Annotated in this window: 51 protein-coding genes (1 of these 51 running past the window's edge); 20 read left to right on the top strand and 31 right to left on the bottom strand. The window is 69.9% G+C overall.

Annotated elements, in window-relative coordinates; genetic code table 11:
* The first annotated feature begins 238 nt into the window (after positions 1 to 238).
* Entirely contained in the window at positions 239 to 1,855 is a 1,617-nt protein-coding gene (gene rny / locus AB0B96_RS13645; RefSeq protein ID WP_350944636.1) for a ribonuclease Y, read from the top strand.
* Between the two features lie 66 nt (positions 1,856 to 1,921).
* Here the strand turns inward: rny and AB0B96_RS13640 are convergent, their stop codons facing one another.
* On the bottom strand, positions 1,922 to 3,799 hold the full coding sequence (locus AB0B96_RS13640; protein ID WP_362898516.1) for a prolyl oligopeptidase family serine peptidase: 1,878 nt from the start codon (positions 3,797 to 3,799) through the stop codon (positions 1,922 to 1,924).
* Between the two features lie 230 nt (positions 3,800 to 4,029).
* On the opposite strand from AB0B96_RS13640, the gene AB0B96_RS13635 reads away from it, so the two are divergent.
* The gene (locus AB0B96_RS13635) at positions 4,030 to 4,191 is read left to right on the top strand and encodes a hypothetical protein (protein ID WP_362898773.1); all 162 of its coding nucleotides are present in this window, start codon (positions 4,030 to 4,032) and stop codon (positions 4,189 to 4,191) included.
* Positions 4,192 to 4,221: 30 nt separating this feature from the next.
* Here the strand turns inward: AB0B96_RS13635 and AB0B96_RS13630 are convergent, their stop codons facing one another.
* Genes AB0B96_RS13630 through pcaH form a run of 7 tightly spaced genes read right to left on the bottom strand, consistent with a single transcriptional unit; the run spans position 4,222 to position 10,568 of the window.
* Positions 4,222 to 4,914: a 3-oxoacid CoA-transferase subunit B gene (locus AB0B96_RS13630; protein WP_362898514.1), complete on the bottom strand. Its 693-nt coding sequence runs from the start codon at positions 4,912 to 4,914 to the stop codon at positions 4,222 to 4,224.
* Positions 4,911 to 5,585: a 3-oxoacid CoA-transferase subunit A gene (locus AB0B96_RS13625; RefSeq protein WP_362898512.1), complete on the bottom strand. Its 675-nt coding sequence runs from the start codon at positions 5,583 to 5,585 to the stop codon at positions 4,911 to 4,913. Before AB0B96_RS13625 ends, AB0B96_RS13630 begins: the two co-directional genes overlap by 4 nt.
* Positions 5,582 to 6,784, bottom strand: coding sequence for a thiolase family protein (locus AB0B96_RS13620; RefSeq protein ID WP_362898510.1), 1,203 nt, complete (start codon positions 6,782 to 6,784; stop codon positions 5,582 to 5,584). Before AB0B96_RS13620 ends, AB0B96_RS13625 begins: the two co-directional genes overlap by 4 nt.
* Entirely contained in the window at positions 6,781 to 7,980 is a 1,200-nt protein-coding gene (gene pcaC, locus AB0B96_RS13615) for a 4-carboxymuconolactone decarboxylase (protein ID WP_362898508.1), read from the bottom strand. The genes AB0B96_RS13620 and pcaC overlap by 4 nt, the downstream gene beginning before the upstream one ends.
* Complete coding sequence (locus AB0B96_RS13610) at positions 7,977 to 9,221, bottom strand: lyase family protein (protein ID WP_362898506.1); 1,245 nt, start codon at positions 9,219 to 9,221, stop codon at positions 7,977 to 7,979. The genes pcaC and AB0B96_RS13610 overlap by 4 nt, the downstream gene beginning before the upstream one ends.
* A 16-nt stretch (positions 9,222 to 9,237) precedes the next feature.
* Positions 9,238 to 9,792 (bottom strand): protocatechuate 3,4-dioxygenase subunit alpha, encoded by a 555-nt coding sequence (pcaG, locus tag AB0B96_RS13605; protein ID WP_362898504.1) that lies wholly within the window; start codon positions 9,790 to 9,792, stop codon positions 9,238 to 9,240.
* Complete coding sequence (pcaH, locus tag AB0B96_RS13600) at positions 9,789 to 10,568, bottom strand: protocatechuate 3,4-dioxygenase subunit beta (protein WP_362898502.1); 780 nt, start codon at positions 10,566 to 10,568, stop codon at positions 9,789 to 9,791. Before pcaH ends, pcaG begins: the two co-directional genes overlap by 4 nt.
* Before the next feature lie 68 nt (positions 10,569 to 10,636).
* Between pcaH and AB0B96_RS13595 the strand changes: the two genes are divergently transcribed.
* The gene (locus tag AB0B96_RS13595) at positions 10,637 to 11,449 is read left to right on the top strand and encodes an IclR family transcriptional regulator (protein WP_362898500.1); all 813 of its coding nucleotides are present in this window, start codon (positions 10,637 to 10,639) and stop codon (positions 11,447 to 11,449) included.
* A 454-nt stretch (positions 11,450 to 11,903) separates the two neighbouring features.
* Here AB0B96_RS13595 and AB0B96_RS13590 read toward each other — a convergent pair whose 3' ends face one another.
* The 5 genes from AB0B96_RS13590 to AB0B96_RS13570 form a co-directional block, all read right to left on the bottom strand.
* The gene (locus AB0B96_RS13590) at positions 11,904 to 12,845 is read right to left on the bottom strand and encodes an amino acid ABC transporter permease (RefSeq protein WP_362898497.1); all 942 of its coding nucleotides are present in this window, start codon (positions 12,843 to 12,845) and stop codon (positions 11,904 to 11,906) included.
* Positions 12,842 to 13,510 carry an amino acid ABC transporter permease gene (locus tag AB0B96_RS13585; protein WP_362898495.1) on the bottom strand — a complete coding sequence of 223 codons (669 nt, stop codon included), beginning with the start codon at positions 13,508 to 13,510 and terminating at the stop codon, positions 12,842 to 12,844. The genes AB0B96_RS13590 and AB0B96_RS13585 overlap by 4 nt, the downstream gene beginning before the upstream one ends.
* A 60-nt stretch (positions 13,511 to 13,570) precedes the next feature.
* Positions 13,571 to 14,368, bottom strand: a complete 798-nt coding sequence (locus AB0B96_RS13580; protein WP_362898493.1) for a glutamate ABC transporter substrate-binding protein — start codon at positions 14,366 to 14,368, stop codon at positions 13,571 to 13,573.
* Between the two features lie 79 nt (positions 14,369 to 14,447).
* Entirely contained in the window at positions 14,448 to 15,203 is a 756-nt protein-coding gene (locus tag AB0B96_RS13575; protein ID WP_350944629.1) for an amino acid ABC transporter ATP-binding protein, read from the bottom strand.
* Positions 15,204 to 15,286: 83 nt separating this feature from the next.
* Positions 15,287 to 15,961 carry a Uma2 family endonuclease gene (locus AB0B96_RS13570; protein ID WP_362898766.1) on the bottom strand — a complete coding sequence of 225 codons (675 nt, stop codon included), beginning with the start codon at positions 15,959 to 15,961 and terminating at the stop codon, positions 15,287 to 15,289.
* A 172-nt stretch (positions 15,962 to 16,133) separates the two neighbouring features.
* On the opposite strand from AB0B96_RS13570, the gene miaB reads away from it, so the two are divergent.
* The 4 genes from miaB to AB0B96_RS13550 all read left to right on the top strand — a co-directional run bounded on the left by miaB (position 16,134) and on the right by AB0B96_RS13550 (position 20,156).
* Entirely contained in the window at positions 16,134 to 17,627 is a 1,494-nt protein-coding gene (miaB, locus tag AB0B96_RS13565) for a tRNA (N6-isopentenyl adenosine(37)-C2)-methylthiotransferase MiaB (protein WP_362898490.1), read from the top strand.
* 532 nt (positions 17,628 to 18,159) lie between these two features.
* Positions 18,160 to 18,714 carry a hypothetical protein gene (locus AB0B96_RS13560; RefSeq protein WP_362898488.1) on the top strand — a complete coding sequence of 185 codons (555 nt, stop codon included), beginning with the start codon at positions 18,160 to 18,162 and terminating at the stop codon, positions 18,712 to 18,714.
* Positions 18,715 to 18,871: 157 nt separating this feature from the next.
* Positions 18,872 to 19,540, top strand: coding sequence for a hypothetical protein (locus tag AB0B96_RS13555; RefSeq protein ID WP_362898486.1), 669 nt, complete (start codon positions 18,872 to 18,874; stop codon positions 19,538 to 19,540).
* 88 nt (positions 19,541 to 19,628) lie between these two features.
* Positions 19,629 to 20,156 (top strand): methylated-DNA--[protein]-cysteine S-methyltransferase, encoded by a 528-nt coding sequence (locus AB0B96_RS13550; protein ID WP_362898484.1) that lies wholly within the window; start codon positions 19,629 to 19,631, stop codon positions 20,154 to 20,156.
* 42 nt (positions 20,157 to 20,198) lie between these two features.
* On the opposite strand, the gene AB0B96_RS13545 is transcribed toward AB0B96_RS13550, so the two are convergent.
* Positions 20,199 to 20,501 carry an antitoxin gene (locus tag AB0B96_RS13545; protein ID WP_362898482.1) on the bottom strand — a complete coding sequence of 101 codons (303 nt, stop codon included), beginning with the start codon at positions 20,499 to 20,501 and terminating at the stop codon, positions 20,199 to 20,201.
* Positions 20,502 to 20,574: 73 nt separating this feature from the next.
* Here AB0B96_RS13545 and miaA point away from each other — a divergent pair, with 73 nt between their 5' ends.
* From miaA to AB0B96_RS13520, 5 genes are all read left to right on the top strand, one after another.
* Positions 20,575 to 21,480: a tRNA (adenosine(37)-N6)-dimethylallyltransferase MiaA gene (gene miaA, locus AB0B96_RS13540; protein WP_350944620.1), complete on the top strand. Its 906-nt coding sequence runs from the start codon at positions 20,575 to 20,577 to the stop codon at positions 21,478 to 21,480.
* Between the two features lie 122 nt (positions 21,481 to 21,602).
* Entirely contained in the window at positions 21,603 to 22,409 is an 807-nt protein-coding gene (dapF, locus tag AB0B96_RS13535) for a diaminopimelate epimerase (RefSeq protein WP_362898480.1), read from the top strand.
* Between the two features lie 358 nt (positions 22,410 to 22,767).
* Positions 22,768 to 25,044, top strand: a complete 2,277-nt coding sequence (locus AB0B96_RS13530; RefSeq protein ID WP_362898478.1) for a tetratricopeptide repeat protein — start codon at positions 22,768 to 22,770, stop codon at positions 25,042 to 25,044.
* Positions 25,045 to 25,301: 257 nt separating this feature from the next.
* Positions 25,302 to 26,060 (top strand): SDR family oxidoreductase, encoded by a 759-nt coding sequence (locus AB0B96_RS13525; protein ID WP_350944616.1) that lies wholly within the window; start codon positions 25,302 to 25,304, stop codon positions 26,058 to 26,060.
* A 181-nt stretch (positions 26,061 to 26,241) separates the two neighbouring features.
* Positions 26,242 to 26,931: an HNH endonuclease family protein gene (locus tag AB0B96_RS13520; protein WP_362898476.1), complete on the top strand. Its 690-nt coding sequence runs from the start codon at positions 26,242 to 26,244 to the stop codon at positions 26,929 to 26,931.
* Here AB0B96_RS13520 and AB0B96_RS13515 read toward each other — a convergent pair whose 3' ends face one another.
* From AB0B96_RS13515 to AB0B96_RS13495, 5 genes are all read right to left on the bottom strand, one after another.
* A complete protein-coding gene (locus AB0B96_RS13515; RefSeq protein ID WP_362898474.1) occupies positions 26,932 to 27,324 on the bottom strand; it encodes a PepSY domain-containing protein in 393 nt (130 codons plus the stop codon).
* Positions 27,325 to 27,440: 116 nt separating this feature from the next.
* Positions 27,441 to 29,021: an MDR family MFS transporter gene (locus AB0B96_RS13510; RefSeq protein WP_362898472.1), complete on the bottom strand. Its 1,581-nt coding sequence runs from the start codon at positions 29,019 to 29,021 to the stop codon at positions 27,441 to 27,443.
* A gap of 111 nt (positions 29,022 to 29,132) precedes the next feature.
* Positions 29,133 to 29,747, bottom strand: coding sequence for a TetR family transcriptional regulator (locus AB0B96_RS13505; RefSeq protein WP_350944611.1), 615 nt, complete (start codon positions 29,745 to 29,747; stop codon positions 29,133 to 29,135).
* 182 nt (positions 29,748 to 29,929) lie between these two features.
* Positions 29,930 to 31,189 (bottom strand): HAMP domain-containing sensor histidine kinase, encoded by a 1,260-nt coding sequence (locus AB0B96_RS13500; protein WP_362898470.1) that lies wholly within the window; start codon positions 31,187 to 31,189, stop codon positions 29,930 to 29,932.
* Positions 31,186 to 31,869, bottom strand: coding sequence for a response regulator transcription factor (locus AB0B96_RS13495; protein WP_350944608.1), 684 nt, complete (start codon positions 31,867 to 31,869; stop codon positions 31,186 to 31,188). The genes AB0B96_RS13500 and AB0B96_RS13495 overlap by 4 nt, the downstream gene beginning before the upstream one ends.
* A gap of 93 nt (positions 31,870 to 31,962) precedes the next feature.
* On the opposite strand from AB0B96_RS13495, the gene AB0B96_RS13490 reads away from it, so the two are divergent.
* Together AB0B96_RS13490 and AB0B96_RS13485 are read left to right on the top strand one after the other, a co-directional pair.
* Positions 31,963 to 32,514 (top strand): hypothetical protein, encoded by a 552-nt coding sequence (locus AB0B96_RS13490; RefSeq protein WP_362898467.1) that lies wholly within the window; start codon positions 31,963 to 31,965, stop codon positions 32,512 to 32,514.
* Between the two features lie 141 nt (positions 32,515 to 32,655).
* The gene (locus AB0B96_RS13485) at positions 32,656 to 33,585 is read left to right on the top strand and encodes a hypothetical protein (protein WP_362898465.1); all 930 of its coding nucleotides are present in this window, start codon (positions 32,656 to 32,658) and stop codon (positions 33,583 to 33,585) included.
* A 173-nt stretch (positions 33,586 to 33,758) separates the two neighbouring features.
* Here the strand turns inward: AB0B96_RS13485 and AB0B96_RS13480 are convergent, their stop codons facing one another.
* The 6 genes from AB0B96_RS13480 to aceB all read right to left on the bottom strand — a co-directional run bounded on the left by AB0B96_RS13480 (position 33,759) and on the right by aceB (position 41,051).
* Positions 33,759 to 34,529 carry an IclR family transcriptional regulator gene (locus AB0B96_RS13480; protein WP_350944605.1) on the bottom strand — a complete coding sequence of 257 codons (771 nt, stop codon included), beginning with the start codon at positions 34,527 to 34,529 and terminating at the stop codon, positions 33,759 to 33,761.
* A gap of 82 nt (positions 34,530 to 34,611) precedes the next feature.
* A complete protein-coding gene (locus AB0B96_RS13475; protein ID WP_350944604.1) occupies positions 34,612 to 35,859 on the bottom strand; it encodes a heterodisulfide reductase-related iron-sulfur binding cluster in 1,248 nt (415 codons plus the stop codon).
* Between the two features lies 1 nt (position 35,860).
* Positions 35,861 to 37,177 (bottom strand): FAD-binding oxidoreductase, encoded by a 1,317-nt coding sequence (locus AB0B96_RS13470; RefSeq protein ID WP_362898462.1) that lies wholly within the window; start codon positions 37,175 to 37,177, stop codon positions 35,861 to 35,863.
* On the bottom strand, positions 37,177 to 38,634 hold the full coding sequence (locus AB0B96_RS13465) for an FAD-linked oxidase C-terminal domain-containing protein (protein ID WP_362898460.1): 1,458 nt from the start codon (positions 38,632 to 38,634) through the stop codon (positions 37,177 to 37,179). The genes AB0B96_RS13470 and AB0B96_RS13465 overlap by 1 nt, the downstream gene beginning before the upstream one ends.
* A gap of 85 nt (positions 38,635 to 38,719) precedes the next feature.
* Positions 38,720 to 39,355, bottom strand: coding sequence for a DUF1016 N-terminal domain-containing protein (locus AB0B96_RS13460; protein ID WP_362898458.1), 636 nt, complete (start codon positions 39,353 to 39,355; stop codon positions 38,720 to 38,722).
* Positions 39,356 to 39,464: 109 nt separating this feature from the next.
* Complete coding sequence (gene aceB, locus AB0B96_RS13455; protein WP_362898456.1) at positions 39,465 to 41,051, bottom strand: malate synthase A; 1,587 nt, start codon at positions 41,049 to 41,051, stop codon at positions 39,465 to 39,467.
* A gap of 257 nt (positions 41,052 to 41,308) precedes the next feature.
* On the opposite strand from aceB, the gene AB0B96_RS13450 reads away from it, so the two are divergent.
* Together AB0B96_RS13450 and hflX are read left to right on the top strand one after the other, a co-directional pair.
* On the top strand, positions 41,309 to 41,989 hold the full coding sequence (locus AB0B96_RS13450) for a DUF4097 family beta strand repeat-containing protein (protein WP_350944597.1): 681 nt from the start codon (positions 41,309 to 41,311) through the stop codon (positions 41,987 to 41,989).
* A gap of 251 nt (positions 41,990 to 42,240) precedes the next feature.
* Positions 42,241 to 43,611, top strand: a complete 1,371-nt coding sequence (hflX, locus tag AB0B96_RS13445; RefSeq protein ID WP_362502212.1) for a GTPase HflX — start codon at positions 42,241 to 42,243, stop codon at positions 43,609 to 43,611.
* Between the two features lie 84 nt (positions 43,612 to 43,695).
* Here the strand turns inward: hflX and AB0B96_RS13440 are convergent, their stop codons facing one another.
* From AB0B96_RS13440 to AB0B96_RS13415, 6 genes are read right to left on the bottom strand one after another with little or no spacing between them, the layout of a single operon-like run.
* Complete coding sequence (locus AB0B96_RS13440; RefSeq protein ID WP_362898453.1) at positions 43,696 to 45,288, bottom strand: SpoIIE family protein phosphatase; 1,593 nt, start codon at positions 45,286 to 45,288, stop codon at positions 43,696 to 43,698.
* Positions 45,281 to 46,960 carry an ATP-binding protein gene (locus tag AB0B96_RS13435; protein WP_362898451.1) on the bottom strand — a complete coding sequence of 560 codons (1,680 nt, stop codon included), beginning with the start codon at positions 46,958 to 46,960 and terminating at the stop codon, positions 45,281 to 45,283. The genes AB0B96_RS13440 and AB0B96_RS13435 overlap by 8 nt, the downstream gene beginning before the upstream one ends.
* Positions 46,957 to 47,967: an ATP-binding protein gene (locus tag AB0B96_RS13430; RefSeq protein ID WP_362898449.1), complete on the bottom strand. Its 1,011-nt coding sequence runs from the start codon at positions 47,965 to 47,967 to the stop codon at positions 46,957 to 46,959. The genes AB0B96_RS13435 and AB0B96_RS13430 overlap by 4 nt, the downstream gene beginning before the upstream one ends.
* Positions 47,955 to 48,356 carry an anti-sigma regulatory factor gene (locus AB0B96_RS13425; protein ID WP_362898447.1) on the bottom strand — a complete coding sequence of 134 codons (402 nt, stop codon included), beginning with the start codon at positions 48,354 to 48,356 and terminating at the stop codon, positions 47,955 to 47,957. Before AB0B96_RS13425 ends, AB0B96_RS13430 begins: the two co-directional genes overlap by 13 nt.
* On the bottom strand, positions 48,353 to 48,733 hold the full coding sequence (locus tag AB0B96_RS13420) for an STAS domain-containing protein (protein WP_350944590.1): 381 nt from the start codon (positions 48,731 to 48,733) through the stop codon (positions 48,353 to 48,355). Before AB0B96_RS13420 ends, AB0B96_RS13425 begins: the two co-directional genes overlap by 4 nt.
* Positions 48,733 to 49,608, bottom strand: coding sequence for an STAS domain-containing protein (locus AB0B96_RS13415; protein ID WP_350944589.1), 876 nt, complete (start codon positions 49,606 to 49,608; stop codon positions 48,733 to 48,735). Before AB0B96_RS13415 ends, AB0B96_RS13420 begins: the two co-directional genes overlap by 1 nt.
* A gap of 879 nt (positions 49,609 to 50,487) precedes the next feature.
* On the opposite strand from AB0B96_RS13415, the gene hutI reads away from it, so the two are divergent.
* The 4 genes from hutI to AB0B96_RS13395 form a co-directional block, all read left to right on the top strand.
* Positions 50,488 to 51,696 (top strand): imidazolonepropionase, encoded by a 1,209-nt coding sequence (hutI, locus tag AB0B96_RS13410; RefSeq protein ID WP_350944587.1) that lies wholly within the window; start codon positions 50,488 to 50,490, stop codon positions 51,694 to 51,696.
* A gap of 108 nt (positions 51,697 to 51,804) precedes the next feature.
* Positions 51,805 to 52,674 carry a DegV family protein gene (locus AB0B96_RS13405; RefSeq protein WP_362898444.1) on the top strand — a complete coding sequence of 290 codons (870 nt, stop codon included), beginning with the start codon at positions 51,805 to 51,807 and terminating at the stop codon, positions 52,672 to 52,674.
* A gap of 253 nt (positions 52,675 to 52,927) precedes the next feature.
* Positions 52,928 to 53,809, top strand: a complete 882-nt coding sequence (locus AB0B96_RS13400; RefSeq protein ID WP_362898442.1) for a ComEA family DNA-binding protein — start codon at positions 52,928 to 52,930, stop codon at positions 53,807 to 53,809.
* Between the two features lie 253 nt (positions 53,810 to 54,062).
* Positions 54,063 to 56,192, top strand: partial view of a ComEC/Rec2 family competence protein gene (locus tag AB0B96_RS13395; protein ID WP_362898440.1) — the 5' portion only. The gene runs 345 nt beyond the window's last position; 2,130 of the gene's 2,475 nt are visible here — the first part of the coding sequence; its start codon is at positions 54,063 to 54,065; its stop codon lies beyond the right edge, outside the window.

Here is a 56,192-nt window from a genome sequence, read left to right as displayed (position 1 = left end):
CGCTTAATCTCAACGGCAGTGAGGAGTTACTCCGCGCAGTGCGGATTGTCATAGCGGTGTAGTACGGGCAAACAGGCTTGGCGGATGAGGACGGAACGACGGACCGGCGGGAAGAGCCGGTAGGTGATCCCCTCTGGGGTCACTTCTGTCCCGACAGCGCCGCCACCTGGACTTTCCGTGCCGTGCGTGTGACCCCTCGTGTGCCTGATATTTGCGACGCGAGGAAGGTGAGGCGCGCATGGATCCGGTCGTGGTCGTCATGTTGGTAGTGACGGTTGTGGCTCTCGCCGTGATGACAGCCGTGCTGGTCGTGTTGCTGCGTCGTATCGGTGGAGCCGGGCCCGTGCAGAAGGGCCCCACCCCCGAGCAGGAGGCCGAGGCCGAGACCCATCTGGAGGAGGCCAGGCGCGAGGCCGCCGACATTCGGGCGAGAGCCAGGGATGACGCCGGAGAGCTCCTGCGCAAGTCGGAGACGGCGGTCGAGGCGGCGGCGGAGATGCGCAAGGAGGCCGAGGCCGAGGGCAAGATCCTGAAGTACGAGCTCAAGGAGCTCCGGTCCGACCTCGAACGCAGGGAGAACCGGCTCGCCGAGCGGGAGCAGCGTCTCGACGAGGAGGCCAGGCGCCAGACCGACCGGGCCCGCAAGCTCGCCGAGACGGAGGTCGAGCTGGCCGACCGCCGTGAGGATCTCGAACGGGTCGCCGAGGAGCGTAAGACCATCCTGGAGCGGGTGTCCGGACTCACCAGCGACCAGGCCAAGGCCGAGTTGGTCCGAGAGATCGAGAACCAGGCCAAGCGCGAGGCCGCGCTGATCATCAGGGAGATCGAGAGCGAGGCCCGCAAGGAGGGTGAGAAGCGCGCCACCAAGATCGTCACATTGGCGGTCCAGCGGGTGGCCACCGAGCAGACCGCCGAGTCCGTGGTGAGCGTTCTGCACCTGCCGGGTGACGAGATGAAGGGGCGCATCATCGGCCGTGAGGGCCGCAACATCCGCGCCTTCGAGTCGACCACCGGCGTCAACCTGATCATCGACGACACACCGGAAGCCGTGTTGCTGTCGTGCTTCGACCCGGTCCGCAGGGAGACCGCGCGACTGACCCTGGAGAAACTCGTCCTCGACGGGCGCATCCATCCGCAGCGCATCGAGGAGGCCCACGAGCGCAGCAAGGCGGAGGTCCAGGAATTGTGCGTGCGCGCCGGTGAGGACGCCCTGGTGGAGCTCGGCATCACCGATATGCATCCCGAGCTGGTCACCCTTCTCGGCCAGCTTCGTTACCGCACCTCCTACGGCCAGAACGTGCTCGGTCACCTCATCGAGTCCGCCCACATCGCCGGAATCATGGCGGCCGAGCTGCGGCTCGACACGACACTGCTCAAGCGCTGCACGCTCCTGCACGACATCGGCAAGGCGCTCACCCATGAGGTCGAGGGCAGCCACGCGCTCATCGGCGCCGAGATCGCCAGACGCTACGGCGAGCACGAGGACGTCGTCCACGCCATCGAGGCCCACCACAACGAGGTCGAGGTCAAGACGGTCGAGGCCGTCCTCACCCAGGCCGCCGACGCGATCAGCGGCGGCCGCCCCGGAGCCCGCCGCGAGTCGCTGGAGGCCTACGTCAAGCGACTGGAGCGGCTTGAGGAGATCGCCACCTCCTATGAGGGCGTCGAGAAGGTCTTCGCCATGCAGGCGGGGCGGGAGATCAGGGTGATGGTGAAGCCCGACGCGGTCGACGACATCCAGGCCCAGGTGATCGCCCGAGATGTCGCCAAACAGGTCGAGGAGGAGCTCACCTACCCCGGCCAGATCCGCATCACGGTCGTCCGTGAATCGCGGGCCACCGAGTTCGCCCGCTGACCCCGCCGAACCGTCGCCCCCGCCGGACCGCTGAAAACCCGTTGAGCCGCTGACCTCGCCGACCGGTCAGGAGTGGAAGATCTGCTGGTAGAAGGCGAGCTCGGTGGCGAGGGCCGCACTACGGGTCTCGGCGCGGCGGAACCCGTGGGCCTCGCCCTCGAACGTGAGGTAGGTGCAGGGGACGCCGCGTTCGGTGAGAGCGTCGACGAAGGCCTGAGACTGCGCCGGAGGGACCACCGGGTCGGACAGCCCCTGCAGGAGCAGCATGGGACAGCTCACCCCCGCCACCTGGCCGACGGGCTCGCGCGAGGCGTACAGGGCGGGATCCTCCGGGCCGATCAGCCACTCGACGTAGCGTGACTCGAAGTCGTGGGTGGTCGCGCTGAAGTTGGCGAGTCCGCTCACGCCGTAGTAGGAGACACCCCCGGCGAACGCCTCGGACGCGCAGCAGGCCGCCATGACCGTCCATCCGCCCGCGCTGCCGCCCCTGATCGCGATCCGCGCCGGGTCGCCCAGACCTTCCGCGGCCAGCCACTCGGCCGCGGCGATCGAGTCTTCGACGTCGACCACGCCCCACTGGCCGTGCAGCCGCTCGCGATAGACGCGGCCGTAGCCGGTGGAACCGCCGTAGTTGACGTCGAGCACACCGATGCCCCTGCTGGTGAAGAACGCCTTCTCCAGGTCGAGTGCGCCGACACTGTGCCCGGTCGGCCCGCCGTGCACGAACACGACGTACGGCGCGGGGCCCTCGCCACGCGCCTCGGGGTTGGACGGAGGGTAGAGGAACGCGTGCACCTCGCGCCCGAACCGGGTCTCGAACTCCACGGGCCTGGCGAGTGGCAGGTAACCGGCGTCGGGCAGCTCGTTGACGTCCCTGCGGAGCTCCTCCACCCGCTCGGTCACGGTGTCGACCCGGATGATGGACCGGGGCAGCGCGGGACCGTACCCGATTCCGACCAGGGCGTGCCCGTCGGTGGCGAGCACCGCGTCCCAGCCCTCGTAGGGCACGTCCAGGTCGCTCAGCACGCCGCTGTCCGGGTCGAAGACCCCCAGACGCAGGTTGCCCCGCCCATGCAGGACCGCGAGGCTCCCGTCGGCCATCGGTGCGTACGGCACCGCGCCGAGCTGCCACAGCGGACCCGCGAACTCCTCCTCCGCCGGGTAGAGCGCCCTTGGCTCGGTGCCGTATATCCCGACCAGGTAGAGGTTCCACCAGCCCGACCAGTCGGAGATCAGGTAGAGGCTCTGCTCGTCACGCCACTGCGGGGCGAGCACCGACTCGGAGACGCCGCCCCGCACCTTCCAGGCGGTGCCGTCGGCGAGCCGGGAGACCCACAGCTCGGTGCCGTTCCACGGCATCCGGGGGTGGTCCCAGCAGACGAAGGCGAGGTGCTCGCCGTCGGGGGAGAGGGTGGGGAAGGCGTAGAAGTCGTGGCCGCCGGCCCGCTCGCGCGGCGCGTCCTCGCCGGACAGCGGGATGGACACGATCGACCGGCTCACCCGGCCGTCGTCGTGACGCTCCCTCACGCACCAGATCTGCCCGTCGTGGACGACCAGGTCCGCGTAGCGCAGGCCGGCCGGCTTCTCGGGCTCCGGCGTGAGGGGTCTGGGCTCACCGCCGGCGGGCAGTAGGTAGAGGCGCTGGTCGACGAAGTTGGTGAACACCACGCCCTCGCCGGGCACCACCGCGTACGACCGCCCGCCGTACTCGTGGACCCTGGTCCTGGCGCTCCACGGCGCGCTCAGCAGCTCGCGCTGGGCTCCGTCGGCGCTGCGGTGCATGATGGTGGTCCGTCCGCCCTCGGCGGGACGGTCCTCGGTCCACCAGACCTCCTCGCCGAGAACAGTCGGGTATCCGAGGCGCAGCCCGGAACGGGCGACGTCGGAGGTGGAGACCGGCGACGGCCACGTGGCGTACGGCAGGACGACCTGCTCGGGGGACATGGCGTAATCCTGCCCGATAACCCGTCGCGTGTCGCCGGTATCACGCTCGCGTCATCGGAGATATGCCGTCGGTGAACCGAACGGGCCGTGAGATCAGTGGGAATGATGAGGTGAGGGCGGTTGGCCCGGTCTCTGCCATAAATCGGCTTGCGGAGGTTTTTTTACCCGCCTGTCACACGGAAGGGCGGTCACCGGATCCGATGACCGCGGTCCGTCCGTACCGGTCGGCCTTGTACTCCAGCATCTGGGTGAAGGCCGACCGGCCCGCGTCGTGGACGCTCCTGGCCACTCTCGTGCGCGTCGGCTCACCTCCGAAGCAGGTGACATATCGTCTTCTACCCGAGGTAACCAAGTCCTACCAGCTCGCCTGCGGCAAAGCCATCCCGCTGTGACCGTAGAACTGATCACTGCGACGCGGCGGCTCAACTTTCAGAGGCCAAAGGACGGACGGGTACGTCCAGACGGTCGGTCAGCTTCGCGACGGTGATGCCGTAGGTGTTGACCACGACGACGCCGTCGGGGCCGACGAGGAAGGCGCCGTACTCGGTGTAGACCCGGCTTACGCAGGCGAGGCCGGTGAGCGGGTAGGTGCAGTGGGGGACGAGCTTGGGCGAGCCGTCCTTCGCGAAGAGGGTCATCATCACGAAGACGTTCTTGGCTCCGATGGCGAGGTCCATGGCCCCGCCGACGGCGGGGATGGCGTCCGGGGCGCCGGTGTGCCAGTTGGCGAGGTCGCCGTGCTCGGAGACCTGGAAGGCGCCGAGGACGCAGACGTCGAGGTGCCCGCCGCGCATCATGGCGAACGAGTCGGCATGGTGGAAGTACGAGGCACCGGAGAGCTCGGTGACCGGGACCTTGCCGGCGTTGGTGAGGTCGGGATCGATCTCGTCTCCCTCCGCGACGGGGCCCATGCCGAGCATGCCGTTCTCGGTGTGCAGGACGACACCGGAGCCGGGACGCAGGTGGTTGGAGACCTGGGTGGGCTGGCCGATGCCGAGGTTGACGAAGGATCCGTCGGGGATGTCGCGCGCGACTGCGGCGGCCATCTCGTCGCGGCTCAGGGGTCCGCGGTCGGCGCGCTCGATCGTCCGGTCGACGTTGACGGTGATGGTCATGTGGGTTTCTCCTGTGCGACCTGTACGATGCGGTCGACGTAGATGCCGGGCGTGACGACGGCCTCGGGGTCGAGGTCGCCGGTCGCGACGATGTGGGTCACCTGGGCGATGGTCGTCGCGGCGGCGGTCGCCATGACGGGCCCGAAGTTGCGAGCGGTCTTGCGGTAGACGAGGTTGCCCATCGGGTCGCCGGCGTGGGCGCCGATGAGTGCGACGTCGCCGTGGATCGGCATCTCGAGGACATAGTCGCGCCCGTCGATGGTGCGGGTTTCCTTGCCTTCGGCCAGTGGGGTGCCGACGCCGGTGGGACAGAAGAACGCGCCGATGCCCGCGCCGGCCGCACGCATACGTTCGGCCAGGTTGCCCTGCGGCACGACCTCAAGCTCGATCTTGCCCGCGCGGTAGAGCCCGTCAAAGACGTAGGAGTCGGACTGGCGCGGGAACGAGCACACGATCTTGCTCACGCGGCCGGCCGCGAGGAGCGCCGCCAGGCCGGTGTCACCGTTGCCGGCGTTGTTGGACACGACGGTCAGGTCGGTGGCGCCCTGCTCGATCAGGGCGTCGATCAACGCGACCGGCATGCCGGCCATGCCGAACCCGCCGACCAGCACTGTGGAGCCGTCCTCGATGTCCGCGACGGCCTCGAGCGTCGAGCTCTCGATGGTGGTCATCGGACCCCGCCCTTGGACGAGCCGGTGTTCTCGAGCACGACGGCGAGAGCTTGGCCGACGCCGATGCAGATGCCCGCGACTCCCCAGCGCTCGCCCGACTCGGCCAGGCGGTGGGCCAGCGTGCCGAGGACGCGCGCTCCGGAGGCACCCAGTGGATGACCGATGGCGATCGCGCCGCCCTTGACGTTGACGATCTCCGGGTCGATCTTCCAGGCGTCGACGCACGCGAGCGACTGCACCGCGAACGCCTCGTTGAGCTCGACGGCACCGACGTCCGGCCAGCTGATGCCTGCGCGGGCGAGGGCGGTGTTGGCGGCCTCGACCGGCGCGAACCCGAAGTCCTGCGGGTCGAGCGCGTGCACGCCGCGTCCGGCGAACCGGGCCAGCGGATCGAGACCGATCGTCTCGGCCGCCTCGGCCGAGCCGATCAGCAGCGCGGAGGCGCCGTCGTTCAGCGGTGAGGCGTTGCCGGCGGTGATGGTGCCGTCCACTCGGAAGACCGTTTCGAGACCCGCGAGCTTCTCAAGTGTGGTGTCCTCGCGGATCGACTCGTCACGCGTGAGCTCCACGCCGTCGACCGGCGTGACCAGGGCGTCGTAGAAGCCGGCGTCCCAAGCGGCCACGGCCAGCTCGTGCGAGCGGGCCGCGAACTCGTCCTGCCGCTCGCGACTGATGCCGAACTTCTTCTGCAGCTGCTCGTTGCACTCGCCGAGAGAGACGGTCCACTCGGCCGGCATCCGCGCGTTGACCAGGCGCCACCCCAGCGTCGTGGAGACGGCGGTCGTGTCGCCGGCCGGGAAGCCGCGGGCCGGCTTGGGAAGGACCCAGGGGGCCCGCGTCATCGACTCCACGCCGCCGGCGACGACAATGTCGGCGTCGCCCGTCTCGACCGCGCGCGACGCCATGATCGCGGCGTCGAGACTCGACCCGCACAGCCGGTTGACGGTCGTCGCCGGGACGGAGGTGGGCAGCCCCGCGAGCAGCACCGCCATGCGGCCGACGTTGCGGTTGTCCTCGCCCGCGCCGTTGGCGTTGCCCCAGAAGACGTCGCCGATCGCGGTGTGGTCGAGGCCTGGTGCCTTGGCGAGTACGCCCGTGAGTGCCGTCGCGGCGAGGTCGTCGGGCCGCACGTCGGCGAGGGCCCCGCCGAACCTGCCGAAGGGGGTGCGGCCGGCCGCGTAGAGGTGGGCGCTGGTCATGCTTGCTCCTGATCGATCTTGGCCAGGACTTCCTGGGCGATGCGGAAGGCGGTGTTGGCGTCCGGGACGCCGCAGTAGATCGCGGTCTGCAAGAGCAGCTCCTTGATCTCGTCGTTGGTCAGCCCGTTGGTGCGAGCGGCACGGACGTGCATGGCGAACTCCTCGTGGTGCCCCCGGGCGACGAGGGCCGTGAGGGTGATGAGCGAGCGGCTGCGTCGGTCCAGACCGGGGCGGGTCCAGATCGAGCCCCAGGCGTACTGCGTGATGAGCTCCTGGAACTCGGTCGTGAAGTCGGTCGCCGACGCGGTGACGCGATCGACGTGGGCGTCACCCAGCACCTCGCGACGGGTCTTCATACCGGCATCTCGCACCTCGGCGACGGTCAGCGGCTCATCGACCAGGGGCTCGCCCGAGGCGTGGGCGAGGATCAGTCGGGCCACCTCGGCCGGCTGCTCGGCGGGTGCGAGGTGCGCGACGCCGTCGAGCACGACCAGGTGACCGTTCTTCACACCATCGGCGATCTCCTCGAGTGACGCCGGGGGAGTCGGAACGTCCTCACGGCCGGCGATGGCCAGCACGGGCTGCTGGATGTCCGCGAGCCGGTCACGGACGTCATGGCTTGCGATCGCCTCACACACCAGGGCATACCCCTCGGCGTCGGTGTTCTGCAGTGCGTGGAGCAGAGCGGCACCGGTCTCGGGATCGCGCTCGAGGAACCCGTCCGCGAACCAGATGGAGGCCGATCTCTCCAGGACGGCCGGAGTGCCGGACGCCCGGACGGTGGCGGCCCGATCGCGCCAGGCCTGAGCCTCACCGATCTTGGCGCCGGTGCACAACACGACGGCGGAGTCGATGCGCTGCGGTGCGTCGAGCAGGAGATGCAGTCCTACGGCGCCGCCGACGGAGTCGCCGGCGTAGACGAACGAGGTATCGACCGCGTCGCGCTCGGCGAGCACGTCGTCGACCATCGCGAGCACGCCGATGGCGAGCTCGGCCATCGTGAACGGTTCAGCCACGATCGAGTTGGTGCCGTGGCCGGGCAGGTCCCACGCGATGACCTCGAAATGGCCGGAAAGGTGCTTGGCAGTCGACGACCAGAGCGTGCGGGCCGACGTGCCGAGTGAGGGGCCGAGCACCAGGAGCGGCAGTCGGGGAGAGCCGCCGAGCCGGACGGCGGTGATCTGCGGGATGGTCACGCGTTCTCCTCAAGGAAGGTCCGGGCCCGGGCGACCGCGTCGACGACAAGGTCGCCCGAGAAGCCGAGGTAGGTGGTGGGGTCGTCGTCGTGCTTCGCGTCGAGTAGGTCGGCGACACCGCGACGCTCGGCCAGGACGTCGTCCGCCGAGTGGTCGAGCGTCGCGCGCATGCGCTCGGTGTCGACGCGCAGCCCTTCGAGGAGCTCGGTCGTCTGGGAGGCCGCGACGACGGTGCGCCGCGCGAGGGTGCGCAGCGTCGCCCACTCGACGTGCCATGCGCCGTCGGGACGCTGGTCACCTGCCATGGCGGACGCCAGGTGCATCGACGAGCCGAGGCCCGGGGCCGCGAGGGCGGCGCGACGGATGAGCACGGACAGCACCGGGTTGCGTTTGTGCGGCATCGTCGAGGAACCGCCACGCCCGTCGACGGCCGGCTCGGCGAGCTCGCCGATCTCGGTGCGGGACAGGGTCGCGACGTCGGTCGCCATGTGTCCCCAGGCGTCCGTGCACGCGACGAGCGCGTCGGCGGTGCGGGTCAGGGGACCACGCGAGGTGTGCCAGGGCCGGCGGGTTCGAAGACCGAGCGCCTCCGACGTGATCGCCACGACCTCGGCGGCCACGGAGGGCGCATCGGTGAGGTCGCGTAGGCCGGCGAGCTCCGTCGTCGCCGCGAGGGTGCCGACGGCGCCGCCCAGCTGGACCGGCAGCTGGCCACGCGCGTCCACGACCGACTCGGCTGCGTCGACGATGCCGTCCAGCCACGACGCCGCGATGGCGCCGAAAGTCGTGGGCACCGCGTGCTGTGTGAGGGTGCGACCGACCATGGGTGTGGTCGCGTGCTGCTCGGCCAGGACCGACAGGGTCGTGACCTGCGCCCGCAGCTCGTCCAGCAGGCGGTCGAGCACATGGCGCATGGTCAGGACCAGCGCCGTGTCGAGCACATCCTGACTCGTGAGTCCGCGATGGAGCCACGCCGCCGCGTCCTCGCCGACGCGTGAACGCAGCAGCTTCACGAGCGGGATGACCGGGTTGCCCCCGGACTCCGCGCCCAGGGCGATCGCTTCGACGTCATCCGCCGTGACAAGAGCCGTGAGGTCGACGTCGTCTGAGGCCGGAACGAGTCCGGCGTCGACGAGAGCGCTCAGCCAGGCGGCCTCGACCCGCACCATCGCTTGGAGCAGGTAGGCGTCGGACATCAGCTCGCCCGCGCGTTCGTCGCCGGGCCAGAAGAGATCGGTCATGGAGACAGCCTGCCGCTCAATGACCGGGGTAGGTCAGGAAGACCGTCTCGCGGCCCCCCTGCAGGTGGATGTCGAACACGAAGCCGGTCGCGTCGGCCTCGGCGACCAGGGTGCCCCGCCGCTCTGGCGCGACCGACGACAGCAGGGGGTCGTCCGCCAGCCGAGGGTCACCCGGGACGTAGGCGCGGGTGAAGAGCCGGTTGAGCAGGCCGCGGGCGAAGACGGTGACGGCGAAGAACGGTGCACGGCCGGGCTCGGTGGCGCCGGGTACGAGGGTCGAGAACGAGTAGCGTCCCGCGCCGTCGGTCGCCGAGCGTCCCCAGCCGGTGAACGTCCAGCCGTCGCGGTGGAGCGAGCCGGGCCGCTGGGGAATCGTCCCCTCCGGAGCGGCCTGCCAGATCTCGACGAGCGCGTCGGGGACGGGGGTGCCCTCGCCGTCGACCACCAGTCCATGCAGGCGGATCGCGTCGGTGCTGCCGGCCGGCACGAGCTCCGAGTCTCCCCCGAAGGGGAGCGCGTAGTGGAAGAACGGCCCGACGGTCTGGCCGGGCGTGGGGGGCAGGGGGCTCATACGTGGTCCTCGCTCTCGTCTTCCATCCACGTACGGTGGCTGCCCGTCAGGACGATGTCCCAGCGGTAGCCCGTGCTCCACTCCGGCGTCGTCAGGTCGTGGTCGTACGTCGCGATGAGGCGAGCGCGCGCCTTCTCGTCGGTGATCGACTGGTAGATGGGGTCGAGGGCGAACAGGGGGTCGCCCGGGAAGTACATCTGCGTGACCATACGCTGCGTGAAGTCGGTGCCGAACAGCGAGAAGTGGATGTGCGCGGGGCGCCAGGCGTTGCGGTGGTTCTTCCACGGGTACGGGCCCGGCTTGATGGTCTGGAACGTGTACGACCCGTCGTCGCCGGTCAGGAACCGGCCGGCTCCGGTGAAGTTGGGGTCGAGCGGCGCGGGGTGCTGGTCGCGCTTGTGGATGTAGCGCCCACCGGCGTTGGCCTGCCACACTTCGACGAGCTGTCCGCGCACCGGGCGTCCGTCGCCGTCGACGACGCGGCCCGTCACCGTGATGCGCTCGCCGATCGGCTCGCCGCTGTGCTGGATCGTGAGGTCGGCCTCGAGGGGACCGACGTCCTGCGGGCCGAAGCACGGGGCCCACCGCTCGATCGTCTCAGGATCGACGTGGTGCAGGTCCTTCGTCGGGTGGCGCAGGACGCTGCTGCGATAGGGCGGATAGTTGAGCCGCGGCTGGGTCTCGGGCTGGGGGAGGCGCGACTGTTCGTACTCCTTGGAGATCGCCGCGATCTCGCGGCTGATCTCGTCCTGCATCGCGAGGGTGGGTTCGTTCACGCTCCTGACATTAGGTTCGTGAGCTGCGAAGTGAGAGGATGGCCTTTCACTGGATGAAAGGGCGGCTCATGGCCGGACGGACCTCGAACCCCGGGGCGAGCGTGGCCTCGCGGCTGCTGGCCGTCCTCGGTGCCTTCGACGCCGACCACCGGTCTCTGACCCTGAGCGAGATAGGCCGCCGGGCGGACATCCCTCTCCCGACAACGCACCGTCTGGTGGCAGAGCTGACGGACTGGGGTGCCCTGGTTCGACGGTCGTCGGGGGAGTACGTCGTCGGCCGGCGGATCTGGGAACTCGGACTCTTGGCGCCCTTGCAGACGGGTCTCCGCGAGATCGCCTCCCCGTTTCTGCACGACATCTATGCGGCGACGCTCGCGACGGTGCACCTCGCGGTGCGCGACGGCTCCGAGGTCCTCTACCTCGACCGGCTCGCCGGATCGCAGTCCGTACCGATCGTGAGCACGGTCGGATCCCGCCTGCCGATGCATTGCACCGGCGTGGGCAAGGTCCTCCTCACCTATGCGCCCGAGGTCGTGCGGGCCGAGGTGCTCGAGAATCTCACGCGGGTCACGCCCTACACGGTGACCCAGCCAGGACGTCTGGTCGCCGAGCTGCGCCGCGTCGAGCGCGACGGCTACGCCACGACGACTGAGGAGATGAGCCTGGGGGCGTGCTCCGTCGCCGTGCCCGTCCGGGCCGGCGACGGACGGGTCGTCGCGGCCGTGGGCATCGTGGTCCCGAGCCTCAAGCGAGACCGGGTGAAGCTGGTCGCCTCCTTGACCGTCGCGGCGTACGGCATCGGACGCAGCCTCGGGGCCCTGCATGCGCTCGATCGCAATCTCGATCCTTGGGTCGCGGTGACAGTGAGGCGGGCGAACTGAGCGGCCTTGGTCTGCTGGTAGGCGACAAGCTCGACACCGGCTCCGGGACCCTCCCTCCCTGGGCGGGGTGTGTTTCCTGTTGGCGATGTGCCTGTTTCCGAAAGGTCGGCTACCGGCTTGTCCGAAAGCGGCTGCTGTACTTACATGCTCGTGCCGTGGGAGAAGGGATCAGACGGCAACGACTTTTTCACCACGGTGACGCACGGGAGCCCATGTCGTCGGCCGCCTGCGCATAACCCGCTCCTCCCGGCCAGGTCCGGAGTCGACCGGCACGCCGGCGGACCGCCGCGGGGCACAGGGGTCCTGTACCCCGCCACGGTCCGTCGATCGCAAGGATCAGTAGCGATAGCCTGATAATTCCCTACCTGGTGCCAACAAGTGTGATCCGGTGCCCCAAACCGTCCAGGCCGCGGCCACTCATTGGCTCCGACTATCGCGATCCGGCTCAGTACTCCTACGGTGCGGGGGTGCCGGGGCCGTCCTCGACCGCCGTCGGCGAGTCGGGCCGGGCGATCGGCTTGGCCGCGGTCTTCCTGCTGCGACGGCTCCGTCTCTCCAGCCAGGTGGCGACGGCGCCCACCATCACGTTGATGATGATGTAGATGATCGCGATGACGATCACAGCGGGAATGATGTTGTTGAAGTTGGAGGGCAGCACGCGTGCCCCCGCGTTCAGCAGGTCCTCGAACGACACGATGAAGCCGAGGGCGGTGTCCTTCAGGAGGACCACCAGCTGCGCGACGATCGCCGGCATCATGACCGTGACCGCCTGCGGCAGCAGGATCATCCGCATCACCTGGCCGGGACGCATGCCGACCGCGAGCGCGGCCTCGCTCTGCCCGCGGGGGATCGACAGGATGCCCGCCCGGACGATCTCCGCCAGCACCGAGCCGTTGTAGAGGACGAGGCCGATCACCACCGCCCAGAACGGCGTCACGGTGAGCCCGAAGACCGCGCTGCCGCCGAACATCACCGCGAAGATCATGATCAGCAGCGGGATCGCCCTGAAGAACTCGACGACCGCACCGGCGGCGCGCCGGATCCAGGCGTTCGTGGAGAGCCTGCCGATGCCGAAGACGAACCCGAAGGGCACCGCGATCAGGGCGGCGACCGCGGCCGCGGTGAGCGTGTTCACCAGGCCGGGCAGGATCAGGTTGATCCACACGTCGCCGCGCAGGAACGGCGTCCACAACTCGGCGCTGAGCTGGTTCTTCTCGCCGAGCTTGGTCACCATCACGTACACCGCGAACAGCACGGCGAGGATGACGAGCACGGTGAGAACGTTGTTGCGGATCCGGGCCCTGGGGCCGGGAATGTCGTACAGGACGCTGACGCGTTCCGAGCTCTCGGCGCGCCGCTTGCGCGCCGGGGGCCGTTCTGTGGTCACCGCGGTCATCGGACCACCGCCAGGCGCTTGGCGAGCCAGCCGAACAGCAGTCCGGTCGGCAGGGTCAGGATCAGGAAGCCCAGCGCGAACCCGGCGAAGATCTGGATGACCGCGTCGCCGTGCGCCTCGAACAGGGTCTTCATGGTCAGGGACGCCTCACCCACCCCGATGGCCGCGGCGATCGTGGTGTTCTTGATCAACGCGATCAGGACGCTGCCCAGCGGGGCGATCACCGCGCGGAACGCCTGGGGCAGCACGATCAGCCTCAGGTTCTGCCCGAAGGTGAGCCCGATGGCACGGGCCGCCTCCGCCTGGCCGACCGGGACCGTGTTGATCCCGGCGCGGATCGCCTCACAGACGAACGCCGCCGTGTAGGCGGACAGTCCGATGATGGAGAGCCACAGGTAGTTGGTGGACAGGCTTTCGGAGAACGAGACGTCCAGGACCAGGCCGAGCCCCAGTCCGCAGAACACGATCACCAGGGTCAGCGGGGTGTTCCGCAGGGTGTTCACGTACGTCGTGGCGATCCCGCGAAGGACCGGCAGCGGGCTGACCCGCATGCCCGCGAGGATCGTCCCGAGCACGAGCGCCACCAGCCCGCTGGCGAGGGTGAGCCGGATCGTCAACCAGAAAGCGCCCAGAATGACCTGGTATTCATCGAAGAGTGCCTGCACTCATCCCTCCCGTGGTCACAGGCCGGGGCGTCCGTACGCCCCGGCCGAGGTGTGACCGAATCAGTAGCGCTCGACGGTCGGCGGGTTGGTGAAGAACTTGCCGAACTCGCCGAAGTTGGCGTCGATGGCCTTCTTCCAGCTGCCGTCCGTGAACATCTTCTCCACGGCCGCGTTGACCTTCTCGCGGGTCTCCGTGTCCTCCAGCTTCAGGCCGATGCCGTACTTCTCCTCGGAGAAGGGCTGGCCGACGAGGCGGAACTTGCCGGGAGACTGGGTGGCGAAGCCGGCCAGGATCGTCGCGTCGGTGGAGATCGCGTCGACCTGCTTGTTCTCCAGCAGGGGCAGGCAGGCGCCGTAGCCCTGCTGCTCGGTGAGGAAGCCGCTCTTCCACTCGTCGCCGAACTTCTCGACCAGGCGGGCGGGGGAGGAGGAGCCCTGGGCGCCACAGACCTTCTTGCTCTTGAGGTCCTCGACGCTGTTGATCGTGGTGTCGTCCGCCCGGGTCAGGATGTCCTGGCCGGTGACCAGGTACGGGCCGGCGAAAGCGACCTTCTTCTTGCGGTCGTCGGTGATCGAGTAGGTCGCGATCACGGCGTTGACCTGGCCCTGCTGGATGAAAGACTCACGGTTGGCCGAGATGGCCTCCTTGAACTCAATCTTGTCGTCCGTGTAGCCGAGCTCCTTGGCGATATAGCGGGCGACATCGACGTCGAAACCCTTGAAGGAGCCGTCAGGCTGCTTCTGGCCGAGACCGGGCTGGTCGACCTTGATTCCCACGACGAACTTGTCGCCTCCGCTGCCGCCGTCGTCGCCGCACGCGGTCAGACCAGCCAGCGCCGCCGCGGCTGCGATGACCACGGCTCCAATACGACGTACACGCATTCTTGCTACCTCTTTTTCGTCAGGGACATCAGGAACATCAGGGGTGAGCAGGCCGTCAGTGAGTGAGGATCTTGGAAAGAAAATCCTTGGCCCGGTCGGTCCGGGCGTTGGTGAAGAACTCCTCGGGGGTGTTCTCCTCCACGATCTGGCCCTCGGCCATGAACACCACGCGGTTCGCCGCGCGGCGGGCGAAGCCCATCTCGTGGGTGACGACCATCATCGTCATCCCCTCCTGGGCAAGGCCGATCATGACGTCGAGCACCTCCTGGACCATCTCCGGGTCGAGTGCCGAGGTCGGCTCGTCGAACAGGATCATCTTGGGGTCCATGGCCAGGGCGCGGGCGATCGCCACGCGCTGCTGCTGGCCTCCCGAGAGCTGCGCGGGATACTTCGACGCCTGGGCGCCGATACCGACCCGCTCCAGCAACTCCATGCCCCGCCGCTCCGCGGCCTCCTTCGCGACGCCGCGAACCTTGATCGGCCCAAGGGTGACGTTCTCGAGGATCGTCTTGTGGGCGAACAGGTTGAAGGACTGGAACACCATCCCGACCTCGGACCTGAGCTTGGCCAGGGTCTTGCCCTCCACCGCGAGCGGCTGCCCGTCGAAGGTGATGGTCCCCTCGTCGATCGCCTCCAGCCGGTTGATCGTCCGGCAGAGGGTCGACTTGCCGCCGCCTGAGGGGCCGATGACGACGAGGACCTCGCCGCGGGAGATCGTCAGATTGATGTCCCGAAGGACGTGCAGGCTGCCGAAGTGCTTGTTGACACCTTCAAGCACGACCAGAGGAGTCTTGTCCCCGTTCTCCGTCATGCTGGACAACGTAATTCTGTAAAGGGCACCTGGGGCTAACCCTGCGGTACCGATCAGATCACGTCCTGCTCACGCCTTGATCATCAAATCCTGCTCAAAGCCTCAGGGTCGACTCTGAACTTGAACGGCTCCGTCAGGTCCACGGTCGTTCCGGTGGCGACACGGTGGATGAGCTGGTACTCGCCGTTCTCGTCGAGGGCATATGTGAAGATCACGGGAAGCTCGTCGGATCCCTGCCCTCGGAATGGCTCCATCTCGACGCGCCAGAAGTGAGGTATCCCCGCCTGTGCGTACTTGGCCGGTTTGATGATCCGGTCCATCGCCGTGGTGGATCTGGAAACGATCTCCACGACGATGTGCACCCACTCTGGGTCTATGAGCTGTGCGCCGTTGCGGATCGGCTGCCTCTCCACCACCATGACGTCCGGGATGACGCCCGGCCTGGCATCCAGGAGAAGCCCGGTGGCGGTGATGGCCATCAGTTCCTCGGGTGCGGCGTCTTCCAGAAACCGGCGGAGCCGGTCGCCGATCCACTGATGCTGGGCGGGTGGAGCAGGAGACACAGTGAGGCTCCCGTCGATGAGCTCGTAGCGACAGCCGTCGTCCCGGGAATTGAGCTCGAACCATTCGTCAACACTGAGTTCGCCGGGCGTCTCCCAGAAGTTCGCCGCCGGGGCCGCGGGCGTCTGCGGCTTCTTGCGTGGCTTCTGGGTGGGCTTCTTGGCCTTCAAAGGGGCCTCCGAGGTCTGCACGAGCATCGCCACCGTGGCTCACCACTCTCAGCTGTCGGTCGAGTCCTCATTCTCGCATGCGGCTTCGGAACCCCAGCTTAACGAGATGATTGACGGTGTGTGACCGTTCGATTACCTTGAGTTCGGCTGGGTGAGGGCGTACCTGAAGGTTCCGCGGAGCGCCTACCCTTGTCGTGAGATGACTGCCACCGTGGAGAGCGCCCGCACGTACGAGGTCCGTACCTATGGGTGCCAGATGAACGTGCACGACTCGGAGCGCCTGTCGGGCCTCCTGGAAGACGCGGGATACGTCCCGGCGGCCCAGGGGGAGACGGCCGACGTGGTCGTGTTCAACACCTGTGCCGTGCGGGAGAACGCCGACAACAAGCTTTACGGCAACCTCGGCCACCTGCGTCCCTCGAAGGTGGGCAACCCCGGCATGCAGATCGCCGTGGGCGGTTGCCTGGCGCAGAAGGACCAGGGGGAGATCGTCCGCAGGGCGCCCTGGGTGGACGTGGTGTTCGGCACCCACAACATCGGCTCGCTGCCGGTGCTGCTCGAGCGGGCGCGCGTCCAGCGGGAGGCCCAGGTCGAGATCAAGGAATCCCTGGAGACCTTCCCGAGCACGCTGCCGACCAAGCGCGAGTCCGCCTACGCAGCGTGGGTGTCGGTCTCCGTGGGGTGCAACAACACCTGCACGTTCTGCATCGTGCCCGCGCTGCGCGGCAAGGAGAAGGACCGCCGTCCCGGCGACGTCCTGAACGAGGTGCGCACCCTGGTCGACCAGGGTGTGCTGGAGATCACCCTCCTCGGTCAGAACGTCAACACCTACGGCGTGGAGTTCGGCGACCGGCTCGCCTTCGGCAAGCTTCTGCGGGCCTGCGGCGACATCGAGGGGCTGGAGCGGGTCCGTTTCACCAGCCCGCACCCGGCGGCCTTCACCGACGACGTGATCGCGGCCATGGCCGAGACGCCCAATGTGATGCACCAGCTCCACATGCCGTTGCAGTCGGGCTCCGACCGGGTCCTCAAGGCCATGCGCCGTTCCTATCGGGCCGAACGCTACCTGGGCATCATCGAGCGGGTCCGCGCGGCGATGCCCGACGCGGCGATCTCCACCGACATCATCGTTGGTTTCCCCGGCGAGACCGAGGAGGACTTCCAGGGCACCCTCGACGTGGTGCGCGAGTCGCGGTTCGCCAACGCCTTCACGTTCCAGTACTCCATCCGGCCGGGCACCCCGGCCGCCACCATGGACGACCAGATTCCCAAGGAGGTCGTGCAGGAGCGCTACGAGCGGCTCGTCGCCCTGCAGACCGAGATCTCCTGGGCGGAGAACAAGAAGCAGGTCGGCCGGACGCTCGAGGTGCTGGTCGCCGAGGGCGAGGGCCGTAAGGACGAGGCGACCCATCGCATGTCGGGCCGGGCCCCCGACAACCGTCTGGTGCACTTCACCCCCGGTGCGGAGGTTCCGCGTCCCGGTGACGTGGTGAGCGCCGAGGTCACGTACGCGGCACCGCATCACCTGGTCGCCGACGGTCCGGCTCTGAGGCTTCGCCGCACCCGCGCGGGCGACGCCTGGCAGGCGCGTCAGGGCGCCCCCGCCGGGGCCGGTTCCGGGGTCATGCTCGGCATGCCCTCGATCGGCCGCCCCGCCCCGCTCCCCGAGACCTCGGGCTGCTCCGTCTCCTGAAGGTCCGGTCTCCCGGCCGGGCGTCCGGGGTCCGGTGCTCGCCCCTGCTCCACGAGCTGCTGAGCGCGGTCCGGTCTCTCGCGGCCCCGGCCTGTCTCCTGAGGCCCTGCCCTTCCTGAGAGGGGCACGGGAGACAACTCTCCCGAGGCGCTCCCTCCCGGCGGGTTTTCCGGGGCGTGCGCCCGGAGTGCCCTCTCAGGACGACCCTCGTGACGCGCTCCTTCCCTGGGCCGGGATTTTTCGGAATGCTCCCCCTCTGGGGGAGATCTTCTGATTGTTTTCTGGACGCCTCTCCAGGTGGTGCGAGTCCATGATCGAATCGCCGGAACCCCCGGTGGGGACGGTGATTCCGGTGACGCCGATGCTCCTGCCAGGGAGGACGTGCACGGCGTCGCCGTCGGTCCCTTAACGGATGATATTTCGTGATTCATCCGTGATTGATGTGCGAGCATTTCCCTGCTGTGGCTACTGTGGTTCAGCACCCGCGGAAGCCGTGGAGGTTTCCCCCCGAGAACCGCAGGGAGTTTTCCCCATGCACGTCCCTCCATCTTCGGGCAGTCCCGAGGAACCAGAGATCATCGTCGGACCCGCCGACGAGCCCAGACAGTCACGTAAATCCCGTAAGCCCCGACGGAGAAGCGGCCTGGCCATAGCCGTCTTCTCCGTCCTCGCCGCCGCGCTCCTGGGCGGAGGTGCCGTCTTCGCCTACGTGAACGCCGGAGGCGACGACCCCCGAGTGCCGGCGGTGCCGGACAGCGCCCAGGAGGCGGTCCAGGAGCCTGAGCCGGACCAGAGCTCGCCGCAGGACGAGAAGCAGAAGCCGAAGAAGAGCGCGGACGTCGCCTCCGGAGGCGATGACACGTCCACCGGAGGTGGTGGCTCCAACACCGGAGGCGGCGGTTCCAACGCCAACGCCAACACCGGCGGAACGGGCGGGAACGAGCCGGCCGCGGGGAGACCCGCGGAGGACAAGCCGTCGAAGCAGCGGCAGAGCAGCCCGCAGAAGCCGCAGGGCACCCAGGAGGGCGATCTGAGCGACGGCCCTGCCGGCTATGTGCATCCCCAGGGGCCTGTCGGCGGCTACTGACCCAGGGGGGATGAGCCAAAGATGATCGGTACGGCCGGGGCGCGGTGCGAGAAGCACCGCGCCCCGGCGCGTTTCCGGATCTTGTACGACCATCCTCGCCGCGAGGCCGCGAGGCCGCGAGACGGTCGCCGGGAGAGGGCTCCGTTAGTCTGGCGAGGTGCTTGTCGCCGCGGCCGTGTGTCCGCATCCCCCGCTGCTGGTCCCCGAGCTGGCCGGGGCCGCGGCCTCGGAGCTCGACGACCTCAGGGCGGCCTGCGCGGCCGCGGTCGGGGCGTTGCGCGGCGCGGAAGCCGACGAGATCGTGGTGGTGGGAGGCGCCGACCGAACCGCGGCGTACGGCGCGGACGCGGCGGGAAGCCTCGCCCCCTGGGGGGTCGACGTCCGAGGCGGCGAGGGGGAGCCTGTCCTGCCGCTGTCCCTGACGATCGGACGCCGCCTCCTCGACGCGGAGCGCCTGACCGCTTCGGGATTCCACGCGATCTCCTTCGACGCTTCTCCCGGGGAGTGCGCGGCCCTGGGAGAGCGGCTGGCGGCCACGGCCGGTCGCGTGGCGATGCTCGTCATGGCCGACGGTTCGGCCTGCCTCACCGAGAAGTCCCCCGGATATCTGGACTCCCGCGCGAAACCGTACAACCGGGCGATCGTCGAGGCACTGGCCCGCGCCGAGATCCCGGCGCTCGACCCCGGTGAGGCCGCCGGGCTGTGGGTCGCGGGCCGTGCGGCCCTGCAGGTTCTCGGCGGGTGCCGAGGCGCCCTGCGCGGCGAGATCCTCTACGACGACGCGCCTTACGGCGTCGGTTATTTCGTCGCCCGCTGGACGGAGTGATCTCGCAGGGAAGTGGCTATACCGTGGCGGACGAGGACGGCGCCAGGGGCGTCGGTGACGACGATCTCGCGAAGGGAAGACGAGGCCGATGGCGGGGACCGTGGCGTTCGGGAGCATTCCGACGCGGCTGGGGGACATGGCCGTCGCCGTGACCGAGGACGGCGTGGTGAGCGTCGGCTGGGAGGATCCGTCCCGGTTCAGGGCGCGCCTGCTCGAACGGCTGGGGTTGGAGGAGACGGACGATCCCGGCATGACGGCGGCCGTGCTCGGCGAGCTGGGCGACTACTACGCGGGCAGACTGAAGGTCTTCGGGGTGCCGCTGGACTGGCGGCTGACCTCGCCGGTGCAGCGCAGGGTGCTCGGCACGCTGTACGAGACGGTCCCGTACGGCAAGGCGGTGACCTACGGAGAGCTGGCGGCCCGCAGCGGGACGGGTGTTCCCGCGCGGGCCATCGGGTCGATCATGGGAGCCAACCCGATCCCCGTCATCGTGCCGTGCCACCGGGTGGTCGCGGGTAACGGGCTCGGCGGGTTCAGCGGTGGCGACGGCGTGGAGTCGAAGCGCTGGCTGCTGACCCTGGAGGGCTACCTGCAGCCGATGCTCGACTGGGACTGACCGTGGACCGGAATCGGCCACGGTAAATCGTCTGCGGATCGCCTAAGGCCCTGAGGGCGGCGGCGTTGTGCCGGGACCGGACGCGGTGTCGTCCCGCCCGGAAGGCCCGGAAGGTGTGGTGTGTCCGGGCGTGGGCTTCGTATCCGGCGGCGTGGCGCGGCCGGGCTCGTCGATCTTGTCGGCCATCTTCCTGGCCTTCTGCGCGGCGGTGTCGACCTGCTGGGCGTGCTTCGGACCCAGCTTCTTCTTGGCGAACCGTTCCGCCTTGTCGATGCCCTTTTTGGCGAGTTCTTCGGTCTTGGCGCCGCCACCCAGCATGTGCTTGACCTTGTCGAGGATGGACATGGTGAATCCCCCAATTCCGATGCGAGGACACATCGCCTCTCATCCATACCCGGGGAGTTGGCAGACTTACCTCGTGCCTCAACTACCCGTCATCGCCGTCGTCGGCCCGACCGCGGCCGGAAAGTCCGACCTGGCCGTGGATCTCGCCCTCGAACTCGGGGGCGAGGTGATCAACACCGACTCCATGCAGCTTTACCAAGGAATGGACATCGGAACGGCGAAACTGTCCGTGGCGGAGCGCAGGGGAGTGCCCCACCACCTGCTGGACATCTGGGACGTGACCACGACCGCGAGCGTGGCCGAGTACCAGTCGCTGGTCCGGCCGCTCATCGACGACCTGCGGGCGAAGGAGGTCGTGCCCATCCTGGTGGGCGGATCGGGGCTGTACGTGCGGGCCGCCCTGGACGACCTGGAGTTCCCCGGTACCGATCCGGAGGTCCGCGCCCGACTGGAGGCCGAACTCGACCTGCGAGGCCCCGGCCCGCTGTACGAGCGGCTCCGCGAGCGCGATCCGAAGGCCGCCGAGACCATCCTCCCCGGCAACGGGCGCAGGATCGTCCGCGCGCTGGAGGTCATCGAGATCTCCGGGCGGCCGTTCTCGGCCACGATGCCGTCGTACGACGCCGTCTACGAGAGCGTCCAGCTGGGGGTGGAGGTGCCCAGGGCGACGCTGGACGCCCGGGTCGAGGCGCGGGTCGACCACATGTGGCGGGCCGGGCTGGTGGACGAGGTCAGGGAGCTGGCCGCGCGCGGGCTCGCCGGAGGCCGTACGGCGAGCCGTGCCCTCGGGTACGCGCAGGTGCTGCGCTTCCTCGGCGGGGAGTGCACCGAGGAGGAGGCGAAGCAGGAGACGGTACGGGCGACGCGGAGGTTCGTCCGCCGCCAGGAGTCGTGGTTCCGCCGCGATCCTCGCGTGATCTGGCTTCCTCAGCAGGAGCCCGACCTTCTGGGGCGCGCGCTCGCCGCGATTCGCGGCTGACCACTCCGGGGGACCGGCCGGGGAGCGGATACGGGCGTGGGTGAACGGCCGGGGTGCGGACGGAGGCGCGGGTGACCGGCCGGGGTGATGAGGGCGGAAGCGTGCCCGGATAGGGTTGGTGAATGCGATTCGTGAAGGGACACGGCACCGAGAACGACTTCGTCATCCTCCCCGACCCGGACGGTGAGCTGGAGTTGTCCGCGACGACCGTGGCGGCGCTGTGCGACCGGCGCGCGGGGATCGGCGCGGACGGCGTGCTGCGCGTGACGCGGACGAAGCTCAGCCCGGAGGTGTCCGGCCAGGCGGGCGAGGCCGAGTGGTTCATGGACTACCGCAACGCCGACGGCGGCGTCGCCGAGATGTGCGGCAACGGGGTGCGGGTCTTCGCCCGCTACCTGGTCGACGCGGGACTCGCCGTGCCCGGGGAGTTCGGTGTCGCGACCAGGGCGGGCGTCAAGCGGGTGCGGCTGGCGGAGACGGGTGACGTGACCGTCGAGATGGGCCCGCCCAGGGTGCTGGGGTCGAGTCGCACGACCGTCGCGGGCCACGAGTACGAGGGTCTGCACGTCGACATGGGCAACCCCCACCTGGCCTGCGTCATCGGCGACCCGGTGGCCCAGCTCGACCTGAGTCACCAGCCCGCGTTCGACCCCGAGACCTTCCCCGGCGGGGTCAACATCGAGCTGCTCAATCCGGTGGGCCCGCGCCGGGTCGTCATGCGGGTCTTCGAGCGCGGTTCGGGTGAGACGAGGTCCTGCGGCACCGGCGCCGTCGCCTCGGCGGTGGCGGCCGCGCGGCTGGCCGGTGAGAGCGGCGGCACCTGGGCGGTGGAGGTGCTCGGAGGCACGGTCACCGTCACTCTCGACGAACACACCAGTTACCTGGCGGGTCCCGCCGTCCTGGTCGCCTCCGGTGTGGTCACGCTCTGAGCGGTGCGCGTCCTGGGTCGTGTCCGGTGTGGGTCACGCGCCGAACGGCACGTTTCCTCGGCCGTGTCCTGTGTGGTCGCGTTCGGAGTGGTACGTGTCCCGGTCACGTTCCGAGCGGTGCGCATGACGTCGCCGCCTTCGCCGCCCGCACTGTCGCGCGGGCGCGGCGTGCCCGCCGGGGACACGCTCCGGGGCGCGGAGGTGAATCTTTCGTGACCCTCGTGGCGTCGCCGCGGGCCCCGCGCCCGGCGGGGACACGCTCATCCGCACGTGCGGGGCCACACCGTGAGGCCTCGGAGGTGCACGGGATCGCCAAGCCGTTTGGGGCATGCTCCCCGACCTGGCAGACTGACGTCCCATGGACGTGGACATCTGGGCCTGGGTGGGCGACACCCAGCGGCAACTGCATGAGGCAGGCAACACCGGTCTGGCTATGGCGATCGGAGACGTGCCCGCGCAGGCGTTGGAAGGCCGGTACGGGCAGCTCGACGTGCTCGCGCCCGCCATCGCGCAGCAGGCGGAGAACCTGCGACTGCCCTGGTTGGAGTTCTACGCCCGCTACTGGCACCTGATCGGCCGCGTCGGCGACCGCGCGCAGGGGACGGTCGCGATCGCCGACGCCGAGACGCTGGTGGAGTTCACCAAGCGGGAGGACGTCCGCGAGTGCCCGTCCGTGCCCGGTGCCGTCGTGGCGCTGGCCATCGCGCAGGCGAACGCGGACGGTCCCGGTTACGCCTCCGAGCGGCTGGCCGCGCTCTCGGCCCTGGACGTCGAGCCCGGCTCGCTGGCCTTCGCCTCCGTCGCCGAGCAGTACGTCGCGGCGCTCGTCGACGCGGGGCGCGTCGACGAGGCCGTCTCCCACGCCGAGACCGCGGTGGCGGCGCTCGGCGGTGCCGACCGTGAGGCGAGCTGGGAGCTGGGGGCCGCCTCGGCCCGCGCGCTGCTCGCCGCCGGACGAGCCGAGGACGCGCTCACCGCGCTCGACGCCGCGACCGGGTTCAAGCCCGACGACCCGGTGGCCAAGGAGCACCGCGAGGGAGTGCTCCGCTCACTCGTGCTCGCCACCCTCGGCAGGGTTCAGGAGTCCGTCGACGCCCTGCCCGACCTCGACGTGGTCGGCGACCACCCTCGCGTCTGGGTCGAGTGGTCGCACGCCATCCACGCGCTCACCGGAGCGACGCAGATCACCAACACCTGGCAGCTGGGCCGGGTGCTCAAGCAGTGGATCGACTACTTCGCGATGATGGGCGGCTACCGCGCCCGGGTCGAGCTGGCGCTCGTCGCGGGGCACCTGGCGGTCGCGCGCCAGGGAATCTGGCAGGCGCGGCTGTTGGCCGACCTGGCGGAGTCCGCGGCAGGGGAGCTCAGGAGCCCCGGTGACATCACCGAGCGGATCACCGAGCTGCGCGCCGCCGCGGACTCCGCCACCGCGCTTCCTGCCCCGGGTCCCACGGACGAGCTGGTCGGCTACTTCGACGCCGCAGACGGCTTCAACGCCGACCCGGAGCGCTGGGTGGGCTGGCTGGCCCCGCTGTCCGGCCGTGATGTGGAGGCCACCCGGCGCCACACCACCACGCTGGGCTTCCTCGGCTACCCGGCCAAGGGCGCCGACATCTACTGGACCATGCTGGTCGAGTCCGGTGACATCGAGACCGCGGACCCGCAGGATGCCTCGTACCTCAGCGGCCTGCTGATCGAGGCCCGCCAGGACGAGCGCCTGGAGCAGGTGGCGGAGCGGCTGCCGGTCGCGCAGCGCCACATGGCCCTGGGCCGCCTGTACACCTCGCGGGAGCGCTGGGAGCAGGCGGCGGCCGAGGGCGAGGCGGCGGTCGCCGCGGGCGGCGGCATCGAGGCGGTCCGCCTGTGGTCGGCCGCGGCGCAGCAGCTCGGCGACAACGCCAAGGGCGCCGGCGTGCTGCGTGATCTCCTCGACTCGGAGGAGATCGAGCAGCAGGACATCTGGCGAATGATCGTCATGGCGACGGCCGCGGAGGACTGGGAGACCGTCCGTCTGGGCACCGCCAAGATCGGGATGCCGCTGCAGTCGACCGAGGGGCCGATCGAGGAGGAGATGGGCCTGGTGCGCATCATCCTTCCCGCCCCGGACGGCAGCCAGCGCCAGGTCCTGAGCGTGCGCACCGGCCCCGCGACGGCGCGTCTGGCCATCCCCCAGCCTCCCGGTATGGAGTACAACGCCGGTGACCTGGTCGTCTTCGAGCCGCAGCTGCTTGAGCCGATCCCGGAGAGCGCCGAGGAGCAGGAGAGCTTCGTCCCGCCCTTCGCCGCGGTCAGCATGCTCCGTCCGGGTGGCTACACCAGCTGGTTCTTCGACGGCGCCGCTCCCAGCCAGGCCGACTGGACGGAGTTCAACGACGTCATGGTCGAGCGCGGCTGGCCGATGTGGGTCTACAGCGACGACAACTACACCGTGACCCACCCGACCTCGGGCGAGCCGCTGCCCGGCGTTTTCGGCTGGATCGCGGTCCCGCCGGATGTCAGCCCGGTCGAGCTCGACGCGCTTCTGGACGACGCCACCGAGCGCTGGGTGCACCCGCTGGCCTGGCTCGACCTGGCCAAGGCCGTCGACGTCGAGGTGGAGCGGCACGAGCGGATCACCAAGGAGTACGGCCTGTAGGACGGCTCGCCACGGCCGTGCCCGGCGGTCCGTGGCGCCGCCCGCTCTTCGGGAGGTGTGGTCCGCGCGCCGCCTCAGGAGGGAGGGGCGCGGTCATTCGTGACCCACTCGGAGCCCGTGTCGCCGGTGACCCGCCAGGATCACCGGCGAGCACAGGACACCGCGTCGCCCGCGAGTGGACCGACCCCTCGCGAGCGGTTTCCGGCACGGTCACTAGAATCTCATTCGGCATGTTGGACGGATGAGGGAGGACCCCGATGCTGGAACGATTCCGGCTGGACGGCAAGGTCGCGATCGTCACCGGCGCGTCCTCGGGGCTGGGTGTCGCGTTCGCGAGAGGGCTGGCCGAGGCGGGCGCGGACATCGTGATCGGTGCCCGTAGGAAGGACCGCCTTGAGGAGACCCGCGCACTGGTCGAGGAGACCGGCAGGCGGTGCGTGGCCCTCGCCACCGACGTGACCAGGCCGGAGGACTGCCGGGCACTGGCCGAGACGGCGGTGGCCGAACTCGGCGCGGTGGACATCCTGATCAACAACGCGGGTGTGGGCTCGGCGGTCCCGGCGCTGAAGGAGACGCCCGAGCAGTTCCGGCAGGTCGTGGACATCAACCTGCACGGCACCTACTGGATGGCGCAGGCCTGTGCCAGGGTGATGAGGCCCGGCTCCTCGATCGTCAACATCGGGAGCATTCTGGGCGAGACGACCGCCGGTCTGCCGCAGGCCGCCTACAGCGCCTCCAAGGCGGGGGTCGTCGGCCTCACGCGCGATCTCGCCCAGCAGTGGACGGAGCGGCGCGGCATCCGGGTCAACTGCGTCGAGCCGGGGTTCTTCGCCTCGGAGATGACCGAGCAGTACGCCGAGGGTTATCTGGCCAGGCAGCTTGAGCAGCGGGTGCTGATGAAGCGTGCGGGCGACCCGGCCGAGCTCGTCGCCGCCGCGATCTTCCTCGCCTCGGACGCCGCCTCGTACGTCACCGGTGCGGTGATCCCTGTCGACGGCGGGATCCTGATCACCTGATCCGAGGGGAGTGTCTTTGGTAGCTTTTGTCCGTATCGAGTGAGAAAGATGCTGGTAAGGCATGGATTGATGGGTCAGAAATTCTCTCGTTCTCCCAAAGGCTTCTTAAGGCTTTTAAGATTGAGGGCGGCATCTGAGGTAATTTGCCGCTTCAGTTGGTGAGCACGTGAGAGGTGGCAGGGTGCGGACGGCACTGGTACGAGGCGTGGTCGTCGCGATGATCGCGTTCACGGTGGCGGGCTGCGGCCCGTTTCCCGACGGAGGCGTGGACGAGGGGACGCGGTCCTCAGGAGGGGCTTCCGGGGACAGGAACTCCGCCTCCGAGGCGCTCAAGGACCTGAGGAAACTCGAGGTCAAGGGGCGCGCCCCGATGACGGGATTCAACCGCGACAAGTTCGGTCCCGCGTGGTCGGACGTCGACAAGAACGGCTGTGACACCCGCAACGACATTCTCATTCGCGACCTCAAGGAGGAGGTCTTCAAGAAGGGCGAGGAGGGCTGCATCGTGCAGTCCGGAATTCTTGAGGACCCCTACAGCGGCAAGACCATCAAGTTCGAGCGCGGGACACGGACCAGCATGGCGGTGCAGATCGACCATGTGATCGCGCTCGCCGACGCCTGGCAGAAGGGCGCCCAGCAGTGGCCCGCTTCCAAGCGGAAGGAACTCGCCAACGACCCGCTGAACCTGCTGGCGGTGGACGGGCCGCTGAACAGCCAGAAGGGCGCCGGAGACGCGGCGACCTGGCTGCCGCCGAACCGCGCCTACCGGTGCCCCTATGTGGAACGTCAGATCAAGGTGAAGGTCAAGTACGAGATGTGGGTGACGCAGGGGGAGAAGGACGCCATGGAGGACGTCCTCAAATCCTGCTGATCAGTCGTCGTAGTCGCGCTTCAACTTGATGATCTTTCCGGTCTTCGCGGACACGTAGACGTCGTACTCCCAGGCCCCCTTGTGCAGCTCGACCTTCCAGGCGCGCCGGCCGTGCTCCCACTCGCGCTCGACCTTGCTCACGCGCGCGCCGGGAACGCGCTTCTTGGCGATCTTCACGGCCTGGCCGGAGGAGATGTACGCCGAGGTGGTGACGGGTGCGGTGGCGGCACCCGTGGTGCCGGCCGCGGTCACGCCGGTCGTGCCGGTCGTGGCCGCGGTGGCGGTGATCGCCGCACCGTCCGTCTGGTGCGCGGCGAGGGCGATGCCGCCTCCACCGGTGAGGAGGGCGGCGGTTGCGAGGGCTCCGACGGTGATTCTGGTGATTCGTGTCATGGGTCAAGATTTGCGGAGACTTTGCTAGGGGCACGCTAAGAGATCGTTAACCGACGGTGAGTACGGCCCGCCACCGGATTCCGGCGTGCTCCCCAGCGCCGTTTCCGGCGGTCCGATCAGTGACCGGCGGCCGCGGCCTGCTCCCGGGCCAGCCGCTCCTCGCCCGACAGCGTGTTGAGCGGCTTCTCCTTGATGAACAGGACCGCCACCAGTGCGAGCGCGGTGAGCGGCACGCCGATGAGGAAAAGTTCGGCGGTTGCCGTCGCGTACACGTCCTGGACGATGCGGACGACGGGAGCGGGCAGCTTGGAGATGTCGGGTACGGCCCCGCTTTCGCCACCCGCGCCGCCGCCGGCGGCCATCGGGCCGAGCCTCTCCGTCATGAGCGCGGTGATCCGGTTGGCCAGCACCGCGCCCAGGGCGCTGACGCCGACGGCGCCGCCCATGCTGCGGAAGAAGGTCAGCACCGAGGTGGTGACCCCCAGGTCGTGGGCGGGTACGTCGTTCTGGGCGGCGAGGACCAGGTTCTGCATGAGCATGCCGACACCGATGCCGAGCACCGCCATGTAGATCCCGAGCAGCACCATGCCGGTCTGACCGTCGATGGTGCTGAGCAGGCCCATCCCGGCGAGCATGACGACGCCGCCGGCCACCAGGAAGCCCTTCCAGCGGCCCCACTTGGTGATGAGCTGGCCGGCCACGGTGGAGGAGACGAGCAGGCCGAACACCATCGGCAGGCTCAGCAGGCCGGCGACCGTCGGCGACTTGCCGAGCGCCACCTGGAAGTACTGCGACAGGAAGACCGTGCCGCCGAACATGGCCACGCCGACCAGCACGCTCGCCACGGTGGCGAGGGTGACGGTGCGGTTCCTGAAGATGGTCAAGGGGATGATCGGCTCGGCCGCCCTCGACTCCACCCAGATGGCGAGCGCGAGGGTGACCAGGGCGCCGCTCACCAGGGCGACGGTCCACCAGGAGCCCCACTCGAACTGGTTGCCCGCCAGGGACGACCAGATCAGCAGCGTGGACACACCCAGTGTGATCAGCAGGGCGCCCAGGTAGTCGACCTTGACGTCCCTGCGCACCACCGGCAGGTCGAGCGTGCGCTGCAGCAGGACGATGGCCAGGATCGTGAACGGCACGCCGATGAGGAAGCACCAGCGCCAGCCGAGCCAGGAGGTGTCCACGAGCACGCCGCCGATGAGCGGGCCCGCCACGGTGCCGACGCCGAACACGGCGCCGAAGATGCCGGCGTAGCGGCCGAGCTCACGCGGCGGGATCATGGCCGCCATCACGATCATCGCGAGCGCGGTCATGCCACCGGCGCCGATGCCCTGCACGACGCGGCTGACGATGAGGATCTCCACGTTCGGTGTGAGACCCGCGATCAGCGAGCCCACCACGAACAGCCCCAGCGAGAGCTGGATCAGCAACTTCTTGTTGTAGAGGTCGGCCATCTTGCCCCAGAGCGGCACCGTGGCCGTCATGGCCAGCAGCTCCGAGGTGACGATCCAGGTGTAGACGGTCTGCGTGCCCTGCAGGTCGGTGATGATGCGGGGCAGGGCGTTGGCCACGACGGTCGAGGCCAGGATGGACACGAACATGCCCACCATCAGTCCCGACAGCGCCTGCAGCACCTTTCTCCTGGAGGTGGGCGCCGCGGCCACGGACTCGGGCTGCGCGCTGGTGGATGTCATCTTTCCTCGATTTCTCGGGCGGGGGACCGGCGCTCCGCGTGACTCGCGCGGACGCCTTCCGAACGGGAACGTGTTCGGGGGGTGATCGAAGGAGAACGGTGACCGGGACGGTCACGGATTGGGCAGGCCGGCGGCGAGCTGGGAGAAGGCCTCGTCGACCAGGTCGGCCAGCGCCGGGCGGCCGTCCGCGGCACTCCAGCGCATCATCGCCGCCCGGAAGGCCGCCATGGCCACCGCGGTGGCCAGCTCGGGATAGCCGCTCGTACCCGGTTCGACGCCGATTCTGCGCGCGACGACGGCGGACACGGCGCGCTCGGTCTCGGTGCCGTTGGCGACCAGCCGCGGCAGGAGTGACGGGTTCTGCTCGAACACCTTCAACCGCAGCAGCCACTGCTCGCGGCGCTGTTGGACGTGTTCGGCCTCGACCCGCGACATCAGGCGCAGCGCCTCCAGAACCGGCACCTCGGCCGGCACGGCCTCCAGCCTCTCGCGCAGCTCGGCGACGGACGCCGGGCTCGCTCCGACAAGCGCGTCCTCCTTGGACGGGAAGTAGTTGAAGAACGTGCGCGAGGAGAGGTCCACCGCCGTGGCGATGTCCTCCACCGTGACACCCGCCAGGCCGTGTTCGGCCACCAGCGTCAGGGCGGCGTGCTCCAGCGCCGCACGGGTCTCGAGCTTCTTTCGATCTCTCCGGCCGAGCTCGTCCACGCTCTCCACACTGGTCACGACGTCAACAGTAGGGAGGAACTTTCAGATTGTGCAACATTTCATTGTCTGAAGTGCGGCAGATCACAGATGGGGCGAGCACGCGGGCGTCGCGGGGATGGGCGGGGGCTGCCTCATCGGTTCCGTGAACTCCCCGGCCACCGCGTCCACCTCCGGCCACCGCGGGGGCGAGGGTTCCGGGGTCAGGACGTGACGGCGGGCAGGAACAGGATCACGCTCGCCCCACCGGAGGGGGAGGTGCGCAGGGACAGCGAGCCACCCGCCGACTCCGCCGTGCGGCGGGCGATGTCGAGGCCGAGACCGGTCGATCCGGCCCCGCTCTCGCCACGCTGCAGCGGATCGGGCGTGGCGAAGCCGGGACCCGCGTCGGCGACGGTCAGCAGCGCGCCGTCGCCGGTCGCCTCCAGCCGTACGGAGAACGAGACCCCCTCCGGGGTGTGCGCGAACACGTTGCCGAGCAGGGCGTCCACACAGGCGGCCAGATCGTCCGCGGCGACCCCGACCGGCAGTGGTCCCGGGGCGAGATCCAGGGTGAAGTCTCGTGACTGGTCCTCGGCGAGCACCGACCAGAACGCGACCCGCGCCCCGGTCACCGCCGCCGCGTCGCACTCGGCTCGATCACGCACCCGCCGCCGCGCCTCGGTGATCACCGAGGTGACGGCGCGTTCCAGGGCGTCCACCCTGGCCTCGATCCTGGCCGACTCCTCGGGATCGGCCAGTGACTCCGCCTCCAGCCTCAACCCGGTGAGCGGGGTGCGCAGCCGGTGGGACAGGTCGGCGGCGCTCTCCCGCTCCTCTGCGAGCAGGCCGGTGATGCGCTCGGCCAGGTGGTTGAGGGCGAGACCGACCGCGTGCACCTCGGGAGGGCCGTCGGGCACCGTCCTGGCGGACAGGTCGCCCGCCGCGAGCCGGTGCGACACCTTCGCCAGCGCGGTGATCGGCCTGATCACCGCGCGGGCCAGCCGGTCGCCGACCAGCACGCCCAGTCCGACCAGGGCCAGGCCGAGCGCCGCCAGCCCGGCCCAGACCTGGGGCACGCCCCTGGTCAGGTCGGCGTCGTCCAGGAAGACCCGGACCACCGCCGTGCCCCCGGGCGCCCCCTGGACCGCGACCAGGATCTCCCGCCCGCCGGGCGCGGCGGCGGTGACGCTGCGGCCGTGGGAGGCCAGCTCCACGGCGGTGGAGCGCGGTGCGGGATCGCCGATCACCTCCCCGCCGGGAAGGAAGACCGTCACCGGATGCCTGGCCTGTTCCGCGGTGAGCCGCAGGGTCTCGGTGTCCACCGCGCCGACCACGACCGCCACCGACTCGGCCTCGCTCTCCGCCTCACTGACCGCTCCGCTCACCGCGACCGTGCGGACCAGCAGGGCGAGCGGGACCAGCAGGGCGATCAGTACGAGAGAGGTGGTCGCCGCGACCAGCAGGGTCAGCCAGCGCCTCATGCCGGGGCGGCCAGTCGCACGCCGACACCCCGGACGGTCTGCAGGTAGCGGGGCTCCTGGGATGTCTCGCCCAGCTTGCGGCGGAGCCAGGAGAGGTGGACGTCCACCGTCTTGTCGGCTCCGCCGTAGGGGATCTGCCAGACGTGGGTGAGCAGTTCCCGCTTGGTGACCACCTCGCCGGGCCTGGCCGCCAGGTAGTGCAGCAGGTCGAACTCGCGAGGACTCAGATCCAGCGGCGTCCCGTCCAGGGTCGCCTCCCGGGTACGGGGGTCGATGCGCAGGCCACCGACGGTGACCGCGCTGTCGGCGCGGCTCTCGCCCGCCACCCGCCGGAGCACGGCCCGGATCCGCGCGTCGAGCTGGGCCGCGCTGAACGGCTTGACCACGTAGTCGTCGGCACCCGCGTCCAGCAGCCTGACCATCTCCGTGTCGCCGTCTCGCGCTGTCGCCACGATCACCGGGACCCGGCTCACCGCGCGGAGCATCCGCAGCAGGTCCAGGCCGTCCATGTCGGGCAGGCCGAGGTCGAGGACGACCAGCTCGGGGTGTTCCTCGACGGCCAGCCGCAGGCCTTCGAGAGCGGTGGGGGCGGACGACACGGCGTGACCGCGATCGCGCAGGCCCCGGGTGAGGGAGGTGCGGATCGCGGCGTCGTCCTCGATGAGCAGCACATTCGACATTTGCCGCCACGTTAGCCTTCTCCGGCACCGCGTCAAAAGCGGGTTAGCCGCTCCTTAGCGTTGTCTTATCGTTCCAGGTGGCACAGTGAGGACATGCGCAAGCGTCTTCCCCTGGTCGTGGCCGGATGGCTGATCACCGGGCTTCTCGCGATCGGAGCGGGTGTGGCGGTGATCGATCGTCTCAGTGAGCCGCTGACGGACACCGGTCTTCGGCCGCTCTCCGCCGCCGAGGTGGATGAGGCGCTCGCCCTCGCCTCGTCCCTTCCCAGTGCCCCGCCCACCGCTCCCTCCCCTTCCGAGAGTGCCCCTTCCGAGAGTGCCCCTTCCGAGAGTGCCCCTTCCGAGACCGACGGCGTCGAGGAGTCCGGTGAGGCCACCCCCGAGCCCGCCACCACCGCCACGCCTGCCGCGGAGCCCGGTGAGAGCCGACTGATCATCACGAAGGGCGGCAGAGTGATCGCCCGGTGCGAGGGCGGCCTCGTCACCCTGCGGTCGTGGAGTCCGGCCCAGGGCTTCCAGGCCGACGACGTGGAGCGCGGACCCGCCGACCGGGCCCGCGTCGAGTTCGAGTCCGAGGAGGACGAGGTCAAGGTCGAGGTCCGCTGCGCGGCCGACGGATCACCCGTCCACCGCCTGCACAGCTGATCCGGGCTCTCATCTCTCACCACTATCGGGTTCCATAAGTTGATATATCTCCTTTGAGCGTCGGTAACGGCCCGCCCCGCTACCCGTGATCGGCCGCCACTAGGATCCGCCTTCACGAAACGGGTGCGAAAGGGAGAGACGATGAGCGCTCAGAAGGCCGGTGGCGGCAGGCGGCTGCTGTTGAAGGGGTTTCTCCTCGCGGTGGTCCTGCTGGTGGTCTCCGGGTTCGCGCTCAGCGCGTGCTCGCGGGTGAGCACCCAGCCCGACGAGGTGGTCCTGCACTACGCGGGCGGTGTCCTGGAGGCCATCAAGTTCGAGAAGTGCATCAATCCCTCCAGCGGCGCCACGCTTCTCGGCCCCGGCGACAAGGGATACTCCTATCCGTTCGGCCAGCGGACCTTCGACTTCTCCGGGGCGGACGACGCCGAGGCCAAGCCGCTGTCGGTGGTCTCCAAGGACAACGTGGAGATGACGGTTTCCGGGGTGGCGACGTTCACGCTGAACACCGACTGCAAAACGCTCCAGCAGTTCCACGAGAAGATCGGTCTGAAGTTCCGCGCCTACTACGAGGGGGGCGAGTCGTCCGGCGGCTGGCGGCGGATGCTCAACATCTACATGCGCGTGCCGCTGGACCGCGCGCTGGACGCCGCCTCGCAGGAGTTCGAGTGGCGAGGGCTGTTCAACGACCCGAAGGTGAAGCAGGCGTGGGAGGCGCGGGTCGGCCAGCTCGCCAGGGAGTTCATCAAGGAGACGTCCGGGGGCGACTACTTCTGCAACCAGAACTACGTGGGCAGCGGGCAGTGCGGTGACATCGTCCTGACCATCCAGAAGCCCGAGCCGCCGGAGGCCCTGGTCTCCGCCCTGGCCGCTGAGCAGGCGGCGAAGGCGGAGAACATCGCGCAGACCCAGCGCAACGCCAAGGTCCGCACCGAGATCGAATCGATCAAGGACCTGGTCAAGGTCCTCGGTCCTGAGGGGGCCGTGCTGTGGCAGGCCATCCAGAAGGGGCAGGTGAGCGTGGTCCCGGTGCCGCAGGGCAGCAACCTCAACATCACCCCTCCCGGACGATGACCCCGGCACCCAACCTCCGGCAACCTCCGTCCGGCCCCGGGACCCCCGTCCGGCCCCCGGTGATCCCGCGGTCGTCTCACGCTCCCTCGCCCTCGCCGGGCGAGCGGAGCGGCGGCCGTCTTCGGTGATCCCGCGGCCGCCCCACGCCGCCCCCTACCAGGGCGGCGATCGGCTCACGAGACGCGCTCGGCTCCGCCGGGCGTGATCGGGCCCAGTTCGGCGCCGAAGTCGTGCGCGATCCTGCGCATGCCCTCGGCGAGGTCCCGCCGGTCGAGCGCGGCGATGCGCTCGGCCGGCCCGGACACCGACAGCGCGGCGATCGTCCGCGCCCCGTCCCGTACGCCCACCGCCAGGCAGTGCACGCCCAGCTCCTCCTCGCCCAGGTCCATCGCGTACCCGTGTTCTCGCACCCGCTCCAGCTCGGCGAGCATCCCGGGCAGGTCGGTGATCGTGTTGGCGGTCCTGCGGGGCATGCCGGTCCGCTCGACCAGCGACGCCACCTCGCTGTCCGCCCTGTCGGCCATCAGGACCTTCCCCACGGCGGTGCTGTGCGGCAGCACCCGCCTGCCGACCTCCGCGAACATCCGCAGCCGCCTCGGCGAGGGCACCTGGGCGACGTAGACCACGAAGTCCCCTTCGAGCACCGCCAGGTTGGCCGTCTCACCCGACAGCTCGACGAGCCTCGTCAGATACGGTTGCGCCCACACGCCCACCATGCGCTCGGCCACCCCGCCGAGCCGCACCAGAGCGCCCCCCAGGGCGTAGCGGCGGTCGGACTCCTGGCGCACGTAGCCCCGGGCGAGCAGCGTGCGCAGCAGCCGGTGGATCGTCCCGTACGGCAGGCCGGTCCTCGCCGCGATCTCCGAGAGGCCGGCCTCCCCGCCCCGCTCGGCCAGCGCCTCCAGCACGTCCAGCGCCCGGTCGACCGACTGCACCGCGCTCATGTGCCATCTCCACGGGACGGCCCCCGACCTTGGCGCGTCCCGTACCGGCGGGACGGGCCGCTCACGAGATCCCCGCTTGCCCTCACGGCACCCTCGCGAGTCCGCGCAGCGAGGCGTCGAGGACCTGCGCGGTGTGCGCCACGGGGACGGGTTCGGCGCCCCGGCGGCGGATCGCCGAGGCGATCTGCATGGTGCAGCCGGGGTTGGCCGAGACCAGCAGGTCGGCGCCGGTGGCGAGCACCCGTTCCGCCTTGCGGTCACCGAGGTCCTTCGCGGTCTCGGGCTGGAACAGGTTGTAGGTTCCCGCCGAGCCGCAGCAGATCGCCGACTCGGCGATCTCCTTCAGCTTCAGGCCGGGCACGCCGCCCAGGAGCTCGCGGGGCTGGGACCGTACCCCCTGGGCGTGGGCGAGGTGACAGGCGTCGTGGTAGGCCACGGTGAGCGGCAGCGGATGGCGCTCGGCCGCCGGGCCGAGCGCGACGAGATACTCCGCCAGGTCGACGGTCCTGATCGCCCGGGCCCTTTCGACCCACTCGCCGCCCTCGCCCTCGAGGATCTCCGCGTAGTCCTTCATCGTCGATCCGCATCCGGCGGCGTTGACGACGATCGTGTCGACGCCCGCCCGCTCGAAGGTGGCGATCGTCCGCTTCGCGAACCGCAGGGCCTGCCTCTCCTGGCCGGAGTGCAGCGACAGCGCCCCGCAGCAGCCCTGCGAGGGCGGGATCACCACGTCGCAGCCCTCCATCGCGAGCACCCGGGCCGTGGCCTCGTTGACCTGGGGGAAGAACTCCCCCTGCACGCAGCCGGTGAGCATGCCGACCGTGGCCCGGTGCGGGCCCCGCGCCGCGATCCTTCGCGGCAGCCGCGTCCGGTCGGCGGCCGGGGGAGCGAGGTCGGCCATCGCCGCCAGGGACGGGTTGATCCGCTCCAGCCTCGGCGCGACCGCGCGGCGCAGCCCGGCGCTGAGCCGCAGCGGCAGCCGCATCGCCCGCAGCCGCCGGGGATAGGGGAACAGCTGGAAGACCAGCGCCCGCAGCGCCCTGTCGTCGGGCTCTCTCACGTGCACCCGCTCCACCTCGGCCCGGGTCTGCTCGATCAGCCGGTCGTACCTCACCCCGGACGGGCAGGCGGGCACGCACGCCATGCACCCCAGGCACGCGTCGAAGTGCCCGGCCATCTCGGGCGTGAGCGGTGTGCCCTCGACGTGCTGTTTCATCAGGTGGATCCGGCCGCGCGGGGAGTCCATCTCCTCGCCCCACAGGACGTACGTCGGGCACGAGGGCAGGCAGAACCCGCAGTGCACGCAGTCGTTGATCAGCTCAGGGTCCATGTCAGATCCCTCCCGCGAACCGGCCGGGGGACATCCTCCGGCCGGGGTCGAACCGTTCCTTGACCCGCCGCATCAGAGGCAGGGCGCCGGAGGGACCCCAGCGATCGATCCCGCGGGCGAGAGCGGGTGGCACGGCGAGCACCGTGAGCGCGCCACCGAGCCGCCGCAGGTCGTCGCGTACGCCCGTCACGAACCCGGAGAACTCCGCCTCGCCGACGTCCCCCGGCAGGGCGGCCAGCAGAACCGCTGAGGCCACCGACCCGCGCACCCGAGCGGGCAGCCCGCGTGCGGCGACCGCGCGCAGCGCCGGGCAGGCCGCGGCGGGCGGGACCCGCATTTCCAGCAGCACCTCCTCGCCGGGCGGCACCGACCACCAGGCGGGCGCCTCGGCGGTGATCCGCGCGCTCCCGTACTCGTCCATCGAGGTGCGCACGGCCTCCGCGCGGACATCGGCCGCCACTCCCTCGACGAGCGCGCAGACGGTGGCCTCGCCGGTGATGTCCGGCCACTCCAGTTCGACGGCGCTCGGCTCGGCCTGCGAGGCCGCGAGCTCGGCGACCAGTGCGTCCAGCGCGTCCAGTCCGTCCCTCGCGGGGGAACCGGCGGAACCCGGTCCGCCGGCGGGCAGGTCCACGGTGACCCACCGGCGGTCGGCGGGGATCGGGTGGAGGCGGAAGGTGGCCTCGGTGATGACGCCGAGCGTGCCGTAGGAGCCGGTGAAGAGCTTGCCCAGGTCATAGCCCGCGACGTTCTTGACGACGTTGCCGCCCGAGGTGGCGATCGTGCCGTCGGCCAGCACGACCGTGATGCCGATCAGCAGGTCGCGGGCGGTGCCGTAGCGGAACCTGCGGGGACCGGCGACCGCGGTGGCGAGCGTGCCGCCGACCGTGCCGGCACCCAGGGGCGTGTCCAGGACGAGTTCCTGCCGCGACCGCGAGAGCGTGGCGTTGAGGACGCCGAGGGGGAGTCCCGCGCCGACCCGCGTCACGAGATCGCCCGAGGAGTGCTCGACCGCGGATCCGTCCCCGAGGAGCAGGCAGCAGGTGTCGATCAGCAGGTCGCACCGTTCGGGGGGATTGCCCCAGCCGAGCTTGGTGCCGTCTCCCACCGGGACCACGGCCAGGTCGTGGGCGGCCGAGACGCGCATCAGCGCGGCGACCTCCCCGGTGTTCTCCGGCAGGGCCACCCAGCGGGGCGAGACCCCGCCCACCGCGTCGTTGGAGGTCGCCTCCCGGATCGTCACGCCCGTCGCGCGCAGCGCCTGCTGCGCTTCCTGTGCTTTTTGTGCCTTCAAGGGTGCCTCCAGCGGTGCTCCCATCAGAAGTGCTCCGCCTGTCCCGACTCGACCAGCGGGTGCGCGCCCTTGCGGACCCCGGGGACCTCGCCGCACAGCCGGGGGGTCGGGAAGATCTTTCCCGGGTTCGACAGGCCGCGGGGGTCGAAGGCGCAGCGCACCAGCTGCATGGTGTTGAGATCGTCGTCAGAGAACATTTTCGGCATATATCGGGACTTGTCCACGCCGACGCCGTGTTCGCCGGTGATGGAACCGCCGTGCTCGATGCACAGGTCGAGAATTCTCCCCGACACGATCTCCGCCCTCTCCTCCGCACCCGGCTCGGCGTCGTCGAACAGCACCAGCGGGTGCAGGTTGCCGTCACCGGCGTGGAAGACGTTCGCCACCCTGATGTCGTACTCGCGGGAGAGGGCGTCGATGCTCGCCAGCACCCCGCCCAGCGCGGTGCGGGGGACGACACCGTCCTGGACGATGTAGGCGGGGCTGATCCGGCCCACCGCGGCGAACGCCGACTTGCGGCCCCGCCAGATCGCGGCCCGCTCCGCCGGGTCGTCGGCGACCCGTATCTCGAACGCGCCGCTCTCCCGGCAGAGTCGCGTCACCTCGCCGAACTGGTGCGCGACCTCCTCCGCGGGGCCGTCCAGCTCCACGATGAGCACCGCCCCCGCGCCCTCCGGGTAGGCGCACGCCACGGCCGCCTCGGCCGCCTCGACGGCGAGGGCGTCCATCATCTCGATCGCGGCGGGCACGATGCCTCCGCCGATGATCGCCGACACCGCCTGCCCGCCCCGCTCGATGTCCTCGAACGCCGCGAGCAGCGTCGTCACGGCCTCCGGCAGCCTGCTCAGCCGTACGACGATCTTGGTCGCGATACCGAGGGTGCCCTCGGAGCCGATGAACGCGCCCAGCAGGTCGTATCCGGGATCGGTGTCCGACAGCTCGACGATGTCACCGTCGGGGGTGACGATCTCCAGGCCGACCACGTGGTTGACGGTGAAGCCGTACTTCAGGCAGTGGGCGCCGCCGGAGTTCTCGGCCACGTTGCCGCCGATCGTGCAGACCTGCTGGCTGGAGGGGTCGGGTGCGTAGTAGTGGCCCAGGTCGCGGACGGCCTCGGTGATCGCCAGGTTGGTGACCCCCGGCTCCACGGTCGCCCTCCGGTTCGGCAGGTCGACGGAGAGGATCCGCCGCATCTTCGAGGTCACGACCAGCACCCCGTCGGACCGTGGCAGGGCACCGCCCGACAGTCCGGTCCCGGCGCCCCTGGCCACGAACGGCAGGTCGTACTCGTTGCAGATCCTCACCACGGCCGCGACCTGCTCGGTGCTCTCCGGCAGCACCACGACTCCGGGGGTGACCCGGTGGTGGGTCAGCCCGTCGCACTCGTAGGTGCGCAGCCGCACGGGATCGGTGATGACCGACCCGGGTCCGAGGAGTTCCTCGAACCTGCGGGCCGGCTCGTCCAGGGTCTTCGTCGACATCGCTCCTCCTCCGGCGTGCCCGGCGTCCCGGCGCTGTCGCCGGTGCCCGCCGGCCTCCATCGGCCGATCGAGGACGCCGTTCTTGTCATCCTCGTCTCGAATTCTCACTCAGCGCGGCGGCGCCGGCGTTCCTGCCGTGTCTGGGGCCGTCGTCCACGAGGCCGGAGAAGCAGGGCTCTCCGGGCGCCCGCTGCGGGGTACGGCGCTCGGGGGAGGGCGGCGTGCGGACGGGGCCCGGCGGGGAGTGCCGGACGCGCAGGTGGAGCCTTCCTTTGATCATCGTGATCAGGACGCCCCTCGCCCACCCCTCGTCCGCGGTCTTGCGCGCGTAGAACTCCCTGGTCGCCCTGTTGTCGAGCATGTCGAGCAGGACGATGTGATGGCCCCAGGGGATCGGCCGGGTCGTCCTCGGGATGGAGTCCGGCCAGGCGGCCGCGAAGGCCCTCATGTAGAGGAGGTTGGTCCGCGAGTACCCCATCGCCTCGGGGAACGCGCCGCGCAGGTCGGTCGAGAGCCGGGGCACCGCCCTTCTGCCCCAGTCGTCGTCCGGCTGCCGATCGAGGATGTGGCGGCCGATCCGCCAGTACTGCCGGATCAGCTCGGTGTCGGTGGTGAGCAGCGCCACCCGTCCCCTGCTGCCGATGATCTCGCGTTTGACGGCGTCGAGCAGTGCCGCGTACTCGCCCTGGTCGGCTCCTTCGCCGTTCCTGTCATCGCTCATGCACGCAAAGTATCCACTGAGCCCGGCGTCCGCATCCGCCCGCGGGGACCGCCCGGAGTGAGGAATCCCCGCCGGGGGATGAGGATTTCGCACTGTCGGGCTGGTCATGTCACGGCATACGCGCATAGGCCGGGAGGGTAAGGAACTCCGCGAAGTCGTCGTCGAGGGCGACCTCCTTGAACAGGGCGGTGGCCTGACCGTAGCGGGCCTCGTCGTAGCCGGGCTCCGCCTTGATCTTGGCGAGTTCCTCGTCGATGATCCTCTCGACCAGCTCCCTGGTCACCACGGCACCGGTGTCGGCGAGCTCGATGCCGTTGTGGATCCACTGCCAGATCTGGGAACGGGAGATCTCGGCGGTCGCCGCGTCCTCCATCAGGTTGTGGATCGCCACCGCGCCCAGCCCGCCCATCCAGGCGGCCAGGTAGCGCAGCGCCACGTCCACGTTGTTGCGCAGCCCCGCCTCGGTGATGTCGCCGGGGGTCTTGGAGACCGCCAGCAGGTCGGCGGCGGAGACGGAGACGTCCTCGCGCAGGCGGTGGAGCTGGTTCGGCCGGTCCTCCAGGACGGCGTCGAAGACGTCGCGGCAGATCGGCACGAGGTCGGGGTGCGCCACCCACGAGCCGTCGAAACCGTCGCCGGACTCGCGGGTCTTGTCGGCGGTGACCTTCTCCAGGGCGACCTTGTTGACCTCGGGGTCGCGGCGGGAGGGGATGAACGCGGCCATCCCGCCGATGGCGTGGGCCCCGCGCCGGTGGCAGGTGCGGACCAGCAACTCGGTGTAGGCCCGCATGAACGGAGCGGTCATCGTCACGGCGTTGCGCTCGGGCAGCAGGAACTCGCGGCCCCGGGTGCGGAACTTCTTGATCACGCTGAAGAGGTAGTCCCAGCGGCCGGCGTTGAGCCCCGCGGAGTGGTCGCGGAGCTCGTAGAGGATCTCGTCCATCTCGAACGCGGCGGGGTAGGTCTCGATGAGCACCGTCGCCCGGATCGTGCCGTGGGGGATGCCGAGCAGCTCCTGGGCCCTGACGAAGACGTCGTTCCAGAGGCGGGCCTCCAGGTGTGACTCGATCTTCGGCAGGTAGAAGTACGGGCCCCTGCCCTTGGCCATCTGCCGCTGCGCCGAGTGGAAGAGGTAGAGGCCGAAGTCGACGAGGGAGGCGGAGAACGGCCTGCCGTCACAGGTGAGGTGCTTCTCGTTCAGGTGCCATCCGCGGGGCCGGACCACGATGGTGGCGAGCTCGGTGTCCGGTTTGAGGGCGTAGCTCTTCTCCCCGGCGGAGAAGTCCAGGGTCCGATCGAGCGCGTCGCGCAGGTTGAGCTGTCCGTTGATGGTGTTCTCCCAGGTGGGAGCGTTGGCGTCCTCGAAGTCCGCGAGCCACACCTTGGCGCCGGAGTTCAGCGCGTTGATCGTCATCTTCCGGTCGACGGGGCCGGTGATCTCCACGCGGCGGTCCACCAGGCCGGGGGCGGGCGGGGCGACGTGCCACTCGGACTCACGCACGTGCCGGGTCTCGGGCAGGAAGTCGAGGGTGCCTCCCGCCGACAGCTCCGCCTGGCGGGTCTGGCGGGCCTCCAGCAGCTCCAGACGCCGGCCGTCGAACTCGCGCTGGAGGGTGGCCAGGAAGGCCAGTGCCTCCGGCGTGAGGATCTCCTCGAAGCGGTCCTGGAGGGGGCCGCCGATCTCAACGCCGTCCATGGGTCCTCTTTTCCTCGCGGATTTCCATATGGTGGAAAAGTAATTCTGAATTGTGGAATCGACGCTACTTCAGGGCCGGTCACCGGTCAAAGGCAGGGTCCCCCTCAGGGGCCGATCCGGGCGTTCCCCGATGATCTGGGAGGCGGGCTCGGTCAGAGTTGGGTGAGCGCCCTCGGCAGGTCGGCAGAGGGAGAGGACGAACCCGTCGCACGTCGGTTGGGAAGCGAAGGTTTCCCGGAAGGTCGAGGACTGAGCACATGAAGAGGAACATGGTCGTCGCAGGGGCGATCCTGGGGTCGGTGTTCGTGCTCTCGGGGTGCGGCGCACTCGACTTCCGCGACCGGCAGCAGGAGGTCGTCTCCTACGACGTCACCGGCGAGCTGAAGGCCCTGGACGTCGCCACCGGCTCCGGGGACATCGTGGTCGCCGAGTCGGACCGGGAGGCCGTCCGGGTGACCGAGACCATCCACTGGCGTGGCGACAAGCCCACCCTCCGGCACCCGGTGGACGGCGGCACGCTCACCCTGCGCTACGAATGCCGCGGGAACTGCTCGGTCGACTACAAGGTCGAGATCCCGCGGGGCCTCACGGCCAAACTCGACACCGGCTCGGGCACCATCACGATGCGCGGGCTCACCGGGGAGGTCGAGGCCACGAGCGGCTCCGGCGAGATCGAGGCCGGCGCCCTGACCTCCAAGCGGTTCGTCGCCGACACCGGCTCCGGCGACGTCGAGGCGAGGTTCTCCGCCGCGCCCGAGGAGGTGCGGATCGAGACCGGCTCCGGCGACGTCGTCGCCTACCTTCCCAAGGGCGGCTACGACGTCACCACCGACACCGGTTCGGGTCAGGAGACCGTGGAGGTGGTCAGGGACCCCTCCTCACCCCGCAAGGTCACGCTGCGGACCGGCTCGGGCGACGCCTCGGTCCGGCTTCCCTGAGGCCGCGCCTTCGAGCCGTTCCCGGGGCCCCGACCGAGGAGCGTTCACGGCGCGCCGGGACGAGGCGGTGATAACCAGGTGATGACCGGAGGTTCCCGTGGCACCATCAAGGGGAAGAGACCCGGGGTGTCGGGGCGTTCTCTCCTGTGAGAAGAACGCATACGCACCAACCATCTGAATGGAGCGACGACATAGACACTCGTGAGCCGCTGGACATCGACCGATTCGACGACCTGCTCGACAACGGCGAGATGGACCTGGCCGAACGCCAGGCACTCCGCCGGGTGGCGGGCCTCTCCACTGAGCTGGAAGACGTCACCGAGGTCGAATACCGCCAGCTGCGGCTTGAGCGGGTCGTCCTCGTCGGTGTCTGGACCTCCGGTACGTCGACCGACGCGGAAAACTCCCTCCTTGAGCTGAAGCTCCTCGCCGAGACCGCGGGCTCGGAGGTCCTGGAAGGTCTGATCCAGCGCAGGCAGAAGCCCGACACCGCGACCTACATCGGCTCCGGCAAGGCGCAGGAGCTCGCCGACATCGTCTCCGCCACCGGTGCCGACACCGTGGTCTGCGACGGAGAGCTGAGCCCCGGCCAGCTCCGCCAGCTTGAGGAGATCGTCAAGGTCAAGGTCATCGACCGGACCATGTTGATCCTCGACATCTTCGCCCAGCACGCCAAGAGCCGCGAGGGCAAGGCGCAGGTCGAGCTCGCGCAGCTCAACTACCTGCTGCCGCGCCTGCGAGGCTGGGGTGGAAACCTGTCACGCCAGGTCGGCGGTCGCGCCGCGGGCGGCGTCGGCATGGGAGGCCGCGGACCCGGTGAGACCAAGATCGAGCTGGACCGCCGCCGGATCCGCGAGCGGATGGCCAAGCTGCGCCGCCAGATCGGCGAGATGACCACCGCCCGCGTGACCAAGCGCTCGCGGCGCCTGCAGCGCGAGGTTCCCGCCGTGGCCATCGCCGGATACACCAACGCGGGCAAGTCCTCGCTGCTGAACCGGCTGACCGGCGCGGGGGTGCTGGTCGAGGACGCCCTGTTCGCCACGCTCGATCCGACGGTCCGTAAGGCGCACACGCCCGACGGCCGCCTGTTCACGCTCGCCGACACCGTCGGATTCGTCCGGCACCTGCCACACCAGCTCGTCGAGGCGTTCCGCTCCACGCTGGAGGAGGTCGGCGACGCCGACCTGATCCTGCACGTGGTCGACGGCTCGCACCCCGACCCCGAGTCGCAGCTCGCCGCGGTACGCGAGGTGATCGGCGACATCGAGGGCGCCCGCGACATCCCCGAGATCGTGGTCGTGAACAAGGCCGACGCCGCCGACCCGGTGGTGCTGGCCCAGCTGACCGCGAAGGAGAAGCACACCGTCGTGGTCTCGGCCCGCACCGGCGCCGGACTCGACGAGCTGAGGGCCGTGATCGAGCGGGAGCTGCCCCGCTTCGACCAGGAGGTCAGGCTTCTCGTGCCGTACGAGCGCGGTGACCTGATCTCCAGGGCGCACAAGGAGGGCGAGGTCCTCGGCGTCGAGCACACCGGAGACGGCACGGTGCTGCACGCCAGGGTCCTGCCCGGCCTCTTCGCCGAGCTGGAGAAGACCGCCAAACCGGTCGAGACCGCAGTCTGACCCGCCGGTGCGCCGTACCGTCCTCTTGTGGCGGTACGGCGCATCCAGCGCATCCGGACGCGTCCGCCGCCTCCCGGACGTCGTTCAGCGCTTCTCGCGCCGGAACATCACCAGCGCCACGTCGTCCTCCCTGGCGCCGAACCGCTCGATCAGCCGGTCGCAGAAGGCCTCCTGGTCTCCCTCCAGGCTCTCCGCCAGGTGCCGTACGATCTCCAGGCTCTCGTCGAGCAGCTTGTCGCGATCCTCGATGAGCCCGTCGGTGAACAGCAGCACCGAGGCTCCCTCGGGGATGTTCACCCGGTCGACCCGGTAGGTCTCCTCGGCCACCCCAAGCAGGAGGTTGCCCAGAGCGTGGTAGCGGGCGTGGCCGTCGGCGATGACGAGAGGCGGGATGTGCCCCGCGTTCGAGATCTCCATCTCCCCGGTCACCGGATCGATCAGGAACAGGGCGACGGTGGCGGTCATGCCGGGGTGGTAGCGCCGCAGCACGTTGTTGAGCAGCGCCATCGACGCGCCGAGGTCCTGGGCGCCGATGACGGAGGCACGCAGCGCGTGGCGCAACTCCGCCATGACGGTGGCGGCGAGCAGCGAGTGCCCCTGGACGTCGCCGATGGCGATGAGCACCCGGTGGTCCATCCGCAGGACCTCGTAGAAGTCGCCGCCGACCTCGACGTTGTCGACCGCGGGCTGGTACCGCCAGCTGATCGCGATTCCGGGGATCTCGGGGATCCGCGCCGGCAGCAGGCTGCGCTGCAGGGTGAGGGCGATCGCGTGCTCCTCGGCGTACGCCCGCAGCGCGTCCACGGCGAGGGCGAGGGCCTGGCCGAGCTGGCGCAGCACGTTGGACTCGTCGGGGTCGAGCGGCGGCGTCTCCACCACCCCGAGATAGACGGGGGGCCTGCCCAGCTTGGTGCGGCAGATCACCGCCGAGACGGCACCGTCGAGCGTCGCGTCGGGCATCAACTTCATCCACTCGGCGGCCGGCACCGTGAGGACCTGGGTGCCTGCGGCGGCACCCAGGGACATCGCGCTCAGCCTGGGCAGCGTGTCCGGCGCCGCGACCTTGGCCTGGGCGACGTTCTCCGAAGGAGTCGCGGCGAACCTGCGGGTCCGGCCGTCGGGGGGCAGGGCGAGCGCGCCCGCGTGCCGTCCCAGGATCCGTGAGGTTCCCTCGACGGCCGTGGCGAGGAGCTCGTCGAACGTCTCGGCGGAGTTCATGGAGAGCGTGACCTCGGTGAGGGCGGCGAGTCGTCCGGCCATCAGCTCGGCCCGCTGCCGGGCACGGTAGTAGCGCAGCGTGGCCTCGACCGTCGCGGCGAACTCGTCCGGCTCTACCGGCTCCGCCAGGTAGGCGTCCGCCCCGCGTTCGAGCCCCTGTGCCCGGTCGGCGGGGGCGATCGCGGCCCCGGAGATCTGGATGACCGGGATGGAGGACGTCGCCGGATCCGCCTTGATCTGCTCGCAGACCTCGTAGCCGCTGATGTCGGGCAGCCGTACGTCCAGGACGACGAGGTCGGGGAGGAGCTCCCGCACCTTGGCGAGTGCCTCCATGCCGCCGGTGGCCTGCACGACCTGGTGACCCGAGCGCCGCAACCAGCTCGACAGGATGTACAGCTTGGTCGGGGTGTCGTCCACGACCAGTACGGTCGCCTCCTTCCTCGCGGTTTTCCTAGTCATCGACGTGTCCCAGGGCGCTCTCGATCGCCTCCAGCAGGGTGTCGCGGCGGAGGCCGTGCTTGGGGACCATCATGTGCGCCCTCTCGGGGACCTGGCGCGCCGTGGCGACGGTCACGACGATCACCGGCACCTTGCGCAGCCGCTCGTCGTCGGACATCCGCAGCATCAGCGCGGTGCCGTCGAGCCGGGGCATCAGCAGGTCCACCAGGGCGACGTCGGGTGGATTCTCCTCCATCATCTCCAGGGCTCTCAGGCCGTCGGAGGCCTCGTCGATGTGGGCGGCGAATCCGGTAAGCATCCGGCGCACGACGGCGCGGAACTCCTCGTCGTCGTCCACGACGAGCAACCGGTCGACCACGGGGGCCCCGTCGTGCCGGTAGGGCAGCCTCAGGGTGGCCGTGGTGCCGGAGCCCGCGACGCTGGTCAGGTGCAGCCCGCCGCCCATTGCCTCGGCCAGCCGACGCGCGTACGGCAGGCCGAGCCCGGTCCCTTTGCTCCGCACCTGGATCGGTCCGGGAACCTGGAAGAACTCCTCGAAGACGCGCTCCAGATACTCCTCGGGCACGCCTATTCCCGTGTCGGTCACGGTGAAGACCAGATCCTGGGTGGTCTCGTCCAGCCTCGCCTCCAGCTTGACCTCACCCTGCTCGGTGAACTTCAGTCCGTTGGTGAGCAGGTTGCGCAGGATCCGGGTGAGCATCACCTCGTCCACCAGCATCTCCACCGGTGCCTGCGAGACCTCCACGGTGAGCCGCACCCCGTCGTGGCCGGTGGTGGGGCGCAACGTCATGCGCAGTCGTTCGGCCAGGGCCGTCAGATCGACCATGGAGGGCTGAGGGTCGAGCCTGCCCGCCTCGGCCTTCGCCATGTCGAGCAACTCGCTCACCAGCGACAGGAGCGTCTCCGCGGAGGAACCGATGAGGTTGATCTGGTGGAGCTGCTCGTCGGCGAGGGGGTCCCCGCCGGGGCCCACCAGGAGGCGGACCAGGCCGATGATCGAGTTGAGGGGGGTGCGCAGCTCGTGGCTGACGGTGGCCCAGAACCTGTTCTTCGCGTCGCTCGCCGCCCGGAGCTGCGCGGACTTCTCGTCCAGCTCCGCGTAGAGCGCCACGACGCCGCGGTTGGTCTCCTCCAACTCCTCCGACAGCTGGTTGTAGAGCGCGAGCACTCCCTGGTTGGTCTCCTGCAGTTCGGTGTTGAGCTGCAGGACCTCCTCCAGGGTCTCGGCGAGCTCGCGGTTCTGCCTGCGCAGCTCGTCGAGGGCCGTCGTGGGCGCGACCGCGGCGAGCTTGGCGCGGATCTCCTCCGCTGAGAATCTCGGCTTGCGGCCCTGCGGGAGCCGTTTGACCATACTTATTCTTCCCTCGGCGGAATCGAGCTCGATGCGGTCGACGAGACGCCCCGCCAGGGTCATGCCGTCGGAAGGACGGAAGTCGGCCTTCGAGAAGTCGATCGCGATGCGCAGGGCGTCCCGCTCCAGCCGGAAGGCGACGAAGGTGTCGCTCCCCGCCTCCACGAGTTCTCTGCCGATCTCGCTCAGCGCGGTGGCCACCCGGATCTGGTCCTGGGTCTCCATCCCGACGTTCTCCGCCACCTCACGGCCCAGCTTGCGCATGGCGAAGACATCCTGGTCGTCCCGGACATGGATCTGGATCAGCTCGTCCCCGGTCATGTGCCCGGCCTGACGGCGACCACGCAGGCGTCGTCCCTGCGGGTCCCGGCCTCACGCAGCAGCGTGCCGGCGACGACGGAGGGAAGGCGTGTGACAAGACCCGGATAGGAGGTGATGTTCCACCGCTCGGACAGACCGTCGGAGTGGAGCAGGACGACGCTGTGCGGTGGCAGGGCGTACTCGTACTGGCGCAGTGTCCTGGCCTTGTGACCGGCGATGCCGGGAACCGAGATCATCCCCTGACGGCCGTCGTTGTGGGCGATCCACGCGGAGACGTTGCCGAGGCCGGCGAAGCTCACCGTGCCGGCGGTGCCGTCGACGCGGGCCACGGCGACCGCGCCGCCCCTGGTGTGGCCGAGACCGGTGTGGATGCGCTCCAGGGCGGTGACCGGAGCGAGGTCGGCGTGCCGCAGGAACAGCCGTGCCGCCTCCTGGGAGGCATGGGCGGCCGCGGGGCCGTGGCCGAGGCCGTCACAGAGCATCACGGTCGTCACGGCGCCCTCATCGGTGATCACGAACGCGTCGCCGCAGACGGTCTCGTCGCCGATCGGGCGGGTGAGGCCGCTCACCCGGCACCGGGGCCGCGGGGCGCCCTGCGCGACGAAGTACATACCGAGCACGGTGCCCCGGCCGGGCATGGAGTGAACCTCGTATCCACTCGCCATCCTGGCGATGCCCCCCAGGCCGATGCCGAGGGTGCCGGTGGTGGAGTAGCCGTCGCGCAGGGCGCGGGAGACGTCCCGCATTCCCGGCCCCTGGTCGATCGCGAGGACCTCCACCGCCGAGTCCAGTTCCAGATGGGGGCGAATCAGCATGACCCCGTTGGTCGCGTGCTTGACCAGGTTCGAGGCGGCCTCGCTCACCGCGACGGCGACCCGTCCGCTGTCCTCCTCGCTGAATCCCCGCGCCTCGGCGAGTGTCACGGCGGTGCGGCGGAGGGCGCCGATCGCGCTGGCGTCCTCGGCCCTTACCCAGTTGTCACGCTGTGAGTGGATCAGCGCGCCCATTTCGTCACCGTGATCAACGTTCCCTCACCGGGAGTCGATTCGAGGTCGAACTCGTCGACCAGGCGACGCGAACCACTGAGGCCGAGCCCCAGGCCTCCGCCGGTGGTCCACCCGTCGGTCAGTGCCTGCTCGATGTCCGAGATGCCGGGGCCGTTGTCGCTGAAGACCATCCGCAGGCCCCGCCGCATGCCCTTGTGGACGACCTCGACCCGTACCTGCCCGCCTCCCGCGTAGACCAGGGCGTTGCGGGCCAGCTCACTGGCCGCGGTCACCACCTTGGTCTGGTCGACCAGGGAGAGGCCCACGTCCACCGCGACGGTCCTGACGTGCTGGCGGACCAGCACGACATCGCCGTTGACGTTGATGGGCAGTTCCTTCGCGGTCGTCACCGGGAGGCCTCGAAGTGCTGGGATTCTTCGATCTGGTTCAGCAGGGCGACGCCCTTCTCGAGGTTGAGCGCCGTGCGTACGCCGCCGAGGGAGAGGCCGAGCTCGACGAGGGTGATCGCCACCGCCGGTCGCATGCCGACGACGATCGTCTCGGCGTCGAGCATGCGGGAGATCGCCGCGATGGTGGCGAGCATCCGGCCGATGAAGGAGTCGACGATCTCCACGGCGGTGATGTCGATGATCACCCCTCGTGCTCCGGTCTCGACGACCTTCTCCGACAGGTCCTCCTGCAGGGCGAGCACGCTCATGTCCTGCAGGTCGATCTGGATGGAGACGATCAGGATGTCGCCGAGTTTGAGGATGGGAACGCGATCCATCAGCCCTCCACCGTCCGCACGGCGATGCGGGACGCCCCGCCCTTGACGAATTTGACGCCGCTCGCCCGCAGCGTGTGGGCCAGCGCGTCGGCGAGGGTGGCCTTGGTCACGATGTCACCGAACTCGATGCCCAGGGTGACGATGGTGTGGGCGATCTGCGGGCGGATACCGGAGATCACGCACTCGGCACCCATCAGCCGGGCCGCCACCACGGTCTTGAGCAGGTGCTGGGCGACCTCGGTGTCGACGGCGGGGACCCCCGTGATGTCGATGACCGCGTGCTCGGAGCCGGTGTCGACGAGCGTCTGGAGCAGCTTCTCCATCACGACCTGGGTCCTGGCGGAGTCGAGCGTGCCGACCAGCGGCACCGCGACGATGCCCTCCCAGAGCTTGACCACCGGGGTGGACAGCTCCAGCAGTTGCTCCGCCTGGTCAATGATGATCTTCTCCCTGGCCGCCGCGTAGCTCTCCATGGTGAAGAGGCCGAGGTCGTCGATTACCCGGGAGAACCAGATGAAACCACGAATGGCCTCGGGGGAACCGTCATCCTCGACGACCTCGTAGAGGGCCTCCTTCAGACCGAAGACCAGGGTCGCGGTCTCGGTCGGGGTGAACCCCTGGCGGGCACGGTCCCGGGAGAGTTCGGAGAGCAGGCCGCGCAGGTCACTGAGGTCTCCGGAGTCCCCGAAGGACTGACGCAGCGCCTGGGAGAGCTCGCGCAACTGATCGGCGAGCTTTCCGCTCTCCGCATGGTCCCCGATGGACGAACGGGCGATCTCAAGCCAGCGCTTGAAGACGCGTGCCTCGTGCTCCTGGAAAAGTTCTTCGATGCGACGCCGACCGGCGTCCGCGTGGACGGACAAGGCAACTCCCATGCGTACGACCTGAAGACAACTCGCACGAAAGGCTACATGGAACGTCCTGCTTACGACCTTTTTTGGGGGTTTGGTGGGCCGCTTGTGGTCAGATCTTCGAGGGAGAGCGACCAGGTTGGACGGCCTGTGCGTTGTATCACATCGCGCGGTCCCGAGAGGTCCTCGGACGTCATCCTGGGGCGTGTGCCCATCGAGGGCGGGGGGCGTGCCCACCGGGAGCGTTGGAGGCGAGGGTGTCGGAGCTCGCGGGTGACCGTGGGATCGCCGTCACGCCGCGGTGCAGGCCCGCGGGCAGGTGGGGCGGGTCGCCGGAAGGGCGCGGTTTGAGTCTTTCGAGTTCCAATCTAGAGTGGTGGCGAACCGCGTTTCAATGGCAGAACTTGCGCCCGACGGCCTGCGGTGGCTGCACTGTGAGAGTGCGAAAACGTACAAAAGCCTCAAAAGTTGCAGTGGTCGCCCAAGGTTTAGATTGCTACCATAAGGCAAATCTAGCGAGATGTTATGACGCAAGTTGCTCTGGTGACTACTGTTACGAGCGATGAAGAAGTAGTCTGAGCTGTGGAAAGTTGTTCGACGCCACGCGTGACCGTCGAGCCGGCGGGTGAGGTGCGGTCGCGGAGGGGCGGCGTTCTTCCCAATTAGCCTGTACAGCGGGCCGACTTGTGAAATAACGTAACTGAACTGAAATCGCCCGATCATGATCCCGGCGATACTGTCGCCGCACAACAGACACGCGGATGAGAGCAGGAGACCCCCGATGCCGTCCGGACTCACAGCGGGCTCGAAGGGTGCGGTGCTCGGCGCCGCGCGGAGCGGCCCGCCCCGTCCGGGTGCGGTCCTCCTCCAGGTGTCTTCCCCTGAACACAAGGCGGTGATGCGATGACGGTCCGCCTCCTGACCAACATCGGCCGGCTCTGGACCGGAAACGACGTGTTCAGCAACGCGGCGATTCTCGTCCACAACGACCGGATCGCCTGGGTCGGTCGCGCCGCGGATCTTCCGCAGAGCGTGCCCGGTGTCGTCGACGACATCGTCGACGTCGACCACGTCGAGAACCTGGGCGGCGCGCTGGTCACCCCCGGTCTGATCGACGCGCACACCCACCCGGTCTACGCGGGAAACCGCTACGCCGAGATGGCGATGCGCTCCAGCGGTTCCACCCCCTCCGCGATCACCGCGGCGGGCGGCGGCATCGGCTCCACCGTGACGGTCACCCGAGGCACCGACCCCTGGACGCTCTGCAACGGCGTCCGTGAGCGACTCCGTGAATGGCTGCTCAGCGGCACCACCACCATCGAGGCCAAGACCGGCTATCACCTCACCCGTGACGGTGAGCTGGCCGACGTGCGGCTCCTGCGCGAGCTGGAGAAAGAGCCGATGATGCCGCGGGTCCACGTGACCTTCATGGCCGCGCACGTCGTCCCGCCCGAATACTTCGGCCGCCAGCGCGACTACGTCGAGGCGGTGGGTTCCTGGTGCGCCGACGCCGCCGCGGCGGGAGCCGACGGTGTCGACGTCTACTGCGACGAGGGCCACTTCACCGCGGAGGAGGCCCGCTGGGTCCTCGCCTCCGGGCGCAACGTCGGCCTGCTGCCGCGCGTGCACGCCGGCGCCTACAGCCGACGCGGCGCCGTTCAGCTCGCCGCCGAACTCGGTTGCGCCTCCGCCGACCTGCTCCACCACACCACCGACGAGGACATCGCGATCCTGGCCCGCTACGGTGTCCCCGCCGTGGTCTGCCCCGGGACCGCCCTCCAGCGTGGCAGCCTGCCCCCGGTCCGCCGGATGCTCGCCCAGGGGGTCACCGTGGCTCTCGGCAGTGACCACAATCCGGGCCACTGCGGCATCACCTCGATGTCCCTGGTCATCAGCCTCGCCGTCGCGGCCTTCGGCATGAGTGTCGGCGACGCCCTCCGAGCCGCCACCCTCGGTGGCGCCACGGTCCTCGGCGCTCCCGACCGCGGTGTCCTCGCTCCCGGACGCCTGGCCGACATCGTCCAGTGGGACGCCGACCACGAGGGCGCCTTCGCCTGGTCCTTCGGCCTCAAGCCTCGCCGGGTCTGGCGCGGCGGCACCCCCGTCCAGTAGAGCCCTCCCTCCTCCGGCGGGTCCGCACTCGAAACCCTCACCCGCCGGGTCCCTCCTGGGCATCGACCCCGTCTCCTTCGCGTGATCTCCTCCACGTAGCCTCTGGACATGCCCGCACCGGTCGCCGTCATCACGGACTCCACCGCCTACCTCCCGCAGGAGGAGGTCTCCCGCCTGGGAGTCGTCGTGGTGCCCCTCCAGGTGGTCGTCGGCGGCAGGTCGTTCGACGACATGGCGTGGACCGACGGCGCGGGCGGCGAGGACGTGCTGGGGGAACGAGGCCGGGTGACGACCTCCAGGCCCGCCCCACGACGTTTCACCGATGTCTACCGCGAAGCGGCGGCCCGGGGCGCGAGCGGTATCGTCTCCGTCCACCTGTCGGCGGAGTTGTCCGGTACGGTCGAGGCCGCCCGCGCGGGAGCCGAGGACTCTCCCGTTCCCGTCGACGTCGTCGACAGCAGGTCCATCGCCATGGGTCTCGGATTCCCCGTCCTCGCGGCCGCGAGCGCCGCCGCGCGGGGCGCGCCCCGGACAGAGGTGGCGGACGTCGCCCGTCGCCGGGCGGAGTCGGCCCGCAGCCTCTTCTACGTCGACACCCTGGAGCATCTCCGCAGGGGAGGCCGGATCGGCGCCGCGGAGACCCTCCTCGGCTCGGCGCTGATGATCAAACCGATCCTGCACATATCCGGCGGGATGATCGTCCCGTTGGAGAAGGTCCGTACGGCGAGTCGTGCCATCTCCCGCCTCGAAGACCTCGCGGTCGAGGCCGCGGGCACGGGCCCGGTGGAGATCGCCGTCCAGCATCTCGGCGCACGGTCCCGCGCGGAAGCCCTGGCCGCACGCCTGCAGGGACGTATTTCCGCACTCACCGAGGTCGTCGTCGTCGAGGTCGGCTCGGTCATCGGCGCCCATGTCGGCCCCGGCATGCTGGGCATCACCGTCTCCTCTCGTGAGCCTCTGACGTCTTCGGGGCCCTGACGTCTCCGATTCGGAGCCGACGTCTCCGAATTCGTGACAGCGACAGCGGGGACACACGGGACACCCGCGGATGTCTCGCGCCCGTGACTCTCTGCGCTCGCACCTCTCTGCGCTCGTAGGTCTCCGGGCCTTCGGTGTCCCACACGCCGATCAGATGACCGGCGTCCACCCCTCTGTCGCGCGATCTTCCGGTTATCCACAGAACCAGATTCGGTGAAAGTTCGCTCGCCGCCGCCACCGTAACGTCCTGCGGGTGCGGACCACAGGCCAGAACATCGAGCGGTTCCAAGCCGAGTCGCGGCTGAGGATCCTGACGGGGTGCGAATCATCCGCCCCCGACCCCCTGCTCTCGCCACGCCGTCCGGGCGGCATACCGCGCCGGGGCCGGCACGCGCGGCCCGGCGTTCATGACGGGATGGAGGATGTCGTCCACGACAGCCCCGCCTCGCGCTTGCGTTCGGCACCGATCCCCCCGTCCTTCGAGGCGCTTCGCAAGGTCGTGGCCATCCAGAGCCCCGCGCTCGTGCCCGGCCGTCCCGGGCCGCGTCTCCTGCTGCTTGTCGCCCTGATCGCCCTCGTCATGGGAGGCGTGTACGCCTGGCGGTCCCAACCGGAGCCCGAGCCCCTGGCACCACCTGTGCCGGTCTCCGGGCCACCGCTGTCGGCGCCCGCCATCGCTCCACGCCGGCAGTCCGCGCCGCTCACCGGACTCACCGTTCACGTGACGGGTAAGGTCCGGCGTCCCGGAGTGCTCACGTTGCCGGACGGTTCCCGGGTCGCCGACGCGGTCAAGGCAGCCGGGGGCATCCGTGGGGCGGCCGCCACGGGATCCCTCAACCTCGCGCGCAGGCTCGTCGACGGCGAACAGATCGTCGTCGGACCCTCCGGCGCGGCCGTCGTCGCGGCGGCGCCCAACCCGGTGAATCCCGTGGATCCCGCCACCGCCGTCGTCGACCTCAACACGGCCACCCCCGAGCAGCTTGAGCGGTTACCGGGCGTTGGTGAGGTGCTCGCCCGGCGCATCGCCGAATATCGCGACGCCCACGGTGGTTTCCGCACCGTCGAGGAGCTTCGCGACGTGAGCGGGATAGGCGACCGTAAGTACGCCGAGATGCGCGACAAGGTCCGTGTCTGACGCGCCGACGGCGAGGGAGGTCGTGACACGGCTCGTCACGGTCATCACGGCAGCCGGCTCCGGTGGCCCTCCTCGCCGCGATGTCGCCGCTCTTCGGAGTCTCGGGGGAGCGTGCGGACCGGAGGAGTCCATCGGCTCCGGCGGTCCCCGATGGTCCGCCGACCCCGGTCATTCCCGAGGTGCGGCAGGCTCGGGCGGGCAGGGAGGCCCGGAGGGTTCCGGCAAGGGGAGGCGCGCACATGCCGCTCAGCTGGTGCTGCCGGCGGCGGCCTCATGGATCACCGCCCTCGTCCTGCTGGGCTGCTCGGCTGTGACCGGTGCCGTGACGGCCGGTCTCATGGCCGCAGGTGCCCTGGCGATGGCCGTCCTGACCCGGCCACCGGGAGTGGCGGGCCGGCGAAACGCGATGATCGCGGTCCTTGGGTGCGCGGCCGCGGTGGCGGGATCGGTGGCCTTCCGGGTGCACGCGGTCGGTACGGGACCGGTCGCCGAGCTCGCGGGAGGAAACGCCCTGGCGGTGGCCGAGGTGGTGGTGACCGACGACCCGCGGGAGACGGGCAGGAGGGGAGGGCCTTCCCTCCGGGAGAGCTTCGTGGTGCCCGCCAGGGTCGAGTCGGTCGGTACGGGAGCGGGCAGGGTGGTGCTGCGGGCTCCGGTGGTGCTGTTCGTCTCGGGCGCCGAGTGGCGCTTCCTGCTGCCCAGCCAGCGAGTGGAGGTCACCGGTCGCTTCGGCCGGGCCGGCCCCGGAGAGTTGCTCGCGGCGGTGGTGCTGGTCAGAGGGGCACCGCGAGTGTTGAGCGGGCCGTCCTGGGAGCAGCGCGCGGCCGGGGCACTCAGGTCGGGATTGCGGGAGGCGGCCGACGTGTTGCCTCCGGCGCAGCGCGGACTGCTGCCCGGCCTGGTGGTCGGTGACGTGTCCCGGATGGACGAGCAGGTCAAGGCCGACTTCAAGGCGGCAGGCCTCAGCCATCTGCTCGCGGTCTCCGGCGCGAACCTCGCCGTCGTGGCGGGGGCGGCGGTCGCGCTGGCCAGAATGGCCGGGCTGCCCCTCGCGGCGCGGGCGGTGCTGGCGATGTCGGCCATGGTCGCCTTCGCGGTCGTCGCCCGGCCCTCGCCGAGCGTGCTCAGGGCACTCCTGATGGGTGGAGTCGCCGCCCTCGCCCTCGGCACGGGCCGCTCGCGTGACGGTGTCGCCGCCCTGTCGGTGACGGTCCTGGGGTTGATCTTCTTCGTTCCCGGTCTCGCGCGTTCCTACGGTTTCGCCCTGTCGGTCGCGGCCACCGCGGGCATCCTGGTCCTCGCTCCCGGCTGGCGCGACCGGCTCTCGGCCCGCATGCCCCGATGGCTCGCGGAGGCGACCGCGGTGGCCGCCGCGGCTCAGGCCGCTGTGACCCCCGTCCTGGTCCTGATGTCGGGGCAGCTCGCGCCGGTGGCGATTCCCGCCAACCTGCTCGCGGGACCGGCCGTCGCCCCCGCCACCCTGCTCGGCTTCGCGGTGGCTTTGATCGCCCCGCTGCACATGGGGCTCGCCCAGTTGCTGGTCCGGCCGGCGGGGCTGGCCACCGGATGGATCATCGAGGTGGCCGCGCACGCCGCCGGACTCCCGCTGGGCGTGATCCCGTGGCCGGGCGGCGTCACCGGCCTGCTCCTGCTGGCCGCCGCCGTCCCGCTCGCGGTGCTGGTGCTGCGACACCGGCGGTCACGCCTGATCGCCCTCGCGGCACTGGCCGGGCTGGTTCTCGCCGTGACGGTGGCCGTGCCGATCGTGGCACGCTGGCCGCCTCGCGGATGGTTGCTCCTGGCCTGTGACGTCGGTCAGGGAGACGCGTTGCTCGTCGCGGCGGGACCGGGGCGGGCCGTGGTGGTGGACGCGGGCCCCGACCCGGTGCGGATGGACCGCTGCCTGCGCTCCATGGGGATCAAAGAGGTGCCGCTGGTCATTCTCACCCATCCGCATCTCGACCATGTGGGAGGGCTCGACGGGGTCTTTCGCGGACGCGTCGTGGGGGCGGTGGTGGTGACCCCACACGATGCCGGAGGGCACGAGGGGAGGAGGCTGAGCGACGCCCTCGCCCGTCGCCATGTGGTCGAGTGGGCGGCGAGGCCCGGTGTGAGCTGGTGTTTCGGGCCTTCCGAACTCACCGTCATCGGCCCGGCGGCCGAAGCGCCCCCGCCCGGCGCGGGGGAGGGGGCGGCCGTCAACAACGCGAGCGTTGTGGTGCACGTCCGCTGGGCCGCGGGGGCGGCCCTGCTCAGCGGCGACATCGAGACCGAGGCCCAGGCGGAGTTGCTCCGGCGCGGTCTGCCGTCCGCCGAGATCCTCAAGGTTCCGCACCACGGATCGGGCAGGCACGACCCGGGCTTCCTCGCCGCCTCCGGTGTC

The sequence above is a fragment of the Streptosporangium sp. NPDC049046 genome, assembly GCF_040649155.1.
Lineage (GTDB): Bacteria > Actinomycetota > Actinomycetes > Streptosporangiales > Streptosporangiaceae > Streptosporangium.
This window is presented reverse-complemented; position numbering and strand designations above follow the sequence as displayed.

Excerpts from the sequence above, each read along its gene's own strand:
- AB0B96_RS13465 (WP_362898460.1), bottom strand. The coding sequence starts at position 38,634 with ATGTCGACGAAGACCCTGGACGAGCCGGCCCGCAGGTTCGAGGAACTC.
- AB0B96_RS13470 (WP_362898462.1), bottom strand. The coding sequence starts at position 37,177 with ATGGGAGCACCGCTGGAGGCACCCTTGAAGGCACAAAAAGCACAGGAA.
- AB0B96_RS13405 (WP_362898444.1), top strand. The coding sequence starts at position 51,805 with ATGCCCGCACCGGTCGCCGTCATCACGGACTCCACCGCCTACCTCCCG.
- AB0B96_RS13435 (WP_362898451.1), bottom strand. The coding sequence starts at position 46,960 with ATGACCGGGGACGAGCTGATCCAGATCCATGTCCGGGACGACCAGGAT.
- AB0B96_RS13475 (WP_350944604.1), bottom strand. The coding sequence starts at position 35,859 with ATGGACCCTGAGCTGATCAACGACTGCGTGCACTGCGGGTTCTGCCTG.
- dapF (WP_362898480.1), top strand. The coding sequence starts at position 21,603 with ATGCGATTCGTGAAGGGACACGGCACCGAGAACGACTTCGTCATCCTC.
- AB0B96_RS13550 (WP_362898484.1), top strand. The coding sequence starts at position 19,629 with ATGGCGGGGACCGTGGCGTTCGGGAGCATTCCGACGCGGCTGGGGGAC.
- AB0B96_RS13430 (WP_362898449.1), bottom strand. The coding sequence starts at position 47,967 with ATGGGCGCGCTGATCCACTCACAGCGTGACAACTGGGTAAGGGCCGAG.
- AB0B96_RS13530 (WP_362898478.1), top strand. The coding sequence starts at position 22,768 with ATGGACGTGGACATCTGGGCCTGGGTGGGCGACACCCAGCGGCAACTG.
- AB0B96_RS13625 (WP_362898512.1), bottom strand. The coding sequence starts at position 5,585 with ATGACCACCATCGAGAGCTCGACGCTCGAGGCCGTCGCGGACATCGAG.
- AB0B96_RS13480 (WP_350944605.1), bottom strand. The coding sequence starts at position 34,529 with ATGAGCGCGGTGCAGTCGGTCGACCGGGCGCTGGACGTGCTGGAGGCG.
- AB0B96_RS13500 (WP_362898470.1), bottom strand. The coding sequence starts at position 31,189 with ATGAGGCGCTGGCTGACCCTGCTGGTCGCGGCGACCACCTCTCTCGTA.
- AB0B96_RS13590 (WP_362898497.1), bottom strand. The coding sequence starts at position 12,845 with ATGACCGCGGTGACCACAGAACGGCCCCCGGCGCGCAAGCGGCGCGCC.
- AB0B96_RS13595 (WP_362898500.1), top strand. The coding sequence starts at position 10,637 with ATGGCCGGACGGACCTCGAACCCCGGGGCGAGCGTGGCCTCGCGGCTG.
- AB0B96_RS13420 (WP_350944590.1), bottom strand. The coding sequence starts at position 48,733 with ATGGATCGCGTTCCCATCCTCAAACTCGGCGACATCCTGATCGTCTCC.
- AB0B96_RS13440 (WP_362898453.1), bottom strand. The coding sequence starts at position 45,288 with ATGACTAGGAAAACCGCGAGGAAGGAGGCGACCGTACTGGTCGTGGAC.
- AB0B96_RS13495 (WP_350944608.1), bottom strand. The coding sequence starts at position 31,869 with ATGTCGAATGTGCTGCTCATCGAGGACGACGCCGCGATCCGCACCTCC.
- pcaG (WP_362898504.1), bottom strand. The coding sequence starts at position 9,792 with ATGAGCCCCCTGCCCCCCACGCCCGGCCAGACCGTCGGGCCGTTCTTC.
- hutI (WP_350944587.1), top strand. The coding sequence starts at position 50,488 with ATGACGGTCCGCCTCCTGACCAACATCGGCCGGCTCTGGACCGGAAAC.
- hflX (WP_362502212.1), top strand. The coding sequence starts at position 42,241 with ATGGACCTGGCCGAACGCCAGGCACTCCGCCGGGTGGCGGGCCTCTCC.
- AB0B96_RS13575 (WP_350944629.1), bottom strand. The coding sequence starts at position 15,203 with ATGACGGAGAACGGGGACAAGACTCCTCTGGTCGTGCTTGAAGGTGTC.
- AB0B96_RS13485 (WP_362898465.1), top strand. The coding sequence starts at position 32,656 with ATGAGCGCTCAGAAGGCCGGTGGCGGCAGGCGGCTGCTGTTGAAGGGG.
- rny (WP_350944636.1), top strand. The coding sequence starts at position 239 with ATGGATCCGGTCGTGGTCGTCATGTTGGTAGTGACGGTTGTGGCTCTC.
- AB0B96_RS13515 (WP_362898474.1), bottom strand. The coding sequence starts at position 27,324 with ATGACACGAATCACCAGAATCACCGTCGGAGCCCTCGCAACCGCCGCC.
- AB0B96_RS13545 (WP_362898482.1), bottom strand. The coding sequence starts at position 20,501 with ATGTCCATCCTCGACAAGGTCAAGCACATGCTGGGTGGCGGCGCCAAG.
- AB0B96_RS13510 (WP_362898472.1), bottom strand. The coding sequence starts at position 29,021 with ATGACATCCACCAGCGCGCAGCCCGAGTCCGTGGCCGCGGCGCCCACC.
- AB0B96_RS13560 (WP_362898488.1), top strand. The coding sequence starts at position 18,160 with ATGCACGTCCCTCCATCTTCGGGCAGTCCCGAGGAACCAGAGATCATC.
- aceB (WP_362898456.1), bottom strand. The coding sequence starts at position 41,051 with ATGGACGGCGTTGAGATCGGCGGCCCCCTCCAGGACCGCTTCGAGGAG.
- AB0B96_RS13460 (WP_362898458.1), bottom strand. The coding sequence starts at position 39,355 with ATGAGCGATGACAGGAACGGCGAAGGAGCCGACCAGGGCGAGTACGCG.
- AB0B96_RS13610 (WP_362898506.1), bottom strand. The coding sequence starts at position 9,221 with ATGACCGATCTCTTCTGGCCCGGCGACGAACGCGCGGGCGAGCTGATG.
- AB0B96_RS13640 (WP_362898516.1), bottom strand. The coding sequence starts at position 3,799 with ATGTCCCCCGAGCAGGTCGTCCTGCCGTACGCCACGTGGCCGTCGCCG.
- AB0B96_RS13490 (WP_362898467.1), top strand. The coding sequence starts at position 31,963 with ATGCGCAAGCGTCTTCCCCTGGTCGTGGCCGGATGGCTGATCACCGGG.
- AB0B96_RS13620 (WP_362898510.1), bottom strand. The coding sequence starts at position 6,784 with ATGACCAGCGCCCACCTCTACGCGGCCGGCCGCACCCCCTTCGGCAGG.
- AB0B96_RS13525 (WP_350944616.1), top strand. The coding sequence starts at position 25,302 with ATGCTGGAACGATTCCGGCTGGACGGCAAGGTCGCGATCGTCACCGGC.
- AB0B96_RS13630 (WP_362898514.1), bottom strand. The coding sequence starts at position 4,914 with ATGACCATCACCGTCAACGTCGACCGGACGATCGAGCGCGCCGACCGC.
- AB0B96_RS13570 (WP_362898766.1), bottom strand. The coding sequence starts at position 15,961 with ATGCTCGTGCAGACCTCGGAGGCCCCTTTGAAGGCCAAGAAGCCCACC.
- miaB (WP_362898490.1), top strand. The coding sequence starts at position 16,134 with ATGACTGCCACCGTGGAGAGCGCCCGCACGTACGAGGTCCGTACCTAT.
- AB0B96_RS13415 (WP_350944589.1), bottom strand. The coding sequence starts at position 49,608 with ATGGGAGTTGCCTTGTCCGTCCACGCGGACGCCGGTCGGCGTCGCATC.
- AB0B96_RS13450 (WP_350944597.1), top strand. The coding sequence starts at position 41,309 with ATGAAGAGGAACATGGTCGTCGCAGGGGCGATCCTGGGGTCGGTGTTC.